58 protein-coding genes, 1 rRNA gene, 1 pseudogene and 2 other annotated features are annotated in these 47,710 nt (G+C 38.3%); all 60 genes and pseudogenes read left to right on the forward strand.

Annotation, left to right across the window (positions count from 1 at the left end):
• Positions 1-78, forward strand: a 5S ribosomal RNA gene (gene rrf, locus J2S13_RS10340); the annotation flags it as partial.
• A 667-nt stretch (positions 79-745) separates the two neighbouring features.
• Positions 746-1,207: a CtsR family transcriptional regulator gene (locus J2S13_RS10345; protein ID WP_307257679.1), complete on the forward strand. Its 462-nt coding sequence runs from the start codon at positions 746-748 to the stop codon at positions 1,205-1,207.
• Positions 1,208-1,226: 19 nt separating this feature from the next.
• Entirely contained in the window at positions 1,227-1,775 is a 549-nt protein-coding gene (mcsA, locus tag J2S13_RS10350; protein WP_307257680.1) for a protein-arginine kinase activator protein McsA, read from the forward strand.
• Positions 1,772-2,848, forward strand: a complete 1,077-nt coding sequence (gene mcsB / locus J2S13_RS10355; protein WP_307257681.1) for a protein-arginine kinase McsB — start codon at positions 1,772-1,774, stop codon at positions 2,846-2,848. The genes mcsA and mcsB overlap by 4 nt, the downstream gene beginning before the upstream one ends.
• Positions 2,849-2,851: 3 nt before the next feature.
• Complete coding sequence (clpC, locus tag J2S13_RS10360) at positions 2,852-5,293, forward strand: ATP-dependent protease ATP-binding subunit ClpC (RefSeq protein ID WP_307257682.1); 2,442 nt, start codon at positions 2,852-2,854, stop codon at positions 5,291-5,293.
• 106 nt (positions 5,294-5,399) lie between these two features.
• Positions 5,400-6,776, forward strand: coding sequence for a DNA repair protein RadA (gene radA, locus J2S13_RS10365; RefSeq protein WP_307257683.1), 1,377 nt, complete (start codon positions 5,400-5,402; stop codon positions 6,774-6,776).
• The gene (gene disA, locus J2S13_RS10370) at positions 6,776-7,849 is read left to right on the forward strand and encodes a DNA integrity scanning diadenylate cyclase DisA (protein ID WP_307257684.1); all 1,074 of its coding nucleotides are present in this window, start codon (positions 6,776-6,778) and stop codon (positions 7,847-7,849) included. The genes radA and disA overlap by 1 nt, the downstream gene beginning before the upstream one ends.
• Positions 7,850-8,040: 191 nt before the next feature.
• Positions 8,041-9,129 carry a PIN/TRAM domain-containing protein gene (locus J2S13_RS10375; RefSeq protein WP_307257685.1) on the forward strand — a complete coding sequence of 363 codons (1,089 nt, stop codon included), beginning with the start codon at positions 8,041-8,043 and terminating at the stop codon, positions 9,127-9,129.
• A 15-nt stretch (positions 9,130-9,144) separates the two neighbouring features.
• Complete coding sequence (ispD, locus tag J2S13_RS10380) at positions 9,145-9,828, forward strand: 2-C-methyl-D-erythritol 4-phosphate cytidylyltransferase (RefSeq protein WP_307257686.1); 684 nt, start codon at positions 9,145-9,147, stop codon at positions 9,826-9,828.
• 18 nt (positions 9,829-9,846) lie between these two features.
• Positions 9,847-10,326: a 2-C-methyl-D-erythritol 2,4-cyclodiphosphate synthase gene (gene ispF, locus J2S13_RS10385; protein ID WP_307257687.1), complete on the forward strand. Its 480-nt coding sequence runs from the start codon at positions 9,847-9,849 to the stop codon at positions 10,324-10,326.
• Between the two features lie 153 nt (positions 10,327-10,479).
• Positions 10,480-11,937, forward strand: coding sequence for a glutamate--tRNA ligase (gene gltX, locus J2S13_RS10390; protein WP_307257688.1), 1,458 nt, complete (start codon positions 10,480-10,482; stop codon positions 11,935-11,937).
• Between the two features lie 41 nt (positions 11,938-11,978).
• Positions 11,979-12,203 (forward strand) — a binding site (T-box leader).
• 121 nt (positions 12,204-12,324) lie between these two features.
• On the forward strand, positions 12,325-12,999 hold the full coding sequence (gene epsC / locus J2S13_RS10395) for a serine O-acetyltransferase EpsC (RefSeq protein ID WP_307257689.1): 675 nt from the start codon (positions 12,325-12,327) through the stop codon (positions 12,997-12,999).
• Positions 12,980-14,377 (forward strand): cysteine--tRNA ligase, encoded by a 1,398-nt coding sequence (gene cysS / locus J2S13_RS10400; RefSeq protein ID WP_307257690.1) that lies wholly within the window; start codon positions 12,980-12,982, stop codon positions 14,375-14,377. Before epsC ends, cysS begins: the two co-directional genes overlap by 20 nt.
• Before the next feature lie 3 nt (positions 14,378-14,380).
• Positions 14,381-14,806 (forward strand): Mini-ribonuclease 3, encoded by a 426-nt coding sequence (locus J2S13_RS10405; RefSeq protein WP_307257691.1) that lies wholly within the window; start codon positions 14,381-14,383, stop codon positions 14,804-14,806.
• Positions 14,803-15,552 carry a 23S rRNA (guanosine(2251)-2'-O)-methyltransferase RlmB gene (gene rlmB, locus J2S13_RS10410; protein ID WP_307257692.1) on the forward strand — a complete coding sequence of 250 codons (750 nt, stop codon included), beginning with the start codon at positions 14,803-14,805 and terminating at the stop codon, positions 15,550-15,552. The genes J2S13_RS10405 and rlmB overlap by 4 nt, the downstream gene beginning before the upstream one ends.
• 2 nt (positions 15,553-15,554) lie before the next feature.
• Positions 15,555-16,064 (forward strand): NYN domain-containing protein, encoded by a 510-nt coding sequence (locus J2S13_RS10415; protein WP_307257693.1) that lies wholly within the window; start codon positions 15,555-15,557, stop codon positions 16,062-16,064.
• Between the two features lie 62 nt (positions 16,065-16,126).
• Entirely contained in the window at positions 16,127-16,780 is a 654-nt protein-coding gene (gene sigH / locus J2S13_RS10420; RefSeq protein ID WP_307257694.1) for an RNA polymerase sporulation sigma factor SigH, read from the forward strand.
• A gap of 68 nt (positions 16,781-16,848) precedes the next feature.
• Complete coding sequence (rpmG, locus tag J2S13_RS10425) at positions 16,849-16,995, forward strand: 50S ribosomal protein L33 (protein ID WP_307257695.1); 147 nt, start codon at positions 16,849-16,851, stop codon at positions 16,993-16,995.
• Between the two features lie 51 nt (positions 16,996-17,046).
• On the forward strand, positions 17,047-17,232 hold the full coding sequence (gene secE / locus J2S13_RS10430; RefSeq protein WP_307257696.1) for a preprotein translocase subunit SecE: 186 nt from the start codon (positions 17,047-17,049) through the stop codon (positions 17,230-17,232).
• 190 nt (positions 17,233-17,422) lie between these two features.
• Complete coding sequence (nusG, locus tag J2S13_RS10435; RefSeq protein WP_307257697.1) at positions 17,423-17,956, forward strand: transcription termination/antitermination protein NusG; 534 nt, start codon at positions 17,423-17,425, stop codon at positions 17,954-17,956.
• Between the two features lie 171 nt (positions 17,957-18,127).
• The gene (gene rplK, locus J2S13_RS10440) at positions 18,128-18,553 is read left to right on the forward strand and encodes a 50S ribosomal protein L11 (RefSeq protein ID WP_307257698.1); all 426 of its coding nucleotides are present in this window, start codon (positions 18,128-18,130) and stop codon (positions 18,551-18,553) included.
• 119 nt (positions 18,554-18,672) lie between these two features.
• Positions 18,673-19,365 (forward strand): 50S ribosomal protein L1, encoded by a 693-nt coding sequence (rplA, locus tag J2S13_RS10445; protein WP_307257699.1) that lies wholly within the window; start codon positions 18,673-18,675, stop codon positions 19,363-19,365.
• 52 nt (positions 19,366-19,417) lie between these two features.
• Positions 19,418-19,565: a sequence feature (ribosomal protein L10 leader region), on the forward strand.
• Positions 19,566-19,607: 42 nt separating this feature from the next.
• Positions 19,608-20,111 carry a 50S ribosomal protein L10 gene (rplJ, locus tag J2S13_RS10450; protein ID WP_307257700.1) on the forward strand — a complete coding sequence of 168 codons (504 nt, stop codon included), beginning with the start codon at positions 19,608-19,610 and terminating at the stop codon, positions 20,109-20,111.
• A gap of 60 nt (positions 20,112-20,171) precedes the next feature.
• A complete protein-coding gene (gene rplL / locus J2S13_RS10455) occupies positions 20,172-20,537 on the forward strand; it encodes a 50S ribosomal protein L7/L12 (RefSeq protein WP_307257701.1) in 366 nt (121 codons plus the stop codon).
• A gap of 170 nt (positions 20,538-20,707) precedes the next feature.
• On the forward strand, positions 20,708-21,310 hold the full coding sequence (locus J2S13_RS10460) for a class I SAM-dependent methyltransferase (protein ID WP_307257702.1): 603 nt from the start codon (positions 20,708-20,710) through the stop codon (positions 21,308-21,310).
• Between the two features lie 242 nt (positions 21,311-21,552).
• Entirely contained in the window at positions 21,553-25,110 is a 3,558-nt protein-coding gene (rpoB, locus tag J2S13_RS10465; RefSeq protein WP_307257703.1) for a DNA-directed RNA polymerase subunit beta, read from the forward strand.
• Positions 25,111-25,162: 52 nt separating this feature from the next.
• Positions 25,163-28,765 (forward strand): DNA-directed RNA polymerase subunit beta', encoded by a 3,603-nt coding sequence (gene rpoC / locus J2S13_RS10470; RefSeq protein ID WP_307257704.1) that lies wholly within the window; start codon positions 25,163-25,165, stop codon positions 28,763-28,765.
• A gap of 120 nt (positions 28,766-28,885) precedes the next feature.
• Positions 28,886-29,137 (forward strand): 50S ribosomal protein L7ae-like protein, encoded by a 252-nt coding sequence (locus J2S13_RS10475; protein ID WP_307257705.1) that lies wholly within the window; start codon positions 28,886-28,888, stop codon positions 29,135-29,137.
• A 94-nt stretch (positions 29,138-29,231) separates the two neighbouring features.
• Entirely contained in the window at positions 29,232-29,651 is a 420-nt protein-coding gene (rpsL, locus tag J2S13_RS10480) for a 30S ribosomal protein S12 (RefSeq protein WP_307257706.1), read from the forward strand.
• A 42-nt stretch (positions 29,652-29,693) separates the two neighbouring features.
• Positions 29,694-30,164, forward strand: a complete 471-nt coding sequence (rpsG, locus tag J2S13_RS10485) for a 30S ribosomal protein S7 (RefSeq protein WP_307257707.1) — start codon at positions 29,694-29,696, stop codon at positions 30,162-30,164.
• 45 nt (positions 30,165-30,209) lie between these two features.
• On the forward strand, positions 30,210-32,288 hold the full coding sequence (gene fusA / locus J2S13_RS10490) for an elongation factor G (protein WP_307257708.1): 2,079 nt from the start codon (positions 30,210-30,212) through the stop codon (positions 32,286-32,288).
• Between the two features lie 130 nt (positions 32,289-32,418).
• Positions 32,419-33,606, forward strand: a complete 1,188-nt coding sequence (tuf, locus tag J2S13_RS10495) for an elongation factor Tu (protein WP_307257709.1) — start codon at positions 32,419-32,421, stop codon at positions 33,604-33,606.
• A gap of 752 nt (positions 33,607-34,358) precedes the next feature.
• Entirely contained in the window at positions 34,359-34,667 is a 309-nt protein-coding gene (gene rpsJ, locus J2S13_RS10500; RefSeq protein WP_307257710.1) for a 30S ribosomal protein S10, read from the forward strand.
• 35 nt (positions 34,668-34,702) lie between these two features.
• Entirely contained in the window at positions 34,703-35,332 is a 630-nt protein-coding gene (gene rplC, locus J2S13_RS10505; protein ID WP_307257711.1) for a 50S ribosomal protein L3, read from the forward strand.
• A 30-nt stretch (positions 35,333-35,362) separates the two neighbouring features.
• Complete coding sequence (gene rplD, locus J2S13_RS10510; RefSeq protein WP_307257712.1) at positions 35,363-35,986, forward strand: 50S ribosomal protein L4; 624 nt, start codon at positions 35,363-35,365, stop codon at positions 35,984-35,986.
• Entirely contained in the window at positions 35,986-36,270 is a 285-nt protein-coding gene (gene rplW, locus J2S13_RS10515; RefSeq protein WP_307257713.1) for a 50S ribosomal protein L23, read from the forward strand. The genes rplD and rplW overlap by 1 nt, the downstream gene beginning before the upstream one ends.
• Before the next feature lie 28 nt (positions 36,271-36,298).
• Positions 36,299-37,129, forward strand: coding sequence for a 50S ribosomal protein L2 (rplB, locus tag J2S13_RS10520; RefSeq protein ID WP_307257714.1), 831 nt, complete (start codon positions 36,299-36,301; stop codon positions 37,127-37,129).
• A gap of 60 nt (positions 37,130-37,189) precedes the next feature.
• Positions 37,190-37,468 carry a 30S ribosomal protein S19 gene (gene rpsS / locus J2S13_RS10525; RefSeq protein ID WP_307257715.1) on the forward strand — a complete coding sequence of 93 codons (279 nt, stop codon included), beginning with the start codon at positions 37,190-37,192 and terminating at the stop codon, positions 37,466-37,468.
• Between the two features lie 18 nt (positions 37,469-37,486).
• A complete protein-coding gene (gene rplV, locus J2S13_RS10530) occupies positions 37,487-37,828 on the forward strand; it encodes a 50S ribosomal protein L22 (RefSeq protein WP_307257716.1) in 342 nt (113 codons plus the stop codon).
• A 3-nt stretch (positions 37,829-37,831) separates the two neighbouring features.
• The gene (gene rpsC, locus J2S13_RS10535; protein WP_307257717.1) at positions 37,832-38,488 is read left to right on the forward strand and encodes a 30S ribosomal protein S3; all 657 of its coding nucleotides are present in this window, start codon (positions 37,832-37,834) and stop codon (positions 38,486-38,488) included.
• Between the two features lie 3 nt (positions 38,489-38,491).
• Positions 38,492-38,926, forward strand: coding sequence for a 50S ribosomal protein L16 (gene rplP / locus J2S13_RS10540; protein ID WP_307257718.1), 435 nt, complete (start codon positions 38,492-38,494; stop codon positions 38,924-38,926).
• Positions 38,916-39,116 carry a 50S ribosomal protein L29 gene (gene rpmC / locus J2S13_RS10545; protein WP_307257719.1) on the forward strand — a complete coding sequence of 67 codons (201 nt, stop codon included), beginning with the start codon at positions 38,916-38,918 and terminating at the stop codon, positions 39,114-39,116. Before rplP ends, rpmC begins: the two co-directional genes overlap by 11 nt.
• Before the next feature lie 24 nt (positions 39,117-39,140).
• Positions 39,141-39,404 carry a 30S ribosomal protein S17 gene (rpsQ, locus tag J2S13_RS10550; RefSeq protein ID WP_307257720.1) on the forward strand — a complete coding sequence of 88 codons (264 nt, stop codon included), beginning with the start codon at positions 39,141-39,143 and terminating at the stop codon, positions 39,402-39,404.
• A 45-nt stretch (positions 39,405-39,449) separates the two neighbouring features.
• Positions 39,450-39,818, forward strand: a complete 369-nt coding sequence (rplN, locus tag J2S13_RS10555; protein WP_307257721.1) for a 50S ribosomal protein L14 — start codon at positions 39,450-39,452, stop codon at positions 39,816-39,818.
• A gap of 39 nt (positions 39,819-39,857) precedes the next feature.
• Entirely contained in the window at positions 39,858-40,169 is a 312-nt protein-coding gene (gene rplX, locus J2S13_RS10560) for a 50S ribosomal protein L24 (protein ID WP_307257722.1), read from the forward strand.
• A gap of 25 nt (positions 40,170-40,194) precedes the next feature.
• Positions 40,195-40,734, forward strand: a complete 540-nt coding sequence (rplE, locus tag J2S13_RS10565) for a 50S ribosomal protein L5 (protein ID WP_307257723.1) — start codon at positions 40,195-40,197, stop codon at positions 40,732-40,734.
• Positions 40,735-40,759: 25 nt separating this feature from the next.
• Positions 40,760-40,945, forward strand: a complete 186-nt coding sequence (locus tag J2S13_RS10570) for a type Z 30S ribosomal protein S14 (protein ID WP_307257724.1) — start codon at positions 40,760-40,762, stop codon at positions 40,943-40,945.
• A gap of 29 nt (positions 40,946-40,974) precedes the next feature.
• A complete protein-coding gene (gene rpsH / locus J2S13_RS10575) occupies positions 40,975-41,373 on the forward strand; it encodes a 30S ribosomal protein S8 (RefSeq protein ID WP_307257725.1) in 399 nt (132 codons plus the stop codon).
• 30 nt (positions 41,374-41,403) lie between these two features.
• Entirely contained in the window at positions 41,404-41,940 is a 537-nt protein-coding gene (gene rplF / locus J2S13_RS10580) for a 50S ribosomal protein L6 (RefSeq protein WP_307257726.1), read from the forward strand.
• A 34-nt stretch (positions 41,941-41,974) separates the two neighbouring features.
• Complete coding sequence (gene rplR / locus J2S13_RS10585) at positions 41,975-42,337, forward strand: 50S ribosomal protein L18 (RefSeq protein WP_307257727.1); 363 nt, start codon at positions 41,975-41,977, stop codon at positions 42,335-42,337.
• A gap of 21 nt (positions 42,338-42,358) precedes the next feature.
• Positions 42,359-42,859: a 30S ribosomal protein S5 gene (gene rpsE, locus J2S13_RS10590; RefSeq protein ID WP_307257728.1), complete on the forward strand. Its 501-nt coding sequence runs from the start codon at positions 42,359-42,361 to the stop codon at positions 42,857-42,859.
• 12 nt (positions 42,860-42,871) lie between these two features.
• On the forward strand, positions 42,872-43,054 hold the full coding sequence (gene rpmD, locus J2S13_RS10595; protein WP_307257730.1) for a 50S ribosomal protein L30: 183 nt from the start codon (positions 42,872-42,874) through the stop codon (positions 43,052-43,054).
• Between the two features lie 31 nt (positions 43,055-43,085).
• Entirely contained in the window at positions 43,086-43,526 is a 441-nt protein-coding gene (rplO, locus tag J2S13_RS10600) for a 50S ribosomal protein L15 (RefSeq protein WP_307257731.1), read from the forward strand.
• Positions 43,526-44,818 (forward strand): preprotein translocase subunit SecY, encoded by a 1,293-nt coding sequence (gene secY, locus J2S13_RS10605; protein WP_307257733.1) that lies wholly within the window; start codon positions 43,526-43,528, stop codon positions 44,816-44,818. Before rplO ends, secY begins: the two co-directional genes overlap by 1 nt.
• Before the next feature lie 56 nt (positions 44,819-44,874).
• Positions 44,875-45,528: an adenylate kinase gene (locus tag J2S13_RS10610; RefSeq protein ID WP_307257734.1), complete on the forward strand. Its 654-nt coding sequence runs from the start codon at positions 44,875-44,877 to the stop codon at positions 45,526-45,528.
• 709 nt (positions 45,529-46,237) lie between these two features.
• Positions 46,238-46,456, forward strand: coding sequence for a translation initiation factor IF-1 (gene infA, locus J2S13_RS10615; protein WP_307257735.1), 219 nt, complete (start codon positions 46,238-46,240; stop codon positions 46,454-46,456).
• Positions 46,457-46,490: 34 nt separating this feature from the next.
• Positions 46,491-46,604: a 50S ribosomal protein L36 gene (rpmJ, locus tag J2S13_RS10620; RefSeq protein WP_307257736.1), complete on the forward strand. Its 114-nt coding sequence runs from the start codon at positions 46,491-46,493 to the stop codon at positions 46,602-46,604.
• Positions 46,605-46,625: 21 nt separating this feature from the next.
• Positions 46,626-46,991 carry a 30S ribosomal protein S13 gene (gene rpsM, locus J2S13_RS10625; protein WP_307257737.1) on the forward strand — a complete coding sequence of 122 codons (366 nt, stop codon included), beginning with the start codon at positions 46,626-46,628 and terminating at the stop codon, positions 46,989-46,991.
• A gap of 22 nt (positions 46,992-47,013) precedes the next feature.
• Positions 47,014-47,403: a 30S ribosomal protein S11 gene (rpsK, locus tag J2S13_RS10630; protein WP_307257738.1), complete on the forward strand. Its 390-nt coding sequence runs from the start codon at positions 47,014-47,016 to the stop codon at positions 47,401-47,403.
• A 170-nt stretch (positions 47,404-47,573) separates the two neighbouring features.
• A pseudogene (locus J2S13_RS10635) lies at positions 47,574-47,710 on the forward strand (DNA-directed RNA polymerase subunit alpha); the annotation flags it as partial.

A 47,710-nucleotide genomic window follows, 5' to 3' on the forward strand; every position in this document is an offset into this window, starting at 1 on the left:
CCGAACACGGAAGTTAAGCTCTTCAGCGCCGATGGTAGTTGGGGGCTGTCCCCCTGCAAGAGTAGGACGTTGCCAAGCAAACGAGAGAATAGCGATTTAGCTATTCTCTTTTTTTTTTGCCAAATAAATTCCAGGTGCCAGGCACCATCCAGAAAGTTCCAGTTTAGATTCCTAAACTAGACAAAATTTAGTCGAATTAGAACAGGGGAAGGCAAGTACTATTTGGAAATATTCAAAAGTCAAAAAAGCGTGGGATTTGTAAAATCATGACTCCAAGCGGATCTCCAAAAGTGCAAAAGATTCCGGGAAATTCGCATATATTCCAGGAAATAATCAATAATCTAAAATACAGTGCAAATCCAGTGAGAAGTAGCGCAAAAGTTCGCAGGAAATACGCAAATGACTCTGGGAAATATGCAAATTTCCCCTTTAACCATAACCTACCAGGTGCCAGGCACCATCCAGGAATATCCGGGTGCCAGGCACCATCCAGGCACCATCCAAAAAAAGCCAAAACAACAAAAATCATGGATATGGAGAATTCACTTTTTTAACAAGAATAAAAGGAAATTTGCCATAGCAAGGGGAATATATATTAAAAATAAATAAAAAAATTATGGTGGCTGTTTAATATTAATAAATTCGGCAATTATAAAAGTAAACAGGTTTATAAATTGCACGGAAACGTATTTATCGAGTATAATGAATGTCAAATATAGTCAAAGTCAGAAAAGGAGGAGGCTTGGTGAGAAACATATCGGATATCATTGAAAATTACTTAAAAAAGGTTTTAGAGATGAGTGACCGAGAAATTGTTGAAATTAAGCGAAGCGAAATTGCCGATAAATTCCAATGTGTGCCTTCCCAAATAAATTATGTAATTAATACTAGGTTTACGATGGAAAAAGGTTATGTTGTTGAAAGTAAGAGAGGTGGGGGTGGATATATAAGAATTATGAAGGTGAAAATCCATGACCAATCTCATTTAATTGACCAGCTTGTTTCTCTTGTGGGGGAAAGGGTTTCCCAATCTAGTGCGGACGATGTAGTGTATCGTCTAGTGGAAGAAGGGATTATTTCTGGGAGAGAAGCAAAAATTATGCTAAGTGTAATGGATCGATCTGTTTTATATATTGATTTACCAGAAAGAGATGAATTAAGAGCTAGGATGCTAAAGGCAATGCTTTTAACTCTAAAGTATAAATAATGGAGAGGTGGAATTTATTTTGATTTGTCAGGAGTGTAATGAGAGACCAGCTACTCTCCACTTCACCAAAATCATTAATGGTGAAAAGACGGAAGTACATCTATGTGAGCATTGTGCGCAAGAAAAAAGTGAAGTGTTTATTATTGAGGGCGATCCTGGATTCTCAATTAATAATTTATTAGCTGGTCTGCTAAATATTGATTCAGGTTTTCAAAAGACGAAAGAAAACAGTTTTCCGAAGCATGAAATTCTTCAATGTGATGTTTGCCATATGACATATCAACAATTTGTCAATGTCGGCCGATTTGGTTGTTCTCATTGTTATGAAACTTTCAAAGATCGTATTAAGCCTATTTTTAAAAGATTGCATAGCGGTAATATTGTTCACCAAGGGAAAATACCGAAACGTGTCGGGGGATCTTTACATCTGAAAAAGGAAATAAAGGAGCTTAAGACACAACTTCAAACATTAATTATTAATGAGGAATTTGAAAAGGCAGCTGAAGTTCGGGATAGGATTCGATCCCTTGAATTACAACTAGATTCAAAAAGGGGTGAATCATCATGACGATTGAGAGATTTATTAGTCAGGCTGTTAGCTCTTGGATGAGTGCAGAAGGGCCTAATTCCGATATTGTTTTAAGCTCAAGAATAAGATTAGCTAGGAACTTACATGATTATAAATTTCCAACGGTCTTTACGGTCGAAGAGGCAAAAGATATTGTGACGAATATGGCCGAATCATTGAAGTATGATGAAAGGGTAAGCTCCTTAGAATTATTAATTATGGAAGAACTCCGACCATTGGATAAACGAGTTTTGGTAGAAAAACATCTAATAAGTCCTATGTTAGCGGAGAATTCCAATTATGGGGCAGTTTTCTTATCAAAAGACGAAGATATTAGTGTGATGGTGAATGAGGAGGATCATATTCGCATACAATGTTTAACTCCTGGTTTGCAGTTAAAAGAGGCATTGGAAAAGGCTAGTGGCTTGGATGATACGATTGAAAGTCATATCCGATATGCCTTTGATGAACAGAATGGGTATTTAACTAGCTGTCCAACAAATGTAGGTACTGGAATGCGTGCTTCCGTTATGATGCATTTACCTGCACTTATTATTACCCAACAGATGAATCGGATTATTCCGGCTATTAATCAACTAGGGCTTGTGGTCCGTGGAATATATGGGGAAGGTAGTGAAGCATTAGGCAATATCTTTCAAATATCCAACCAAATTACTTTAGGGAAATCGGAAGAAGATATTGTGAATGATTTACTTGGCATTGTTTATCAAATCATTGCCCAAGAGAGGTCAGCAAGAGAAGCACTTGTGAAAACTTCTAATATTCAACTTGAGGATAAAGTTTATCGATCATTCGGTGTGTTAACAAACTCCCGAATTATTGAATCAAAAGAGGCCGCTCAATGTCTATCAGATGTTAGATTAGGAATAGATTTGGGATATATTAGTAATATTTCAAAAACAATTCTAAATGAATTAATGATATTAACACAGCCTGGTTTTTTACAACGGTATGCTGGTGGTCCGCTTAGACCGAATGAGCGTGATGTGCGCAGAGCAACCTTAATTCGCGAAAGGATAAAAATGGAGAACCAAAACAAGGAGGAGAATTAATCTATGATGTTTGGACGATTTACTGAGAGAGCTCAAAAGGTATTAGCATTAGCCCAAGAGGAAGCCCTTCGCCTAGGACATAGTAATATTGGAACTGAACATATCCTTCTAGGACTAGTAAGAGAAGGAGAAGGTATTGCTGCAAAGGCCTTATATGGATTAGGTTTAGGAGCTGAAAAAATTCAAACAGAAGTAGAGAATTTAATTGGAAAAGGTTCAGGATCTACTCAAACAATCCACTACACTCCTCGCGCTAAAAAAGTGATTGAACTTTCCATGGATGAAGCTCGTAAGCTAGGACACTCTTATGTTGGAACTGAACATATCTTGCTTGGTTTAATACGTGAAGGTGAGGGAGTTGCCGCTAGAGTCCTAAATAACTTAGGAGTGAGTCTAAATAAAGCTCGTCAACAAGTGTTGCAGCTTCTAGGCAATAATGAAGCAAATGGTCATCAATCAGGAGCCAATGTAAATGCAAATACACCGACATTAGATAGCTTAGCACGTGATTTAACAGCGATTGCTAAAGAGGGAAGTCTTGATCCTGTTATTGGCCGAGCAAAGGAAATTCAGCGTGTCATTGAAGTCTTAAGCAGAAGAACAAAAAATAACCCTGTATTAATTGGGGAGCCAGGGGTCGGTAAAACAGCTATAGCAGAAGGGCTAGCACAACAAATCATCAATAATGAAATCCCTGAAACACTGCGTGATAAACGTGTGATGACATTAGATATGGGGACAGTTGTTGCAGGCACGAAATATCGTGGAGAATTTGAAGATCGTCTGAAAAAGGTGATGGATGAAATTCGCCAAGCAGGAAATATCATTTTATTCATTGATGAGCTTCATACATTAATAGGTGCTGGTGGTGCAGAAGGGGCGATCGATGCTTCTAATATATTAAAGCCTTCATTAGCAAGAGGCGAATTACAGTGTATTGGAGCCACTACCTTAGACGAATACCGGAAATATATTGAAAAAGATGCAGCGCTTGAAAGAAGATTTCAACCTATCCAAGTAGATGAACCAACTTTAGACGAATCTATTCAAATATTAAAAGGTTTACGGGACCGTTATGAAGCACATCATAGAGTCTCTATTACCGATGACGCAATTGATGCGGCGGTCAAATTATCCGACCGATATATTTCAGACCGTTTTCTTCCGGATAAAGCAATTGATTTAATTGACGAGGCGGGGTCCAAAGTACGTCTCCGTTCTTATACAACACCTCCAAATTTAAAAGAACTAGAGCATAAACTAGACGAAATAAAAAAGGAAAAGGATGCAGCTGTACAAAGCCAAGAATTTGAAAAAGCGGCTTCTTTAAGAGATTCCGAACAAAAGCTAAGAGAAGAATTGGAAGTAACGAAAAAAAGTTGGAAGGAAAAGCAAGGAAAAGAAAATACAGAAGTGACGGTAGAGGATATTGCGAATGTTGTTTCTAGCTGGACAGGAGTTCCGGTCTCAAAACTAGCACAAACAGAAACAGATAAGCTGTTAAATTTGGAGAAAATTTTACACTCCAGTGTCATAGGTCAAGAAGAAGCTGTCAAGGCCGTGTCAAAAGCAGTTCGCCGGGCGAGAGCCGGATTGAAAGATCCTAAGCGTCCTATTGGCTCTTTTATTTTCCTTGGACCTACAGGGGTAGGGAAAACAGAATTAGCAAGAGCACTTGCCAACGCTATGTTTGGGGATGAGGATGCCATGATTCGCATTGATATGTCTGAATATATGGAGAAACATTCAACTTCAAGATTGGTAGGTTCTCCTCCAGGATATGTAGGATATGAGGAAGGTGGTCAGTTAACGGAAAAAATTAGACGCAAACCGTATTCTGTCGTATTGCTTGATGAAATTGAGAAAGCACATCCTGATGTATTTAATATTTTATTACAAGTATTAGAAGATGGAAGACTGACGGATTCTAAGGGAAGAACAGTTGATTTCCGTAATACAGTATTGATCATGACCTCAAACGTTGGAGCGAATGCTTTAAAACGAAATAAATTTGTAGGCTTCAATATTCAAGATGGAGAACAGCAATATAAGGATATGAAAGGCAAAGTGATGGAGGAATTAAAACGGGCGTTCCGTCCGGAATTCATTAATCGGATCGACGAAATTATCGTCTTCCATTCATTAGAAAAAGACCATTTAAAACAAATTGTGACATTAATGTCGAACCAATTAACATCACGTTTAGAAGAACAAAACATCCTACTGGAGTTAACCGAAATGGCTAAGGAAAAAATAGCTAACGAAGGTTATGATCCGGAATATGGGGCTCGTCCATTACGTCGGGCTATCCAAAAGCACATAGAAGACCGTCTATCTGAAGAACTACTAAAAGGGACCGTACTAAAAGGGCAACGGGTCATTGTAGATGTTGAAGATGATGAATTTGTGGTGAAAACAAAAACAATGTCCAATACCGTTTCTTAAATAAAATCAGCAGAGAAGGTACACGAAAGAAAAATACGTGTACCTTTTCCATAGAAACGGTAAAGTATTCATTATTTTTGTTTTTAACATTTTAAAGGGGTATATTATGGCCAAGAAAAAGACAAAATTTATATGCCAATCTTGTGGGTATGAATCTCCTAAATGGATGGGGCGCTGTCCAGGATGTGGGGAATGGAACAAGATGGTGGAAGAAGTAGAAATCGTAGGAAAGCAGAAAAAAACATTTATTCATAGTGAAGAAAAAAGTGCGGCTAAACCGACACCATTGGTCAAAGTTGAATCTACCCAGGAACCGAGAGTTACAACGGAGTTAAAAGAGCTTAATCGAGTGCTTGGGGGGGGAGTTGTCCCTGGTTCACTAGTGCTTATTGGTGGAGACCCTGGGATTGGAAAATCAACGCTTTTGCTTCAAGTATCTTCGCAATTAGCTGAAAAGCAACATAAAGTGTTATATATATCCGGTGAAGAATCTATTAAGCAAACAAAATTGAGAGCGGACCGACTTGGGATTAAAGCAGCGGATTTATTCATTTATGCTGAAACGGATTTAGAAGTAATCCATCTAGCGATTGATGAAGTCAACCCATCCTTTGTCATCATTGACTCAATTCAAACAATCTATCATCCTGAAGTAACATCGGCACCTGGAAGTGTTTCACAAGTACGAGAATGTACAGCTGAGTTGATGAGGATAGCGAAAATTAAAGGCATTGCCGTCTTCATTGTGGGGCATGTTACGAAAGAGGGGTCTATTGCTGGGCCTAGGTTATTAGAGCATATGGTCGATACAGTTTTGTATTTCGAAGGGGAAAGACATCATACATATCGAATTTTGCGTGCAGTTAAAAACCGCTTTGGCTCCACAAATGAAATGGGAATTTTTGAAATGAAAGAAGCAGGCCTTGAGGAAGTGGAGAATCCTTCAGAAATCTTCCTCGAAGAACGATCAAGAGGCGCCTCCGGTTCAACCGTTGTTGCCTCCATGGAAGGGACTCGGCCCGTGTTAGTAGAAATCCAAGCACTTGTTGCCCCAACCAGTTTTGGTAATCCACGAAGAATGGCTACAGGGATTGACCATAACCGCGTGTCATTGCTTATGGCTGTATTGGATAAAAGGGTAGGCTTGCTGTTACAGAATCAGGATGCCTATTTAAAAGTAGCAGGTGGGGTAAAACTGGATGAACCTGCGATTGATTTAGCAATTATTATTAGTATTGCTTCCAGTTTTCGAGACCAACCTACGAGAGCAACAGATTGTATCATTGGGGAGGTCGGTTTAACAGGAGAGGTTAGACGTGTTTCGAGAATTGAACAGCGGGTGTTTGAAGCAGCTAAACTCGGATTCGAACGAATCATTATACCAGCTAATAATTTAGGGGGATGGAAGATTCCAGAGGGAATAGAAGTAGTTGGTGTAACGAATGTAGGGGAGGCACTTCAATATGCTTTGGGGGGTTCATAATGGACGAAAAAAGAATAAAGGATAACACAATATCTGAAATATTACAATTAGTTGCTCCAGGAACACCGATCAGAGAGGGAATTGACAATGTTTTACGAGCCAATACAGGGGGATTGATTGTTCTTGGACATAACGAGAAAGTACAGCATCTAGTAGATGGTGGTTTTAAAATTGATTGTCCTTTTTCACCAACATACCTATATGAATTAGCTAAGATGGATGGGGCGATCATATTAAATGAGAAAGGGAGCAAAATTATTTTAGCCAATGCCCAGCTTGCTACAGATCCTTCCATCTCTTCGACTGAAACAGGAATGCGCCATCGGACAGCGGAAAGGGTGGCAAAACAAACAAAGAAATTAGTGATTGCCATCTCCCAACGGCGAAACGTGATTACTTTGTATAAGGGTGATTTTCGTTATGCATTAAAAGATATTTCGGTGATTCTGACTAAAGCAAATCAGGCCATCCAAACATTAGAAAAGTATAAAGTCGTATTAGATCATGCCATTTCGAATTTATCTGTTTTGGAATTTGAAGAACTTGTTACATTCAGTGACGTATTACAAGTATTGCATCGGTTTGAAATGGTCATTCGCATTAAAAATGAACTTTTATCCTATCTAAGTGAATTAGGCGTGGAAGGAAGACTTATTCGACTTCAAATGCACGAGTTACTGACAGATATGGAAGAGGAAGCAGTGATGATCATTCGTGATTATGCGAAAGAGCGTCAAGTAAAACCTTATGAGGTATTAAGTCGATTTCAAGGGATTGTCACGAATGAGCTATTAGATGATGGGGTTCTTTTTAAACTACTTGGATATTCAGGACATGTCCATCTTGATGAAGGGATTTGTCCAAGAGGGTACCGAGTTCTAAATAAGATTCCAAGGCTTCCTGTTATTATTATTGAAAACTTGATTATAAAGTTTAATACATTACCGTTTATTTTAAAAGCGGAGGTAGATGAACTGGATGATGTAGATGGGATTGGAGAAGTAAGAGCTCGGAAAATTAAAGAGGGGCTGAAGTTAATTAAAGATCAAGTATTTGCGGATCGCCAATTGTAAGGTATCTGTTATCTAAAAAATTGACAGTCGGACTCCCGAGGTGATAACCTCAAATCAAAGATGGAATCAAATAAATGGTTTTTCCAATATAACAATTGGATGTCTATTTTTACAGTCATAGAATAATCTGATGACAGTAGATCATAAGAGGAAAAAAATGTTTATAATGAATGAGGAGGTGAATGTTTGTAATGCTCAAACGCATTGTACAAGCGATATTTGTTATTTTAGGTGGAACATTAGGTTTATTCCTTATACCGGACTTATTATCACTTATTAATTTATCAGAATTTAAACTCATTAATAATCCTTATGTTTCTGTTCTATTGGGCGCTATTATCTTTTATTTTTTAACTTTTTGGGCAGTAGATTATGTTGTGAATTTTGTAAAATGGATCGAGGACGGATTAGTCAAAGCCCCTGTTGTTGACATCTTATCCGGAAGTTTAGGCTTAATCATTGGTCTGTTTGTTGCTTATTTATTAGGTATTCCTCTTAACCAAATTGAAATTCCTGTTGTAAATACGGTGACACCGATTTTTCTTACATTATTATTAGGATATTTAGGGTTTCAAGTAGGATTTAAAAAACGTGATGAACTTAGTAGTGTTTTTTCTACGAATAGAGGAAATAAACGCAAAGAGTTAGAGGATGAGGATCAAAGTGATACGAAAATTTTTAAACTTCTCGATACAAGTGTCATTATTGATGGGAGAATCGCAGATATATGTCAAACAGGATTCTTAGACGGGGTAATCGTCATCCCACAATTTGTATTAGAAGAACTGCAACATATTGCTGATTCATCAGATGTTTTAAAAAGAAACCGTGGTCGTAGAGGTTTAGATATATTGAACCGTATCCAGAAGGAATTGCCAGTGGAGGTCCAAATATATGAAGGCGACTTTGAAGAGATTCAAGAAGTAGATAGTAAGCTTGTCAAACTGGCGAAGATTATGAATGGAATTGTCGTCACGAATGATTTCAATTTAAATAAAGTGTGTGAGCTACAGAAAGTACAAGTGCTCAATATCAATGATTTAGCCAATGCGGTTAAACCTGTTGTTCTCCCAGGGGAAGAAATGAACGTACAGGTAATAAAAGATGGAAAAGAGCATAACCAAGGAATTGCTTACTTAGATGATGGAACGATGATTGTCGTGGAAGAAGGAAGAGAATATATAGGGAAGCATATCGACGTGATTGTGACAAGTGTTTTACAAACTTCTGCTGGAAGAATGATTTTTGCAAAGCCTAAGTTATTAGAAAAAGCATTATAAGTGGAGAGAAAAATGATGAACTATCAAGTAATTATTCCAGCTGCCGGACAAGGAAAGCGGATGAAAGCGGGTAAAAATAAATTATTTATTGAATTAAACAGAAAGCCGATTATTATTCATACACTAGAGGTATTCGAAGTTGACCCAAGATGTGAAGGCATTACATTAGTAGTCCATCAAAATGAAATGGAAGAATTCACTCATCTGCTCAAAAGCTATCACATTACAAAAGTGAAGTCTTTAACAATCGGGGGGAAGGAACGCCATCACAGTGTTTTTAATGGATTAATCCATTTACAGAATGAAGAAATTGTCTTAGTCCACGACGGTGCTAGACCGTTTATCAAACAGGAAATCATTCATCGCCTCGTGGATTGCGCAATGAAGTCAGGGGCAGCGATTGTTGCTGTCCCTGTCAAGGATACCATCAAGAAAGTGAAAGAGGGTCAAATTGAGGGAACGATTGATCGGTCAAGCCTGTGGGCTGCTCAAACACCACAGGCTTTTAATGTTTCTATTTTATTAGATGCCTATAAAAAGGCAAATGATGAACAATATATAGGAACAGATGAAGCCTCTTTAGTAGAAAGATTATCGCTGGCTGTTGAAATTGTTGAAGGTGATTATGATAATATAAAGTTGACAACACCAGAAGATCTTTTTTTTGCTGAAGCTATTATGAAAAAACAAAATAAATAATGTTAAAGGGGGATGCCAATGTTTCGAGTTGGCCAAGGATTTGATGTTCACCAGTTTGCAGAAAATCGCCCATGTATCATTGGCGGAATTGTAATACCATATGAAAAAGGTTTGTTAGGACATTCAGATGCAGATGTATTATTGCATGCAGTAACAGATGCCTGTTTAGGTGCAATTGGAGAAGGGGATATTGGAAAGCATTTCCCGGATACAGACCCTGAATTTAAAGATGCAGATTCAGCAAAATTGCTGATTCATGTATGGGAAATCGTGAAGAAAAAGGGGTATTCGTTAGGGAATATTGACTGTACCATCATTGCTCAAAAGCCGAAAATGGCTCCTTATATAGAGACAATTAAACAAAGAATTGCTGAACTATTGGAAAGTGACGCATCACGCGTGAATGTAAAAGCAACGACAACAGAAAAGTTAGGGTTTACAGGCAGAGAAGAAGGGATTGCAGCACTCACGTCCGTACTATTAATGAAAAATACATAATGAAGAGGGCCCTTCCGGTTATATAAGGGAATGGATGACGTTTAGTGAGGGTAAACTGTTCTTAAAGTCTTTATTCCTTAAAGTAAGGGTGGTAAAATAGTCAAGAATCAAAGGAACGATATTTCGTTTCAGTCGGAAAGAGGAGGCAGCGAAATGGCTAAGGACATTCGTGTGCGTTATGCACCAAGTCCAACGGGACATTTACATATTGGGAACGCTCGTACTGCACTATTCAATTATTTATATGCAAGAAATCAAGGTGGAAAGTTTATTATCCGCATTGAGGATACAGATAAAAAGAGAAATATTGAGGGTGGCGAGCAAAGCCAGCTGAAATATTTGAAATGGTTAGGAATGGATTGGGATGAAAGCGTAGATGTCGGGGGAGAATACGGACCTTATCGACAATCGGAAAGAACGGAAATTTATAAGAAACTTTATGATGAATTATTAGAACGTGGAGACGCTTATAAATGTTATTGTACGGAAGAAGAGTTAGAGGCAGAAAGAGAAGCGCAAATAGCCAAAGGAGAGACTCCTAAGTATTCGAGAAAATGCCTTCATTTAACAAAAGAAGAACAACAGCGTTTTGAAGCTGAAGGTAGACAACCAAGTATTCGTATTAAAGTTCCTGAAGGGAAAGTTTACACATTCAAGGATATGGTAAAAGGAGAAGTTTCCTTTGAATCTGAAGGAATTGGGGACTATGTGATTGTCAAAAAAGACGGAACCCCTACTTATAATTTTGCTGTGGCGGTGGATGACCATCTAATGAAGATCACCCATGTCCTTCGTGGAGATGACCATATTTCTAACACACCTAAACAGTTAATGATTTATGAAGCATTTGGTTGGGAGATTCCTATTTTCGGACATATGACGTTAATAGTGAATGAAAGCCGTAAAAAATTAAGTAAACGTGATGAGTCTATCATTCAGTTTATCGAGCAATATGAAGAATTAGGGTATTTACCTGAAGCCTTGTTTAACTTTATCGCTCTTTTAGGTTGGTCACCAAAAGGGGAAGAAGAAATTTTTACAAAAGATGAATTAATCAAGATTTTTGATCCTGAGAGACTTTCTAAATCACCAGCTTTATTTGACAACCAAAAGCTAACTTGGATGAACAACCAATATATGAAAACATTAGATATAGAGAAATTAGTAACTCTTTCCCTTCCGCACTTAATGAAAGCAGATCGATTACCAGAAAATATGACGGCGGAACAAAAAGAATGGGCCACTCAACTTATTGCTTTACATCAAGAAAAAATGAGCTTTGGAGCCGAAATAGTCGAGTTAACGGAGCTATTTTTCAAACAAGACATTGAATACGGAGAAGAAGCGAAAGCAGTACTTGCAGAAGAATCTGTTCCAGAAGTACTTCAAGCCTTCCTAACAAAAGTAGTTGAACTAGAAAATTTTGAAGCAGCAGAGATTCAAAAATCGATTAAAGCCGTTCAAAAAGAAACTGGACATAAAGGAAAGAAATTATTTATGCCAATCCGTGTGGCAGTTACAGGTTTAACACATGGACCTGATCTTCCAAAGACGATTCAGCTGCTAGGGAAAGAGGTTGTAAAAACACGCTTGGAAACAATTCTAGGTTAACATTTTTTCGTAAATGTAATATATTAAGAATAACCAAAAAAGTGAACGCGTAGATGAGGAGAAGTAAAGAATTTGAGACTTAACAGAGAGAACCATCACCGGCTGAAAGTGGTTTAAGTGATTCAATTCTTGAAATGCACCTCTGAGTCCATTACTGAAAGTGATTGCGAGTAAGTGATGGCGGGAACTCCCGTTAACAGCTTAAAGTTGGAGGTTTGTTTTTTTGCCTCAAACAGAGTGGAACCGCGCATTCAGGCGTCTCTGTCATTATGTACAGAGGCGTCTTTTTTGTGTTTAGGAAACTATAAAATTTAGAACTGTGGATACCCTTTGAAAATGTTGTTGCTTAAGAATTCAAAGGGAATGGGAGCGAAGGGGGAGGAGAGAATGTTTAAAGCATTTAAAATGTTTAAAGAAGATGTTGATGTTATTTTTGATCAAGACCCAGCTGCACGTAGTTATTTGGAAGTGATTCTAACTTACTCCGGATTACATGCCATTTGGTCTCATCGTATAGCACATACTTTTTATAAATGGAAGTTGTATTTTATTGCCCGCGTTATTTCTCAAATTAGTCGCTTTTTCACAGGGATTGAAATTCACCCAGGAGCAACAATCGGACGTCGATTTTTTATCGACCACGGAATGGGTGTCGTCATAGGTGAAACATGTGAAATAGGAGATAATGTTACCTTATATCAAGGTGTGACGTTAGGTGGAACAGGAAAAGAAAAGGGGAAACGTCATCCTACAGTGAAAGATAATGCGCTTATAGCAACAGGAGCAAAAGTGTTAGGCTCTATAATAGTCGGTGAAAATTCAAAAATTGGGGCTGGTTCTGTCGTTTTGAAAGATGTACCTCCAAATTCCACAGTCGTTGGGATTCCTGGAAAGGTCGTCATTCAAGATGGGATTAAAATTAAGAAAGATTTGAATCATAGTGATTTACCGGATCCGATTTCAGATCGTTGCAGTGCGATGGAAAATGAAATTACCCAGTTGAAGCAACAACTTGAAGAGTTAAAGGAAGGAGAAAAAAGAAATGTCAATACAACTGTATAATACATTAACGAGGAAGAAGGAAGAGTTTGTTCCACTTGAAGAAGGAAAAGTGAAGATGTATGTATGTGGACCGACTGTTTATAATTATATCCACATTGGAAATGCTCGTCCCGCTATTGTATTTGATATGGTTCGTCGTTATTTACAATACCGTGGTTTCGATGTTCAATACGTATCCAATTTCACGGATGTTGATGATAAATTAATCCGAGTGGCTAAGGAAATGGAAACGGATGTACCGTCTATCGCTGAGCGCTTTATAAACGCCTACTTTGAAGATGTAGGAGCTTTAGGTTGTGAAAAGGCGGACATTCATCCTCGCGTAACGGAAAATATGGATATTATTGTGGAGTTTATCGAAACGCTTATCGAAAAAGGGTATGCCTATGAATCACACGGAGATGTATATTACCGCACGCGGGCATTCAAAGAATACGGGAAACTTTCGCATCAATCGATTGATGAGTTAAAAGTCGGGGCCCGAATTGAAGTGGGAGAAAAGAAAGAAGATGCTTTAGATTTTGTCTTATGGAAAGCGGCCAAAGAAGGGGAAATTTATTGGGAGAGTCCTTGGGGAAAAGGGCGACCTGGTTGGCATATTGAATGTTCCGCAATGGCCAAAGAATATTTAGGTGATACAATCGATATTCATGCGGGTGGGCAAGATTTAACGTTCCCACATCATGAAAATGAGATTGCCCAATCAGAAGCATTGACAGGGAAAACATTCGCAAAGTATTGGATGCATAATGGGTATATTAATATTGACAATGAGAAAATGTCAAAGTCCCTTGGGAATTTTGTTCTAGTGCACGATATTATCAAACATCATGATCCGCAAGTGTTAAGATTCTTTATGATGTCTGTTCACTATCGTCACCCCATTAATTACAACGAAGAATTATTATCGAATGCCAAGACATCATTGGAACGTTTAAAAACTTCCTATGAAAATTTAAAGCATAGAAAACAGTCAAGTACGAATTTAACAGAGCAAAATGAAAGCTGGATGGGAAAAATCGAGAAATTGCATCATGATTTTATCCATGAAATGGATGATGACTTTAATACAGCGAATGGAATTTCTGTATTATTTGAACTGTCAAAACAAGCCAATTACTATTTGATGGAGAAAAATACATCCGTAGAAGTAATCGATGCGTTCATGAAAGAATTCGAGGAATTATTCCATGTCCTTGGATTGAAATTAGAGGATGATTCCCTGCTTGATGAGGAAATTGAAGAGTTGATTGAGAAACGAATCCAAGCCCGTAAAGATCGTCAATTCCAACTTGCCGATGAAATTCGTGATCAATTAAAAGCGATGAACATTATTTTAGAAGATACGCCACAGGGCACAAGATGGAAAAGAGGGTAAGAAATGTTACAATTTGAACCTCTTGAGAATGCCAAACAGATCAATAGTTTAGCATTAGCTTATATGGGGGATGCCGTATTTGAAGTATATGTTCGGCACCACCTTTTACATACCGGGAAAGTAAAACCGAATCAATTGCATCGGGAAGCAACCCATTATGTTTCAGCAAAATCTCAAGCATCTATATTAAAAGCGTTGAAGGATGAGGGATTTTTAACAGAGGAAGAAGTAGCGGTTGTGAGACGAGGGAGAAATGCCAAGTCTGGGACGGTCCCCAAAAATACAGATGTTCAAACATACCGCTATAGCACCGCTTTTGAAGCGCTAATGGGATATTTGTTTTTAACAAATCAAAATTCGAGAATGGTGGAAATCATTCAAGAATCATTTACATTGGTAGACCAACAGAAAGGAGGAAAAAACTCATGAATCAACAGGAATATATTGCGGGAAGAAATCCTGTGTTAGAAGCTTTACGTTCAGATCGAGAAATTAATAAAATTTGGATTGCTGATGGAACTCAAAAAGGGGGTCCCATTCAGCAAATTTTAAAAAAGGCGAAGGAAGCGAATGTATTAGTTCAATTTGTTCCGAAGCAAAAAATTGATCAGTTTGTCCAGGAACATCATCAAGGGGTCGTAGCTCAAGTTGCGGCCTATCAATATGCTGAGTTAGATGACTTGTTTACACGGGCTGAACAAAGGGATGAAACCCCATTCTTTTTACTATTAGATGAGATTGAAGACCCCCATAATTTAGGGTCGATCATGAGAACGGCTGATGCTGTGGGTGCTCATGGGATTATTATACCGAAGAGAAGAGCCGTAGGATTAACAGCAACGGTAGCGAAAGCCTCAACGGGAGCAATAGAATATATCCCCGTCGTTAGGGTAACGAATCTAGCCCGAACAATAGATGAATTAAAGGAAAGAGGAATGTGGATTGCCGGAACAGATGCGAAAGGACAGGATGATTATCGACAACTAGATGGTACACTTCCAATTGGGTTAGTAATCGGCAGTGAGGGACGTGGGATGGGTCGACTAATTAAGGATAAATGCGATTTTCTCATTCGTCTCCCAATGGTTGGACAAGTTACTTCCTTAAACGCATCTGTTGCAGCAAGCTTGCTCATGTATGAGGTTTATCGTAAACGAAATCCTCTAGGGAACTGAATATGAACATCTTGATTGTGGATGGTTATAATATCATCGGTGCCTGGCCTGATCTTCGAAAATTAAAACAGGAGAATTTAGCCGCTGCTCGTGATTTATTAATTGAAAGAATGGCAGATTACCAAGGGTATACTGGCTATAAGGTGATCGTTGTCTTTGATGCACATTATGTAAAAGGGACAGAAAAGAAATACCGGAATTACAAAGTGGAAGTCATTTTTACGAGAGAAAATGAATCAGCAGATGAAAGAATTGAGAAAATGGCAATCGAATTAACGACGATTAAAAATCAAGTGTATGTAGCAACATCCGATTATACAGAACAATGGCAAGTTTTTGGACAAGGTGCATTAAGAGTTTCTGCGAGGGAACTTCTAACAGAAATTGAAATAGTAGAACAAAAAATAAAACGAAACATTAATAAAATTAAAGAGGAAAAATTCCATACTAAGATCTCGCTTAATGATGAAGTTGCGGAAATATTCGAAAAATGGCGCAGGGGTGACCGTTGAAAGATTGACGATTGTTTTGCCCCTGCTGTATAATACATCTATCTATGTTTTGGTCGGAGGGGATGGGAGTGAGCTTGAATTATCGTTTAAGTACTGAAAAGTTTGAACATTTGAATGACGAACCTATCGTAGAATTAGTTCATCAAGGTGATACTGATGCTTTAGACTATTTAATTCATAAGTACAAAAATTTTGTAAGAGCGAAAGCGCGTTCCTATTTCTTGATTGGAGCTGACAAGGAAGATATTGTTCAAGAAGGAATGATAGGACTTTATAAAGCCATTCGTGATTACAAAGAAGACAAGTTAACGACCTTTAAAGCCTTCGCTGAACTCTGTATTACTAGACAGATTATTACAGCTATTAAAACGGCCACTCGTCAAAAACATATACCTCTTAATTCCTATGTTTCCTTAGACAAGCCTATATATGATGAAGAATCAGATCGGACACTTTTGGACGTGATTACAGGTGCGAAGGTGACAGATCCGGAAGAATTGATTATTAATAGAGAACAATATGATAATATTGAAGGGAAAATGAATGAACTATTAAGTGATTTAGAAAGAAAAGTATTAGCTCTTTACTTAGATGGCCAGACTTACCAGGAAATCTCAGAAGAACTAAATAGACATGTGAAATCCATTGATAATGCCCTACAAAGAGTGAAGAGAAAGCTTGAGCGATATTTAGAAGTCCGTGAGATTACTATATAGGAATTCTTGACTTTAAGCTTGTATAATGATACTTTTTATAGGATAAAAGGAAATTGGTGTGAATGATTATGAGAAAAAAAGTTGTATTAGCTTGTTCGGAATGTGGTTCGAGAAATTACTCAACCATGGGAGGTAGCAGCCACGGACAGAGATTAGAAGTTAAGAAATTTTGTAAGAATTGTAATCGCCATACTCTTCATAAAGAAACGAAATAGAGATTATAACCATAAGTATTTGGGCAATTTGAACTTGTTGGAGGTTTCGTAATGTCAGGCTTAATACAGTTTTTCCGCAATGTGAACAGTGAGATGAGGAAAGTAAGTTGGCCGAAGAAGAAAGAGTTAGTAAGCTATACCGTTACGGTCATTACAACAGTTGTTTTGCTTTCTCTCTTTTTTGCAGGAATAGATTTAGGGATTTCATCCTTAATTGAATGGATTTTAAAACAATAATATATTAAATATATAAATAACTCTTGAATACAGACTATTTTTACATGGTATAATTGTAAAGAATAAATGTGTTAAAAAAACCCGAATTTTTACGGGTTTTTTCATTTGGTTTTAAACAATCGTTTTATAAAATAAGTAATAGAAGTCGAAATACAATTATTGAGGAGGGAAGGACATTTAGTCCCTTTTAATGGAGAAAAATTGGTATGTTGTCCACACATATTCCGGATATGAAAACAAAGTAAAAGCGAATTTGGAAAAACGGGTTGAATCAATGGGAATGCAAGACAAAATTTTCCGAGTGATTGTCCCTGAAGAAGAGGAAACAAATATTAAAAACGGTAAAAAGAAAGTAACCAAAAGAAAAGTATTCCCTGGTTACGTGTTAGTAGAGATTATTATGACAGATGATTCATGGTATGTTGTACGAAATACACCAGGGGTAACGGGTTTTGTTGGTTCCTCGGGTTCTGGATCAAAACCAACACCACTATTACCAGAAGAAGCACAGACCATCTTAAAACAAATGGGCTTAGAAGAAAAACGAATGGATATTCAATTTGAAGTCGGTGAAACGGTGACAGTCAAAGAAGGACCTTTTGCTAATTTTGCTGGAAAAATTGAAGAAATGGATCATGATAAAGGAAAAATAAAAGTGTTAGTTAATATGTTCGGACGTGAAACACCAGTAGAATTAGATTTCGATCAAGTTGAGAAATTATAGTGGGAAATAACTTGAAAATATATTTTAAAAATGATAATATTTCATAAGTCAGTATGTCTCTCGAAAATAGAGACAAATTCTTATAAAAAATCTTTATTTTCATAAAGAGATTTTTGAGTGGGAGGGGGAGAACCCCAAGTACCACATCACGGACTTAAGGAGGTGTGTCTCGTGGCTAAAAAAGTAATTAAACTTGTTAAATTACAAATTCCTGCAGGGAAAGCAAATCCTGCTCCACCAGTAGGTCCAGCACTAGGTCAAGCTGGTGTTAATATCATGGGATTTTGTAAAGAATTTAACGCTCGCACAGCAGATCAAGCTGGTTTAATCATTCCAGTTGAAATCACGGTGTTTGAAGACCGTTCATTTACATTTATTACGAAAACCCCACCTGCAGCTGTACTTCTTAAAAAAGCAGCTGGCATTGATTCAGGTTCAGGTGAGCCAAATCGTAACAAAGTGGCGACAGTTAAACGTGACAAAGTACGTGAAATTGCCGAAACAAAAATGCCAGATTTAAATGCTGCTAGTGTTGAAGCAGCAATGCGTATGGTTGAAGGAACTGCACGCAGCATGGGAATTGTGATTGAAGATTAATTCTTGAACACAATTGTAGTTGATGAAGAGGTTGCTGGGCTGAACGTATAACTTTACTTCTCCCGCAACCTTTATTCGTGGGAGGTTATTCCGCTAAAACCACATAAGGAGGATTTATAATGGCGAAAAAAGGTAAAAAATTTCTAGAAGCTTCTAAGCTTGTAGATCGTACAAAAGCTTATTCTTTAGAAGAAGCAGTTGAATTAGTGAAGAAAACTACTTTTACTAAATTTGATGCAACAGTTGAAGTTGCCTTTCGTTTAGGTGTAGACCCTAAGAAAGCTGACCAACAAATTCGTGGGGCAGTTGTTCTTCCAAATGGAACAGGTAAAACACAAAAAGTTTTAGTTTTTGCTAAAGGTGAAAAAGCGAAAGAAGCAGAAGCCGCTGGAGCTGATTATGTTGGAGATGCAGATTATATCAACAAAATCAACCAAGGTTGGTTTGAATTTGATGTAATCGTAGCAACACCAGACATGATGGGTGAAGTTGGTAAATTAGGACGTGTTTTAGGCCCTAAAGGATTAATGCCAAACCCTAAAACTGGCACAGTTACATTTGATGTAACAAAAGCAATCCAAGAAATCAAAGCTGGTAAAGTAGAGTACCGCGTTGATAAAGCAGGTAATATCCATGTGCCAATCGGTAAAGTTTCATTTGATAATCAGAAGATTGTTGAAAACTTTACTACTATTTTTGACACAATGGTGAAAGCAAAACCTGCATCAGCTAAAGGTACATTTATGAAGAATGTAGCAATTACATCAACAATGGGACCTGGAATTAAAATCGATCCATCTACTGTACAGTAATTGGAAGTTGACAAATTCATAAGGATTCCATATAATAAATTTCGTTATGAAAATGAAAATTACATTTGTACCGTAGACAGTAGGTGCTTTTTAAGAAGCTTAATTTCCTACCGAGGTAATAATAATAGATAGAGTAGTCGAACGGCTATTTTTCATTATTACCTCCATGTCTGCTGACATGGAGGTTTCTTTAATGTTAACGGTATGAATGTTCATCCAGCCAAATAACAGGAGGTGTAAAGATGAGCAGCGTAATCGAAGCAAAGAAACAAATCGTTGAAGAAATTGCTGATAAATTTAAAGGTAGTGCAACATCTGTAGTTGTGGATTACCGTGGACTAAATGTTGCAGAGGTAACAGAACTTCGTAAACAACTTCGCGAAGCAGGCGTTGAATTTAAAGTTTACAAAAATACTTTAACACGTCGTGCAGCTGAAGCAGCAGAATTAGCAGGTTTAAACGAATCTCTTACTGGACCAAACGCAATTGCATTTAGTGCAGAAGATGTAATCGCACCAGCAAAAATTCTTAATGAATTTGCTAAAAATAACGAAGCTTTAGAAATTAAAGCAGGTGTAATTGAAGGAAATGTTGCAACTGTAGAGGAAATCAAAGCTCTTGCTGAACTTCCATCACGCGAAGGACTTCTTTCAATGTTGCTTAGCGTACTTCAAGCACCTATTCGTAACTTCGCTCTTGCTACTAAAGCAGTGGCAGATCAAAAAGAAGAAGAACAAGGCGCATAACTTACGCCTTAACCGATCGAATAAAACAATATTAATAACCATTTAAGGAGGAAATCAATCATGACTAAAGAACAAATCATTGATGCGATTAAAGAAATGACAGTTCTAGAATTAAACGATTTAGTAAAAGCAATTGAAGAAGAATTCGGCGTAACTGCAGCTGCTCCTGTAGCTGTTATGGGTGGCGCTGCTGGTGGCGACGCTGCTGCTGAAAAAACAGAATTTGATGTAATTCTTGCTAGCGCAGGCGGACAAAAAATCAAGGTTATCAAAGTGGTTCGTGAAATCACTGGTCTTGGACTTAAAGATGCAAAAGAACTTGTTGATAATGCTCCAAAAGCACTTAAAGAAGGTATTGCGAAAGAAGAAGCTGAAGAACTTAAAGCTAAACTTGAAGAAGTTGGCGCTGAAGTAGAAGTTAAGTAAGACTACTAGGCGAAAATAATATATAAAAAGCTCGCTCCATTAGGCGGGCTTTTTATAGTTAAATATATATACTACAATTCCCTGCAGTGAGAAAGGTAACTTTCGATCAAAACCTCTATAAAACAAACAAAACAAAGAATTCTCCAAATTATTCCTATGGAGGGGTAAGATTGACCAATCATTATTATTCACGAATGCCTAGTTCAGAAAGTAACCCGATTTATTGGGAGTTCAAATTAAGAGGACATCTATTTCGATTTAAAGCTGATTCAGGAGTTTTTTCTAAGAAAGAAGTGGATTTTGGTTCTAGATTACTTATAGAATCTTTTCAAATTCCTATGGTGGAAGGACCAATCTTAGATGTTGGTTGTGGCTACGGCCCAATCGGCTTATCTATCGCTAAATCTTTCTCAAGTAGAAAGGTTCATATGGTGGATGTAAACTTAAGAGCCATTGATCTTGCGAAGGAAAACGCCAGAAATAATGAGATCCATAACACAATCATTTATAACAGTGATTGTTTAAGCGGTGTAGATACTCAAGATTTCTCAGCTATATTAACGAACCCACCGATTAGAGCAGGAAAGAAAATTGTACATCAAATTTATGAACAGAGTTTTGAAAAATTAACAATTGGTGGACAGCTTTGGGTCGTTATACAGAAAAAACAGGGAGCGTCCTCTTCAAAGGATAAACTCGAACAATTATTTGGTCATGTGGATACCATCGAAAAGAAAAAAGGATACCAAATATTGATGGCAGAAAAACATTGACGATCCATTCAGACTATGCTAGCATTATAAAATGCCAATATATTAATTTTGCCTGTTTAACTATTTTCTAATTATTTGTATAATAAATGGGTAAAATGGAAAAAACTTTTTAATATAGTTCATCATGTGAAAAATGAGGTTTTCTGTGAAAAACCCTTTTTCTTTTTGTCTTACGAAAGGCTGGCAGCTTTGATAAGACAGGATAGACGCAACTAATACGCTTGATTTGAGGGGTGAATCAGTTGACAGGTCAACTAGTTCAGTATGGACGACACCGCCAACGCAGAAGTTATGCTCGTATCAGTGAAGTTTTAGAATTACCAAATCTAATTGAAATCCAAACATCCTCATATCAATGGTTTCTTGATGAGGGCTTAAGGGAAATGTTCCAAGACATTTCTCCTATTGAAGACTTTACTGGTAATCTTTCTCTAGAATTCATTGATTATAGTCTAGGGGAGCCAAAATATCCCGTAGATGAATCGAAAGAGCGAGATGTTACATATTCAGCTCCGCTTAGAGTGAAAGTCCGACTAGTAAATAAGGAAACCGGTGAAGTAAAGGACCAAGAAGTATTTATGGGAGACTTCCCATTAATGACTGAAACGGGAACGTTTGTTATAAACGGGGCGGAACGTGTTATTGTTTCCCAGCTTGTTCGTTCACCAAGTGTTTATTACAGTGGGAAAATCGATAAGAACGGAAAGAAAGGTTTTACAGCTACTGTTATTCCAAACCGTGGTGCTTGGCTTGAGTATGAAACAGATGCCAAGGACATTGTACATGTTCGTATAGACCGTACACGTAAATTACCAGTGACAGTATTGCTACGTGCTCTTGGGTTTGGCTCTGATCAAGAAATCATCGATCTAATAGGTGATAACGAATATATTCGTAACACTTTAGAAAAAGACAATACTGAAAGTACAGAAAAGGCTTTAATTGAAATATATGAGCGCCTTCGACCTGGTGAACCACCAACTGTTGAAAATGCGAAAAGTTTATTAATTTCAAGATTTTTCGACCCAAAACGCTATGATTTAGCGAATGTAGGCCGCTACAAAATTAATAAAAAGCTTCATATCAAAAACCGCTTATTTGGTCAAAGATTAGCAGAAACGTTAGCAGATCCAGAAACAGGCGAAATCATTGCTGAAGCTGGGACAGTTCTAGATCGGAGAACATTGGATAAAATCCTTCCACATTTAATGAATGGAATCGGTTTTAAAACATTTCGTCAAAATGGTAGTGTGGTTGAAGAAGATGTTGTCCTGCAATCCATTAAGATTTACGCACCAAATACTGAAGAAGAGAAGGTTATTAATGTTATTGGAAATGGGTTCCTAGATGAAGATGTGAAACATATTACACCTGCAGACATTATTTCTTCCATCAGTTATTTCTTTAACTTATTATATAACGTGGGAAATACAGATGACATCGATCATTTAGGAAATCGCCGACTACGTTCAGTTGGTGAGTTATTACAAAACCAATTTCGAATTGGATTATCGAGAATGGAACGCGTTGTTCGTGAAAGAATGTCCATTCAAGATACAAATACCATTACGCCACAACAATTAATTAATATTCGACCAGTCATTGCATCAATTAAAGAATTCTTCGGAAGCTCCCAATTATCACAGTTCATGGATCAAACAAACCCGCTAGCTGAATTAACTCACAAGCGTCGTTTATCCGCATTAGGGCCTGGGGGATTAACCCGTGAACGTGCTGGGATGGAAGTGCGGGATGTGCATTATTCCCACTATGGACGTATGTGTCCGATTGAGACACCAGAGGGTCCAAATATCGGGTTAATTAACTCTTTATCTTCCTATGCAAAGGTGAATCGATTTGGGTTTATTGAAACTCCATATCGACGAATTGACCCGGAAACTGGAAAGGTAACCGACCATATCGACTATTTAACAGCAGATGAAGAAGATCATTACGTCGTTGCACAGGCGAATGTTCGTTTAAGTGACGATGGCGCATTTTTAGATGATGAAGTCGTTGCTCGTTTCCGTGGGGAGAATACAGTTGTAAAACAAGAACGTGTAGATTACATGGATGTTTCTCCAAAACAAGTAGTGTCTGCAGCGACAGCGTGTATTCCATTCTTAGAGAATGATGACTCCAACCGTGCGTTAATGGGGGCAAACATGCAACGTCAAGCAGTACCTTTGATGCAACCAGAGGCTCCAATTGTAGGAACAGGAATGGAGTATGTTTCGGCAAAGGATTCTGGTGCGGCAGTCATTTGCAAACACCCTGGAATTGTTGAACGTGTAGAAGCACGTGAAGTTTGGGTGCGTCGAGTGACAGAAGTGGATGGACAAGAAATTCAAGGAGATTTGGATCGATATCGCTTACAAAAATTTATCCGATCCAACCAAGGAACTTGTTATAATCAACGTCCAATCGTTCAAGTAGGAGACCGTGTTGTAAAAGGTGAAATTTTAGCAGATGGCCCTTCAATGGAACAAGGTGAACTTGCTCTTGGTCGAAATGTGTTGGTAGGCTTCATGACTTGGGACGGATATAACTATGAAGATGCCATCATTATGAGTGAACGTCTTGTGAAAGATGATGTATATACTTCAATCCATATTGAAGAATATGAATCAGAATCACGTGATACAAAACTCGGACCTGAAGAAATTACACGTGACATACCTAACGTCGGTGAAGATGCGTTAAGAAACTTAGATGAACGTGGAATTATCCGGATTGGGGCTGAAGTGAAGGATGGAGACCTATTAGTAGGGAAAGTCACTCCTAAGGGTGTAACCGAATTAACAGCTGAGGAGAGACTTCTACATGCGATCTTCGGTGAGAAGGCACGTGAAGTTCGTGACACGTCTCTAAGAGTTCCACATGGTGGTGGAGGAATTGTCCTTGATGTGAAAGTCTTCAATCGTGAAGATGGAGATGAATTACCACCAGGTGTTAACCAACTAGTCCGTGTTTATATTGTACAGAAACGTAAGATTTCTGAAGGAGATAAGATGGCTGGTCGTCACGGTAATAAGGGGGTAATATCCAAAATATTACCAGAGGAAGATATGCCGTATTTACCTGACGGAACACCAATTGACATCATGTTGAATCCATTAGGGGTTCCTTCACGTATGAACATCGGGCAGGTGCTTGAGTTACATCTCGGTATGGCGGCAAGAAGACTTGGTATCCATGTAGCAACCCCTGTATTTGATGGGGCTACTGAGGATGACGTTTGGGAAACAATCGAAGAATCTGGTATGCCAAGAGATGCGAAAAGTATCTTATACGACGGTCGGACAGGTGAACCATTCGATAACCGAGTATCCGTCGGTATTATGTATATGATTAAACTTGCGCATATGGTTGATGATAAATTACATGCACGCTCAACTGGACCATACTCACTCGTAACACAGCAACCACTCGGAGGAAAAGCACAATTCGGTGGACAGCGATTCGGTGAAATGGAAGTATGGGCACTTGAAGCTTATGGCGCAGCTTATACACTTCAAGAAATCCTTACTGTGAAGTCGGATGATGTTGTTGGGCGCGTAAAAACTTACGAGGCCATTGTGAAAGGTGAGAACGTACCAGAACCAGGAGTTCCAGAATCATTCAAAGTGCTAATGAAAGAACTTCAAAGTTTAGGTTTGGACGTCAAAATTCTCTCTGGTGACGATAAAGAAATCGAAATGAGAGATTTAGAAGATGAAGAAGAGTTACAACAAGCAGATACATTAAATATTGCTTCTGAAAAGAAAGAAGAAAATGAAAAGGTTACTACAAGAGAGTAATTAGGGAAGGCAAATTGGGTAAAACCTGTAGATTATAAGGGAGGTAGGCCCCTTGCTAGATGTGAATAACTTCGAGTATATGAAAATTGGTCTAGCGTCACCGGATAAAATCCGTTCCTGGTCATTCGGAGAAGTAAAGAAACCAGAAACCATCAACTATCGAACACTAAAACCAGAAAAAGATGGTTTATTCTGTGAACGAATTTTCGGCCCAACAAAAGATTGGGAATGTCATTGTGGTAAATATAAAAGAGTTAGATATAAAGGCGTTGTTTGTGATCGATGTGGAGTGGAGGTAACGAAAGCGAAAGTTCGTCGTGAACGTATGGGTCATATTGAACTCGCTGCTCCAGTATCCCATATTTGGTATTTTAAAGGTATTCCAAGCCGGATGGGACTTGTCCTTGACATGTCCCCAAGGGCTTTGGAAGAAGTTATCTATTTTGCATCATACGTTGTGACCGAGGCTGCAGATACGGCTTTGGAGAAAAAACAACTTCTTTCTGAAAAAGAGTATCGTACTTATCGTGAAAAGTACGGAAATAAGTTCCAAGCGGCTATGGGTGCAGAAGCTATTAAGAAGTTACTACAAGATATCGATTTAGATAAGGAAGTAGATCAACTAAAAGAAGAATTAAAATCCGCACAAGGTCAACGGCGAACAAGAGCGATAAAAAGATTAGAAGTTATTGAAGCGTTCAGAAATTCAGGAAACAATCCGGATTGGATGATTTTAGATGTTCTACCGGTTATTCCTCCAGAATTACGTCCAATGGTTCAGTTGGATGGTGGGCGTTTTGCGACTTCTGATTTAAACGATCTTTATCGACGAGTGATCAATCGTAATAATCGCTTAAAGCGCTTATTAGACTTAGGGGCACCTAGTATCATTGTTCAAAATGAGAAACGTATGCTTCAAGAAGCGGTAGATGCTCTAATCGATAATGGTCGACGTGGACGCCCTGTTACAGGTCCAGGAAATCGCCCACTTAAATCACTTTCTCATATGTTAAAAGGAAAACAAGGACGTTTCCGTCAAAACTTATTAGGTAAACGCGTTGACTACTCTGGTCGTTCTGTAATCGTTGTAGGTCCTAACTTGAAAATGTATCAATGTGGACTTCCGAAAGAAATGGCGTTAGAGCTCTTTAAGCCGTTTGTCATGAAAGAGCTTGTCGGAAAAGGTTTAGCACATAATATTAAGAGTGCAAAGAGAAAAATCGAACGAGTTCAACCTGAAGTATGGGATGTTCTAGAAGAAGTCATTAAGGAACACCCGGTACTGTTAAACCGGGCACCAACTCTTCACCGGTTAGGGATCCAGGCGTTTGAACCTACACTAGTTTCAGGCCGTGCAATCCGTCTACATCCTTTAGTATGTACGGCTTATAACGCGGACTTTGACGGTGACCAAATGGCTGTGCACGTGCCACTTTCAGCAGAAGCACAAGCAGAAGCACGTATGTTGATGCTTGCGGCTCAAAACATTTTGAATCCTAAAGATGGTAAACCAGTTGTAACCCCATCTCAAGATATGGTACTTGGAAATTACTACCTCACTCTTGAAAGAGCCGGTGCAATTGGTGAAGGCATGGTCTTTAATAATACAAATGAGGCGATTTTAGCTTATCAAAATGGCTATGTGCATCTTCATTCAAGAGTAGCCATTTATGCTGGTTCACTTGATAATCAAACATTTACAGACGAACAAAGAAAAATGTTGCTTGTGACAACAGTCGGTAAATTAATTTTCAATGAAATATTACCGAACACATTCCCGTATATAAATGAGCCAACAAAACAAAATCTTGAGGTCAAAACACCTGAAAGATATTTTGTTGCACCAACGGTTAATGTGAAAGAGCATATTGAAAGTCAAGAGCTTGTTTCACCATTTAAAAAGAAAATTCTTGGTAATATCATCGCTGAAGTTTTTAAACGTTTCAAAATTACAGAGACATCTAAAATGCTTGACCGCATGAAAGATCTCGGATTTAAGTATTCGACGAAGGCCGGTATTACAGTTGGGGTTGCGGATATTGTAGTATTAGCTGAAAAAGAGCAGATCTTGATGTCGGCACAGGATAAAGTAGATAATGTAATGAAACAATTTAGACGTGGATTAATTACTGAGGATGAAAGATATGACCGTGTAATCTCTGTATGGAGTGATGCAAAAGATGTTATTCAAGGGAAATTGATGAAAACCCTTGATAATACAAACCCGATCTTCATGATGAGTGATTCAGGAGCCCGTGGTAATGCCTCTAACTTCACTCAGTTAGCAGGTATGCGTGGTCTCATGGCCAACCCGGCTGGTCGAATTATCGAATTACCAATTAAATCAAGTTTCCGTGAAGGGTTAACTGTGTTAGAGTACTTTATCTCCACACATGGAGCACGTAAAGGTCTAGCGGATACAGCCTTAAAAACAGCTGACTCAGGTTACTTAACACGTCGTCTAGTAGATGTGGCACAAGATGTCATCGTCCGAGATGATGATTGTGGAACAGACCGCGGTTTATTAATCCGTTCACTTAAAGAAGGGACAGAAATTATTGAGCCGTTAGTAGAACGCCTAGTTGGACGTTATTCCAGAAAAACAATCAAGCATCCAGAAACAGGCGAAATTTTGGCGAAAGAAAATGATTTAATTGATGAAGATACAGCACTAAAAATTGTTAATGCGGGTATTGAGGAAGTTTGGATTCGCTCTGCCTTTACATGTAATACACGTCATGGTGTTTGTAAGCGATGCTATGGACGTAACCTCGCAACAGGTCAGGAAGTTGAAGTGGGTGAAGCAGTTGGAATCATAGCTGCCCAATCAATAGGAGAACCTGGTACACAGTTAACGATGCGTACTTTCCATACAGGTGGGGTTGCTGGAGACGATATCACTCAAGGTTTGCCTCGTATTCAAGAATTATTTGAAGCGCGGAATCCAAAAGGGCAAGCAGTTATTTCCGAAATTGACGGTGTCGTAACAGCTATTAACGAAGGTCGCGATCGTCAACAAGAGATTGTCATTACAGGTGAGGTAGAATCAAGAACCTATAATGCACCTTATACCGCACGTCTAAAAGTGGGCGTGAATGATGTAATTGAACGTGGTCAAGAGCTTACAGAAGGTTCTATAGATCCTAAGGAATTGTTGAAAGCGAAGGATGTATCCTCTGTACAAGAATATTTATTATTGGAAGTACAAAAGGTTTACCGGATGCAAGGGGTTGAAATCGGTGATAAGCATATAGAAGTAATGGTTCGCCAAATGCTTCGTAAAGTGCGTGTCATTGATGCGGGTGAAACTGATGTATTGCCTGGTTCATTACTTGATATTCATCAATTTAGAGATGCAAACTCAAAAGCTCTTCTTGAGGGAAAAGTTCCTGCAACAGGTCGACCAGTCTTGTTAGGTATTACAAAAGCTTCTCTTGAAACAGATTCATTCTTGTCTGCTGCCTCCTTCCAAGAAACAACTCGAGTACTAACGGATGCAGCAATCAAAGGTAAACGCGATGAGTTACTAGGATTGAAGGAAAATGTAATCATCGGGAAACTGGTTCCGGCTGGTACAGGTATGCAAAGATATCGAAGATCTGAGCCGGTTATAATCGAAGAAAAAACGGAAGACACAGTCACAATCGAAAGTTAAAATGATACGATGTCGGTTTTCCGACATCGTATCAAAAATATATTGTTGACACGAAAAATATTAAGTGATAATATATTCAAGGTGCTCCTATGTTACCTTGTTACTTTGGAGGATAAAAATTTGTCTTATGAAAAAGTAGCACAGGCTGAAAACATAAAAATAGGAACAAAGCAAACAGTGAAAGCTCTCGAATCTGGCAAAGCCATTGAAGTGTTTGTTGCACAAGATGCAGATCCTTATTTAATAAATGAAATAAGAAAGACTGCTAAGAAATATCATGTAACAATCACAAATGTTGACTCAATGAAGAAGCTTGGAAAAGCTTCTAAAATAGATGTTGGGGCTGCTGTTGTAGCAATCGTTAGTAAATAAATGTTTTTGTAGTAAACTACAAAAACATTGTTTTTAACTAAAAATGAGCCACCTGGATGTGTGGGCTTAAAATTTGAGAAGGGAGGATCTTTATATGCCTACAATTAATCAGTTAGTGCGTAAACCTCGTAAAACTAAAGCAACAACTTCAAAATCACCAGCGCTTAATAAAGGTTACAATAGTTTCAAAAAGATGCAAACAAATGTATCTTCACCTCAAAAGCGCGGTGTTTGTACTCGTGTTGGTACAATGACACCGAAAAAACCGAACTCAGCATTACGTAAATATGCGCGTGTTCGTTTAACAAATGGAATTGAAGTTACAGCTTATATTCCTGGTATTGGACATAACTTACAAGAACACAGCGTAGTACTTATTCGCGGTGGTCGTGTAAAAGACTTACCAGGGGTTCGTTATCATATTGTTCGTGGTGCTCTTGATACAGCAGGTGTTGAAACACGTAGACAAGGCCGTTCTAAATATGGTACAAAGAAACCAAAAGAGAAAAAATAATAGCTTATCCTATATGAACATAAACTGAAAGGAGGAAATCACATGCCACGTAAAGGTCCTGTAGCTAAGAGAGATGTATTACCAGATCCAATTTACAACTCAAAGCTTGTAACTCGTCTTATCAATAAACTAATGGTAGACGGTAAAAGAGGAACATCTCAAAAAATTCTTTACGCATCATTTGATATCATTCGTGAGCGCACAGGTAAAGATCCAATGGAAGTATTTGATCAAGCGCTTAAAAACATCATGCCAGTATTAGAGGTTAAAGCACGCCGTGTGGGTGGTGCTAACTACCAAGTACCTGTAGAAGTTCGTCCAGAACGTCGTACAACTTTAGGTCTTCGCTGGTTAGTTAATTATTCACGTCTTCGTGGAGAAAAAACAATGGAAGAACGTTTAGCAAACGAAATTCTAGATGCAGCTAATAACAGTGGAGCATCTGTTAAGAAACGTGAAGATACACATAAAATGGCAGAAGCTAATAAAGCTTTCGCTCATTATCGTTGGTAATTTTTTAAATAAAACACAAACAAATTAGGAAGGAGAAAAACATCCATGACTAGAGAGTTCTCCTTAGAAAATACTCGAAATATCGGGATCATGGCACATATCGATGCCGGTAAAACGACTACTACTGAGCGTATCCTTTATTATACAGGTCGTATCCATAAACTTGGTGAAACACATGAAGGTGCGTCTCAAATGGACTGGATGGCTCAAGAACAAGAACGCGGTATTACCATTACATCTGCTGCAACTACTGCTCAATGGAAAGGTCATCGTGTAAACATTATCGATACACCAGGGCACGTAGACTTCACAGTTGAAGTTGAACGTTCACTACGTGTATTAGATGGTGCTGTAACCGTTCTTGATGCTCAATCTGGTGTTGAACCTCAAACAGAAACAGTTTGGCGCCAAGCAACTACTTACGGTGTACCAAGAATTGTTTTCGTAAACAAAATGGATAAAACAGGTGCTGACTTTTTATATTCTGTTGGTACATTACATGATCGTTTACAAGCGAATGCTCATCCAATCCAATTACCAATTGGGGCGGAAGATCAATTTGAAGCAATCATCGACTTAATCGAAATGAATGCAACTTTCTATGGTAATGACCTTGGAACAGATGTCGAAGTTCGCGAAATTCCTGAAGAACATCTTGCGAAAGCAGAAGAATATCGTGAAAAATTAATCGAAGCAGTAGCTGAATTAGACGAAGAACTAATGGATAAATATCTTGGTGGAGAAGAAATCACTAAAGAAGAGCTAAAAGCAGCGATTCGTAAAGCTACTTTGAGCGTTGAATTTTATCCAGTACTTTGTGGTACAGCGTTTAAAAATAAAGGTGTTCAATTAATGCTAGATGCAGTAATTGACTATCTTCCTGCTCCGACTGATGTTGAATCAATCAAAGGAATAGTTCCTGATACAGAAGAAGAAATTGAACGCCATTCAAGCGATGACGAACCATTCTCAGCTCTTGCTTTTAAAGTAATGACTGACCCTTATGTTGGTAAACTAACATTCTTCCGTGTGTACTCTGGTACATTACAATCTGGATCATATGTTAAAAACTCAACAAAAGGTAAGAGGGAACGTATTGGCCGTATTTTACAAATGCACGCCAACTCTCGTCAAGAAATTTCTGAAGTATACGCTGGGGATATTGCTGCAGCTGTAGGTTTGAAAGATACTACAACTGGTGACACATTATGTGATGAAAAGAATCTCGTTATTCTTGAATCTATGGAATTCCCAGAACCAGTTATTCACTTATCTGTTGAGCCGAAATCTAAAGCTGACCAAGATAAGATGACAACAGCTTTACAAAAACTTCAAGAGGAAGATCCAACATTCCGTGCACATACTGACCAAGAAACCGGTGAAGTAATTATCGGTGGAATGGGTGAATTACACTTAGATATCATCGTAGATCGTATGCGTCGTGAATTCAAAGTAGAAGCGAACGTAGGTGCTCCACAAGTATCTTATCGTGAAACATTCCGTTCAAGTGCACAGGTTGAAGGGAAATTTGCTCGCCAATCTGGTGGTCGTGGACAATACGGACATGTATGGATTGAATTCTCTCCAAATGAAGAAGGAAAAGGTTTTGAATTTGAAAATGCAATTGTCGGTGGGGTAGTTCCACGTGAATATATTCCTGCTGTTCAAGCTGGTCTAGAAGACTCTCTTGAAAATGGTGTTCTTGCTGGATTCCCATTGATTGATGTAAAAGCAAAATTATTCGATGGATCTTACCATGATGTTGACTCTTCTGAAATGGCCTTCAAAATTGCAGCATCAATGGCCCTTAAAAATGCAGCTTCTAAATGTAACCCTGTTATTTTAGAACCTGTTATGAAAGTTGAAATTGTTATTCCTGAAGAATATTTAGGAGATATCATGGGAGATATAACTTCTCGTCGTGGACGCGTTGAAGGCATGGAGGCACGTGGCAATGCACAAGTGGTTAAATCATTTGTTCCACTAGCTGAAATGTTTGGATATGCAACGTCTTTACGTTCTAATACACAAGGTCGCGGTGTATATTCAATGCACTTCGATCATTACGAAGAAGTTCCTAAATCAATTTCAGAAGAAATTATTAAAAAAAATAAAGGTGAATAATTGATTTATACACTTTTATAAAGTATAAATACTATTGTAAGTTATGGAAAGTTTGAAGATGGAGGATCCCCATCTTCAACTACCATATAGATACTTAACTAATTTATTTAAATAAAAGGAGGATTTCCTAATGGCTAAGGAAAAATTCGACCGTTCAAAATCACATGCTAATATTGGTACAATTGGTCACGTTGACCATGGTAAAACAACTTTAACTGCTGCTATCACTACAGTTCTTGCAAAAGCTGGTGGTGCTGAAGCACGTGGATACGATCAAATCGACGCTGCTCCAGAAGAAAAAGAACGTGGAATCACAATTTCTACTTCACACGTTGAATATGAAACAGCAACTCGTCACTATGCACACGTTGACTGCCCAGGACATGCTGACTATGTTAAAAATATGATCACTGGTGCTGCACAAATGGACGGTGCTATCTTAGTAGTTTCTGCTGCTGATGGTCCAATGCCACAAACTCGTGAGCATATTCTTCTTTCTCGTAACGTTGGTGTACCATACATTGTTGTATTCTTAAATAAATGTGACATGGTAGACGACGAAGAATTACTTGAATTAGTAGAAATGGAAGTTCGTGACCTTCTTTCTGAATATGACTTCCCTGGTGACGATATCCCTGTAATTAAAGGTTCTGCTCTTAAAGCTCTTGAAGGTGAAGCAGAATGGGAAGAAAAAATTCTTGAATTAATGGCTGCAGTTGATGAATATATCCCAACTCCAGAACGTGATACTGAAAAACCATTCATGATGCCAGTTGAGGACGTTTTCTCAATCACTGGTCGTGGTACTGTTGCTACTGGTCGTGTAGAACGCGGACAAGTAAAAGTTGGTGACGTTGTTGAAATCGTAGGTTTATCTGATGAACAAAAATCTACTACAGTAACTGGTGTTGAAATGTTCCGTAAACTTCTTGACTATGCAGAAGCTGGAGATAACATTGGTGCTCTTCTTCGTGGTATTTCTCGTGAAGAAGTCCAACGTGGTCAAGTACTTGCTAAACCAGGTACAATCACTCCACATACTAAATTTACTGCAGAAGTTTATGTTTTATCTAAAGAAGAAGGTGGACGTCATACTCCATTCTTCTCAAATTACCGTCCACAATTCTACTTCCGTACAACTGATGTAACTGGAATCGTTACTCTTCCTGAAGGAGTAGAAATGGTAATGCCTGGTGATAACGTTGAAATGTCAATCGAATTAATTTCACCAATCGCAATTGAAGATGGTACTAGATTCTCTATCCGTGAAGGCGGACGTACAGTTGGATCTGGTGTTGTATCTACAATCGAAAAATAATTTATTTTTTATAAAAACTGCGGGGAACGTCCTCGCAGTTTTTTTGACTTTTTAGGAATCTATAAAATTTATAACTGTGGATAACCTTTTAAAAATGTTGTACAGTCTAGCTCCAGCGCCTATCGGCTAGCAAATTTCTCCGTCTTCTCCCTCCAATAAGTCAACATCAGCTCGAAAACCCCCTCGCAGTGTTTCCTTTATTTCAGTCGAAGCCTACGAAATTCGTACGCCGATGTTCAAGTCGCTTCCGCATTTGGTGTCGTCTAGCTCCAGCGCCTATCGGCTAGCAAATTTCTCCGTCTTCTCCCTCCGATAAGTCAACATCAGCTCGTGGACTACCTCGCAGTGTTTCCTTTATCTCAGTCGAAGCCTACGAAATTCGTACGCCGATGATCGTAGGCGCTTTTCTCATTTGTTCCTCTTAAAATTTCTCATTTACATCCTTACATCTTCAGATCCTCGATTCCAAATTCTTTTAATTGAATTCCATTAACTAAAAAAGGAAGTCCCTCTTTTTTTGATATGCTTGATATTTTTTAAGAAAAAATGTATAATCCAATAGTGTTCAAAACCAATCTATAAATTTTTATTGCATTGGACAAAGAAATTATGTATAATGTATAATGTTGGTCTTTGACTGCGATGAAGTGAAAGGTTGCTGACACACCCGGCCGCTTTGCCATGGCGAGTGCGTCAGGAAATTTTCATGGAGAATGTCTATTACTAAAGTAGGCGACAAAGGAGGGAAAATAATGGCAAAACAAAAAATTCGTATTCGTTTAAAAGCTTATGATCATAGAATTCTTGATCAATCTGCAGAGAAAATTGTGGAAACTGCGAAACGTTCCGGAGCATCTGTTTCAGGTCCGATTCCGTTACCAACAGAAAAATCTGTTTATACAGTTCTACGTGCTGTTCATAAGTATAAAGATTCTCGTGAACAGTTTGAAATGCGTACGCATAAGCGTCTAATCGATATCGTGAACCCAACTCCAAAAACAGTTGATTCATTAATGCGTTTAGACTTACCATCAGGTGTCGATATTGAAATTAAACTTTAATAAATATAAATAAACCATTATAGGAGGTGTGACTTATGACCAAAGGAATCTTAGGTAGAAAGATTGGAATGACTCAAGTATTTGCTGAGAATGGTGATTTAATCCCTGTAACAGTGATTGAAGCTACTCCAAACGTTGTTCTACAAGTGAAATCCGTTGAAGGTGACGGTTATGCTGCAGTTCAACTTGGATTTGAGGATAAACGTGAGAAATTAGCAAATAAACCTGAAAAAGGGCATGTGGCCAAGGCAAATACTGCTCCTAAGCGCTTCATTCGCGAATTTAGCGAAATTGATGCGGAAGGATATGAAGTTGGTCAAGAAGTCAGTGTAGATATTTTTGCAGAAGGTGACATCATTGATGTAACTGGAATTTCGAAAGGTAAAGGTTTCCAAGGTGCTATTAAACGTCATGGTCAAAGCCGTGGACCAATGTCACATGGATCTCGCTACCATCGTCGCCCAGGTTCAATGGGACCTGTAGCTCCAAACCGCGTATTTAAATCAAAAGCATTACCAGGACGCATGGGTGGAGAACAAATCACTATTCAAAATCTGGAAGTTGTTAAAGTGGACGCTGAACGTAATGTGATTTTAGTAAAAGGTAATGTACCTGGACCTAAAAAAGGTTTAGTGAAAATTAAAACGGCGGTAAAAGCAAAATAATTTACCATTTTCAGAAAGGAGGAAACAAGAATGCCAAAAGTAGCTTTATTAAATCAAAGTGGATCTCAGGTTGGAGAAATCGAACTTAATGATTCAGTGTTTGGGATCGAACCAAACGAACATGTAATGCATGAAGCTGTACTAATGCAAAGAGCTTCACAAAGACAAGGAACACACAAAGCGAAAACTCGTTCTGAGGTTCGTGGTGGCGGACGTAAACCGTGGCGTCAAAAAGGAACAGGTCGTGCGCGTCAAGGTTCTATTCGCTCTCCACAATGGCGTGGTGGCGGTATTGTATTCGGACCAGTTCCTCGTAGCTATAGCTATAAACTACCAAAGAAAGTACGTCGCTTAGCGGTTAAATCAGCACTTTCTTCAAAAGTAGTATCAGAAAACATCCTAGTATTAGAAGCATTAACATTTGATGCTCCTAAAACAAAAGAGTTCGCTAACGTACTTAAAAATTTATCTGTAGACTCTAAAGCACTCGTTGTTATCAATGATTTAGACCAAAATGTTGCATTATCCGCTCGTAATATCCCTGGTATTACAGTTGTTGATGCTAACGGAATTAGTGTTCTAGATGTAATTGCTCACGATAAATTAATCATGACGAAAGCAGCCGTTGAAAAAGTAGAGGAGGTGCTTGCGTAATGGATGCACGCGAAATCATTAAGCGCCCCGTAATTACTGAACGTTCAACTGACATTATGGCAGACAAAAAATACACTTTTGAAGTAGACGTAAGAGCTAACAAAACTCAAGTGAAAGATGCCATTGAAGAAGTGTTCGGTGTCAAAGTAGCGAAAGTAAACGTAATGAACTATAAAGGTAAATTCAAACGTATGGGTCGCTATGCTGGCTATACAAACAAACGTCGTAAAGCAGTTGTTACTTTAACAGCTGATAGTAAAGAAATCGAAATTTTTGAAGTATAACATCTAATAGAAGAGGAGGGAAAATAACATGGCGATCAAAAAGTATAAACCGACCTCAAATGGTCGACGCGGCATGACAGCATTGGACTTTTCTGAGATCACTACGGATCAACCAGAAAAATCTTTGCTTGCTCCTTTAAATAAAAAAGGCGGCCGTAACAATCACGGTAAAATTACTGTTCGTCATCAAGGTGGCGGTCATAAGCGTCAATATCGTTTAATCGACTTCAAACGCGATAAAGATGGTATACCAGGACGCGTTGCCACAATTGAATATGATCCAAACCGTTCAGCTAATATTGCGTTAATCAACTATGTAGATGGTGAAAAACGTTATATTTTAGCTCCTAAAAACCTTAAAGTTGGAATGGAAATTATGTCAGGTCCTGAAGCTGATATTAAAGTAGGGAATGCACTTCCACTTGTGAACATTCCAGTGGGTACATTTGTTCATAATATTGAACTTAAACCAGGTAAGGGTGGACAATTAGTTCGTTCTGCTGGTACTTCAGCGCAAGTATTGGGTAAAGAAGGTAAATATGTACTTGTACGTCTAGCTTCTGGTGAAGTTCGTATGATTTTAGCTACTTGTCGTGCTACTGTAGGTCAAGTAGGAAATGAACAGCATGAATTGGTTACTGTAGGTAAAGCAGGTCGTTCAAGATGGTTAGGCAAACGCCCAACAGTTCGTGGATCTGTTATGAACCCTAATGACCATCCACATGGTGGTGGGGAAGGACGTACTCCAATTGGACGTAAATCTCCTGTTACACCTTGGGGTAAACCAACTATTGGTTACAAAACTCGTAAGAAAAACAACAAATCCGACAGTCTTATTGTACGTCGTCGTAAAAAATAACGGGGTTGAACTACGGTTCATCAAAAGAACCGTAGAACAATCACGAAGGGAGGTACCATTATGGGTCGTAGTTTAAAAAAGGGACCTTTTGTTGATGAGCATTTAATGAGCAAAATTGAAAAATTGAATGAAACAGACGGAAAACAAGTAATCAAAACTTGGTCACGTCGTTCTACAATTTTCCCTAATTTCATTGGCCATACAATTGCTGTTTATGATGGACGTAAACATGTACCTGTATATGTTACGGAAGATATGGTTGGGCATAAACTAGGTGAATTCGCGCCAACTCGTGCATATAGAGGCCATGCTAGTGATGATAAGAAAACAAGACGTTAATGAGAGGAGGGTATCCTAATGCAAGCAAAAGCTGTTGCTAGAACAGTACGTGTTGCTCCTCGTAAAGCCCGTTTAGTCGTTGATTTAATTCGAGGAAAACAAGTAGGAGAAGCTGTTGCGATTTTACGTCATACGCCGAAAACTGTTTCTCCAATCATTGAAAAAGTATTAAAGTCTGCTATGGCAAACGCAGAACATAACTATGATTTAGATGTGAATAATCTTGTTGTAGAACAAGCATATGTAAATGAAGGTCCTACATTAAAGAGATTTCGCCCACGTGCTCAAGGACGTGCGAGCCAAATTAATAAAAGAACAAGCCACATTACAATCGTGGTATCAGAAAAGAAGGAGGGATAATTCGTGGGTCAAAAAGTACATCCTAATGGAATGCGTGTTGGTGTTATTCGTGATTGGGAATCAAAATGGTTTGCTGAAAAAGACTACGCAGATCTTTTACACGAAGATATCAAAATTCGCGAATACATTACAAAACGCCTTGCAGATGCATCTGTTTCACGTGTAGAAATTGAACGTGCTGCAAACAGAATCAACATTACAGTACAAACTGCTAAACCTGGTATGGTAATTGGTAAAGGTGGTACTGAAGTTGAAGCATTACGTAAATCATTAAATCAATTAACTGGTAAAAGAGTTCACATTAATATTGTTGAAATTAAGAAAGCTGATCTTGATGCGAAGCTTGTTGCTGAAAACATCGCTCGTCAATTAGAAAACCGTGTTTCTTTCCGTCGTGCTCAAAAGCAAGCGATCCAACGTACAATGCGTGCTGGTGCGAAAGGTATTAAAACAATGGTTTCTGGTCGTCTTGGCGGTGCAGATATCGCTCGTTCTGAACACTATAGTGAAGGTACAGTTCCACTTCATACTCTTCGCGCTGATATTGACTATGCACATGTAGAAGCTGATACAACATACGGCAAACTCGGTGTTAAAGTATGGATTTACCGTGGAGAAGTCCTTCCTACGAAAAAGAAAACTGAGGAAGGAGGAAAATAAATCATGTTACTTCCAAAACGTGTAAAATACCGTCGTGAACATCGCGGTAAAATGCGTGGTCGCACAAAAGGTGGGGCAGAAGTTTCTTTTGGTGAATACGGTTTACAAGCTGTAGAAGCTTCATGGATCACAAACCGCCAAATTGAAGCAGCACGTATTGCGATGACTCGTTATATGAAACGTGGCGGTAAAGTGTGGATTAAAGTTTTCCCTCATAAACCATATACAGCAAAACCATTAGAGGTCCGCATGGGTTCCGGTAAAGGTGCTCCTGAAGGTTGGGTAGCTGTTGTAAAACCTGGAAAAATCTTATTTGAAATTGCAGGTGTAGATGAAGAAACTGCACGTGAGGCATTACGTCTTGCTGCTCACAAACTTCCAATTAAATGTAAGTTTGTAAAACGAGAAGAAATTGGTGGTGAATCTAATGAAGGCTAATGAAATTCGTGAACTAACCACTGCCGAAATTGAACAAAATGTAAAATCATTAAAAGAAGAATTATTTAACCTTCGCTTCCAACTAGCGACTGGTCAGCTTGAAAATACAGCTCGTATTCGTGAAGTACGCAAAGCGATCGCTCGTATGAAAACTGTAATCCGTCAAAGAGAGATCGGTGTTAACAACTGATAATGGAGAGGAGGTTCGCGAAAAATGAGTGAACGTAACCAACGCAAAGTTTATACTGGCCGTGTTGTATCCGACAAAATGGATAAAACAATTACAGTTCTAGTAGAAACTCATAAAAAACACTCACTTTACGGCAAACGCGTTAAGTACTCAAAAAAATATAAAACTCATGATGAGTTAAACGAAGCAAAAATTGGCGATATCGTAAGAATTATGGAAACTCGTCCACTTTCTGCTACAAAACGTTTCCGTCTAGTTGAAGTTGTAGAAAAAGCAGTTATTATCTAATACATTGTTCGGAAATATTTTTCATTCCGAAAGGAGGTAACCAAAATGATCCAACAAGAATCTCGTTTGAAAGTCGCTGACAACTCAGGTGCACGTGAAGTATTAACGATTAAAGTTCTTGGAGGTTCTGGCCGTAAAACCGCTAATATTGGTGATGTGATTGTTTGTACAGTGAAACAAGCAACACCAGGAGGCGTTGTCAAAAAAGGTGACGTTGTTAAAGCGGTTGTTGTAAGAACTAAACGTGGTGTTCGTCGTAATGACGGTTCATATATTCGTTTTGATGAAAATGCTTGCGTTATTATCCGCGATGATAAAGGACCACGTGGAACTCGTATCTTCGGACCAGTTGCTCGTGAATTACGTGACAGCAATTTCATGAAAATCATTTCATTAGCTCCAGAAGTTATTTAATTTGAAATATTATCTGGCCGTTCAAGGAGGTGCGATAAAATGCATGTAAAAAAAGGCGATAAAGTAATGGTCATCACGGGAAAAGATAAAGGAAAAACTGGTATCGTATTAGCAGCTTATCCTAAAAAAGACCGTGTTATTGTAGAAGGCGTGAACATCGTAAAAAAACACTCAAAACCTTCTCAAATCAATCCACAAGGTGGGATCATTAGCCAAGAGGCACCTGTTCACGTTTCTAACGTGATGCCTTTAGATCCAAAGTCAAATGAGCCGACTCGCGTAGGTTATAAAGATGTAGACGGTAAAAAAGTTCGTGTAGCTAAAAAATCTGGTGAATTATTAGATAAATAGTCTGAAATGAAGGGAGGTACACTAAATGAACCGCCTAAAAGAAAAGTTCAATAAAGAAATTAGTCCAGCTTTAATGCAAAAGTTTAATTATAAATCAGTTATGCAAGTACCTACAATTGAAAAGATCGTTGTGAATATGGGTGTCGGTGATGCAGTCCAAAATGCGAAAGCATTGGATAACGCTGTTGAAGAATTAGCTCTTATCACTGGGCAAAAACCTGTAATAACACGTGCGAAAAAATCAATTGCTGGTTTCCGTTTACGTGAGGGAATGCCAATTGGTGCAAAAGTAACTTTACGCGGTGAGCGTATGTATCAATTTCTAGACAAATTAATTTCTGTTTCTCTTCCACGTGTACGTGATTTCCGTGGTGTATCTAAAAAAGCTTTTGATGGTCGCGGTAACTACACTCTTGGAGTAAGAGAACAACTTATTTTCCCTGAAATTGATTATGATAAAGTAACAAAAGTTCGTGGTATGGACATCGTTATTGTAACAACTGCTAACACAGATGAAGAATCTCGTGAATTATTAGCACAATTCGGAATGCCATTCAAAAAGTAATCGCTATTAAAAGGGAGGCGAAAACGTGGCTAAAAAATCAATGGTAGCGAAACAAAAACGTACTCAAAAGTATCAAGTTCGTGAGTATACTCGTTGTGAACGTTGTGGACGTCCTCATTCAGTATATCGTAAGTTTAAACTTTGCCGTATTTGTTTCCGTGAACTTGCATACAAGGGACAAATTCCAGGCGTTAAAAAAGCTAGCTGGTAATACCCAACTCGGGAAGGAGGTAATCAATTATGGTAATGACTGATCCTATTGCAGATTTGCTTACTCGCATCCGTAATGCGAATATGGTTCGTCACGAAAAACTAGAAGTACCTGGTTCTAAAATCAAAAAAGATATCGCTGATATTTTAAAACGTGAAGGTTTTGTTCGTGATGTTGAATATATCGAGGATAACAAACAAGGTATTATCCGTATTTTCTTAAAATATGGCCAAAACAACGAACGTGTAATTACTGGTCTAAAACGTATCAGCAAACCAGGCCTACGTGTTTATGCAAAAGCAAATGAAGTACCAAAAGTACTTAATGGCTTAGGTATCGCGCTTGTTTCTACATCTCAAGGTGTGGTTACGGATAAAGAAGCTCGTGCAAAACAAATTGGTGGAGAAGTTTTAGCATACGTTTGGTAAGAACTCTTTAAAGAATGGAGGTGCAACAATATGTCTCGTATTGGTAAAAAACCAATTGAAATCCCAGCTGGCGTTACGGTTACAAATGCAAATAATGCTGTAACTGTAAAGGGGCCTAAAGGGGAACTTTCAAAATCATTTAATCCTGATATGAAAATCGAAATTGAAGAGAATGTGATTAATATTTCTCGCCCATCTGAAACAAAAGAACACCGTACTGTACACGGAACAACTCGTGCTCTTTTAGCAAATATGGTTCAAGGTGTTTCTAATGGTTTCGAAAAATCTCTTGAACTGATCGGTGTTGGTTATCGTGCACAAAAACAAGGTAAAAAGCTTGTTTTGAATGTTGGTTACTCACATCCAGTTGAGATTGAACCTGAAGAAGGTATCGAAATTGAAGTTCCTTCTAATACGAAAGTGATCGTAAAAGGTATTGATAAAGAACGTGTTGGTGCAATTGCAGCTAACATTCGTGGCGTTCGTCCTCCAGAACCTTATAAAGGGAAAGGAATTCGCTATGAAGGTGAATATGTACGTCGTAAAGAAGGTAAAACAGGTAAGTAATGCCTCTTAGGTAAAAGAAAGGAGTGACACTTCAATGATTACTAAACCGGATAAAAATAAAGTGCGTAAAAAAAGACATGGTCGGGTACGTGCGAAAATCGATGGTACTGAATCTCGTCCTCGCTTAAACGTGTTCCGTTCAAATAAACACATTTATGCTCAAGTGATCGATGATACAAAAGGAGTAACACTTGCTAGTGCTTCAACTCTTGATAAAGAAATTAACGTAGAATCTGCAGGAAATGTTGAAGCTGCGGTTAAGGTTGGAGAATTAGTTGCGAAAAGAGCAGTTGAAAAAGGCATTAATTCTGTAGTGTTTGATCGTGGAGGATATCTTTTCCACGGACGTATTAAAGCCCTAGCAGATGCTGCACGTGAAAATGGCTTACAATTCTAATATAAAGGAGGGACATTTTTTATGCGTCGCTTAGATCCAAATAAACTTGAACTAGAAGAACGCGTTGTTACCGTTAACCGCGTTGCGAAAGTAGTAAAAGGTGGTCGTCGTTTCCGTTTTACAGCACTTGTTGTTGTTGGAGATAAAAACGGTTATGTAGGTTTTGGAACAGGAAAAGCACAAGAAGTTCCAGATGCAATTCGTAAAGCAATTGAAGATGCTAAGAAGAACTTAGTGGAAGTACCAAGAGTTGGAACAACTATTCCACATGAAGTCATTGGTCATTTTGGTGCGGGTAACGTTTTATTAAAACCAGCTTCTGAGGGTACTGGAGTTATCGCAGGTGGACCTGTTCGTGCCGTTCTAGAACTTGCTGGCATCGGTGACATTCTTTCTAAATCTTTAGGATCCAATACACCGATTAATATGGTTAGTGCAACTATCGATGGTTTAAAACAATTGAAACGTGCTGAAGACGTAGCTAAATTACGTGGTAAATCAGTAGAAGAACTGTTAGGATAAGGAGGGATTTATATGGCAAACAAATTAGCAATTACCCTCACTCGCAGCTTGATCGGTCGTCCGAAAGATCAACGTGCAACAGTTACAGCCCTTGGACTTCGTAAAGTACATCAAACAGTAGAACACGAAGATAATGCAGCAATTAGAGGTATGATCAACAAAGTTGCTCACTTAGTTACTGTTAAAGAACAATAATAAATAATCAGTGAATAAGGAGGTGCCAATTATGAAACTTCACGAACTTAAACCTGCAACAGGCTCTCGTAAAGAACGCAATCGTGTTGGACGTGGACCTGGTTCTGGTAATGGTAAAACATCTGGTAAAGGTCATAAAGGTCAAAACGCTCGTTCAGGTGGCGGTGTCCGTCTTGGCTTTGAAGGTGGTCAAACTCCACTTTTCAGACGTTTACCAAAACGTGGATTTACAAACATTAACAGAAAAGAATATGCGGTTGTTAATCTTGATTCGTTAAATCGCTTTGAAGATGGTACTGAAGTTACTCCAGAACTTCTTCTTGAAACCGGTGTGGTTAGCAGAGAAAAATCCGGAATTAAAATTCTTGGAAATGGAAAAATTGAGAAAAAACTTTCTGTGAAAGCTCATAAATTCTCGGCTACTGCGAAAGAAGCAATCGAAGCTGCCGGCGGTAAGACCGAGGTGATTTAATGTTTCGTACAATCTCCAATTTTATGCGCGTGGGTGATATAAGAAGAAAAATTATATTCACCCTTCTTATGTTAGTCGTGTTTCGGCTAGGTACTTTTATTCCGGTACCGAATGTTAATGCTGAGGTTCTGAAAATGCAGGAACAAGCTGGTCTTATCGGTTTCTTGAATACTTTTGGCGGTGGAGCGTTGCAAAACTTCTCTATATTCGCTATGGGGATCATGCCATACATTACAGCATCAATCATCGTACAATTATTGCAAATGGATGTTGTTCCTAAATTTACAGAATGGTCAAAGCAAGGAGAAGTTGGTAGAAGAAAGCTAGCCCAATTTACTCGATATTTCACTATTGTTCTCGGATTAATTCAAGCTTTTGGTATGTCTTACGGCTTTAACCGTTTATATGGTGGATCATTAATCGAAAGTAATGGGATCGGCACTTATCTTTTAATTGCTCTCGTATTAACGGCAGGTACAGCTTTTCTTATGTGGCTTGGAGAACAGATTACAGCAAAGGGTGTTGGAAATGGGATTTCTATCATCATCTTTGCGGGGATTGTCGCGGCAATTCCAAACGCTGTTAACCAAATATATGCGCAGCAAATTGAAGGAGCTGGAGAGCAGTTATTCTTAAAGATTGTTGTATTACTATTGATTCTTTTAGCTGTATTAGCGATTATCGTCGGAGTCATTTTCGTACAACAAGCTTTACGTAAAATTCCTATTCAGTATGCGAAACGAGTTGTAGGCCGCAGTCCTGTTGGAGGGCAGTCTACTCATTTACCATTAAAGGTCAACGCGGCTGGTGTTATTCCAGTAATCTTTGCGATTTCCTTTATTATAACTCCGCAAACGATCGCATCCTTTTTTGGTTCTGGAAAAGTAACGAGTACAATACAGTATATTTTTGATTATCAAAAACCAGTTGGTATGATGATCTATGTTGCGTTAATTGTTGCCTTTACTTACTTCTATGCTTTTATTCAAGTGAATCCTGAGCAACTTTCAGAGAATTTGAAGAAGCAAGGTGGTTATATCCCAGGAATTCGTCCAGGAAAGGATACTCTTAACTACTTAACTAGGGTATTGTATCGTTTAACATTTGTAGGAGCAATTTTCCTATCGTTTGTTTCGATTCTTCCTGTATTCTTTATTAAATTTGCAGGTCTACCTCCAGCTGCACAAATTGGTGGTACTAGTTTGCTAATCGTAGTGGGTGTAGCACTTGAAACGATGAAACAATTAGAAGCGCAACTTGTAAAACGTCATTATAAAGGTTTCATAAAATAAATAGGATTAAGGATTATTACCTTAATTTATATAGTCTTTCTTGAGGGGGAGTATAAATGAATCTAGTGTTAATGGGTCTTCCAGGTGCTGGAAAAGGCACTCAAGCTGAAAAGATAGTAGAAAAATATGGAATCCCTCATATTTCAACAGGAGATATGTTCCGTGCAGCAATGGCTGAAGGTACAGATCTTGGTTTAAAAGCTAAATCTTTTATGGATAAAGGTGAATTAGTCCCTGATGAAGTAACAATCGGAATTGTACGTGAACGTTTAGCAAAAGATGATTGTCAAAAAGGGTTTCTATTAGACGGTTTTCCAAGAACTGTTGCACAAGCAGATGCTTTAGAAAATATTTTAGCTGATTTTGGTAAAAAGATTGACTATGTTATCAATGTGGCTGTTGATAAAGATATCCTTATGGAGAGATTAACAGGCCGTCGGATCTGTAAAGACTGTGGCGCAACTTATCACCTTGTATTCAACGCTCCGAAGAATGAAGGTGTCTGTGATCGTTGTAGCGGTGAGCTTTATCAACGTGCAGATGATAATGAAGAAACGGTCCAAAATCGTTTAGATGTGAACTTAAAGCAAACTCAACCACTACTAGATTTTTATAGTGAAAAAGGGTATTTGAAAGATATTAACGGACAGCAGGATATTGATAAAGTGTTCGAAGATATTGATCAATTACTTGTAGGCCTTAATGGATGATCATTTGTAGTGCCCCTCGTGAAATAAGTTATTAAATGAAGCAGGCTGCATCTAACGATTATCAACTAAGAGCTTTAAAAGTTGTGGCTTCTGGAATAGAATGATATAGTAAGATGCTACTTGTGAAAAAATTATGATTCAACATGATGCAATTCCTTCTTTTAAAAGGTATAATGGTTTTCGTGGCAGCATTTTGTACATTTGTGAACGTATATTTGTTCACGATATTCCAGGCAATCACGTTAGTAAAGAAGGGGATCATACTCTATTAATGATTACTAGGTATCATGGTGATCATGAAGTCAAAGGTTTTCGGAATGAAGATCATCATCTGTTAATCCTGCGACGGCTGAATGAACGGAAGAATCTCTTGATTACAAGTTTTAATCTGGTGAGCGTCTTTCAAATTCCCCCAGGCGATTTAAACGTATGTTGAATCAAATGGTTTTTCTATTGTACGCGAGTATTTTGGACTTTAGATTGGTCAACAATTACATGAGAGGGTCTATCCATCCTCCTGGATATGTTTCATTCAAAGTCCAGCGCCTCAAGCCTGGCATAGTACTCGCGGGTCATGGGTTTGTATGATTCCAGCGGTTCTGTCTGTTTATTTGAAACCAGGCGATTTACAAATGAAAGGTTGCGTTCAACCATTCGTGAGTTTTATAATGAGGTTCTGCAAAAATAGAGAAGGGAGTCGAAATGTTTAATGGCGAAAGACGATGTTATTGAAGTCGAAGGTAAAGTAGTAGATACTCTACCTAATGCGATGTTTAAAGTTGAACTTGAAAATGGTCATACAGTGCTTGCGCATGTATCTGGCAAGATTCGTATGCACTTTATTCGGATTTTACCGGGCGATAAGGTAACAGTTGAGCTATCACCTTATGATCTTACACGTGGTAGAATCACTTATCGTTATAAATAAAGGCACTCCGAAATATTAAGGAGGTTTGAAAAAAATGAAAGTTAGACCATCTGTCAAACCCATTTGCGAAAAATGCAAAGTTATTCGTAGACGTGGTAAAGTAATGGTTATTTGTCAAAACCCAAAACATAAACAAAAACAAGGATAATTTTAAAGGAGGTGCACATATATGGCACGTATTGCTGGTGTTGACGTTCCACGTGACAAACGTGTAGTCATTTCATTAACATATATTTACGGTATTGGTAGACCAACTGCACAACAAATTTTAGCGAAAGCTGGTGTATCTGAGGATACTCGTGTACGTGATTTAACGGAAGATGAATTAAATAAAATCCGTGATATCATTGATACTTTTAAAGTAGAAGGAGATCTTCGCCGTGAAGTTTCCCTAAACATCAAACGTTTAATGGAAATTGGTTCATACCGTGGTCTTCGTCATCGTCGTGGTTTACCTGTTCGTGGTCAAAATACAAAAAATAATGCACGTACTCGTAAAGGTCCACGTAAAACTGTAGCTAATAAGAAAAAATAATAGGTAAAGGAGGTAGTTCATAATGGCTCGTAAAACAAATACACGTAAACGTCGTGTGAAAAAGAATATTGAATCTGGTATCGCACACATTCGCTCAACATTTAACAATACAATCGTAACCATCACTGACGTTCATGGAAATGCTTTATCTTGGTCAAGTGCTGGTGCTCTTGGATTTAAAGGTTCTCGTAAATCCACTCCATTTGCAGCCCAAATGGCAGCTGAAACAGCAGCAAAAGCATCCATTGAACATGGTATGAAAACTCTTGAAGTAACTGTAAAAGGTCCTGGTGCTGGACGTGAAGCAGCTATTCGTGCTCTTCAAGCTGCAGGATTAGAAGTTACAGCTATTAAAGATGTAACTCCAGTTCCTCATAACGGATGTCGTCCACCAAAACGTCGCCGTGTTTAATTTTTCTGTATAATATTTTATATCTCTGTCAATAATGGGATATGATGTTTCGTTCGTTACAGAAAGTAAGTCCAGTTGTTGTGTACAATCGGGAACGTAAACATGGGGAATTTCGATTAGAATCGTGAATCTGATCGGGGTTTCGACGTTTTGAAGGAGGGTATAATTGAATGATCGAAATTGAAAAACCAAAAATTGAAACGGTTGAGATCAGCGATGATGCCACTTATGGGAAATTCGTCGTAGAACCGCTTGAGCGCGGATATGGTACAACTTTGGTTAACACCTTACGACGTATTCTATTATC

This window comes from Oikeobacillus pervagus (assembly GCF_030813365.1).
GTDB classification, from domain to species: domain Bacteria; phylum Bacillota; class Bacilli; order Bacillales; family DSM-23947; genus Oikeobacillus; species Oikeobacillus pervagus.

Bases quoted from the DNA above. Each gene is read 5' to 3' on its own strand.
- mcsB (WP_307257681.1), top strand. From the start codon at position 1,772: ATGACGATTGAGAGATTTATTAGTCAGGCTGTTAGCTCTTGGATGAGT.
- clpC (WP_307257682.1), top strand. From the start codon at position 2,852: ATGATGTTTGGACGATTTACTGAGAGAGCTCAAAAGGTATTAGCATTA.
- radA (WP_307257683.1), top strand. From the start codon at position 5,400: ATGGCCAAGAAAAAGACAAAATTTATATGCCAATCTTGTGGGTATGAA.
- disA (WP_307257684.1), top strand. From the start codon at position 6,776: ATGGACGAAAAAAGAATAAAGGATAACACAATATCTGAAATATTACAA.
- J2S13_RS10375 (WP_307257685.1), top strand. From the start codon at position 8,041: ATGCTCAAACGCATTGTACAAGCGATATTTGTTATTTTAGGTGGAACA.
- ispD (WP_307257686.1), top strand. From the start codon at position 9,145: ATGAACTATCAAGTAATTATTCCAGCTGCCGGACAAGGAAAGCGGATG.
- ispF (WP_307257687.1), top strand. From the start codon at position 9,847: ATGTTTCGAGTTGGCCAAGGATTTGATGTTCACCAGTTTGCAGAAAAT.
- gltX (WP_307257688.1), top strand. From the start codon at position 10,480: ATGGCTAAGGACATTCGTGTGCGTTATGCACCAAGTCCAACGGGACAT.
- epsC (WP_307257689.1), top strand. From the start codon at position 12,325: ATGTTTAAAGCATTTAAAATGTTTAAAGAAGATGTTGATGTTATTTTT.
- cysS (WP_307257690.1), top strand. From the start codon at position 12,980: ATGTCAATACAACTGTATAATACATTAACGAGGAAGAAGGAAGAGTTT.
- J2S13_RS10405 (WP_307257691.1), top strand. From the start codon at position 14,381: ATGTTACAATTTGAACCTCTTGAGAATGCCAAACAGATCAATAGTTTA.
- rlmB (WP_307257692.1), top strand. From the start codon at position 14,803: ATGAATCAACAGGAATATATTGCGGGAAGAAATCCTGTGTTAGAAGCT.
- J2S13_RS10415 (WP_307257693.1), top strand. From the start codon at position 15,555: ATGAACATCTTGATTGTGGATGGTTATAATATCATCGGTGCCTGGCCT.
- sigH (WP_307257694.1), top strand. From the start codon at position 16,127: ATGGGAGTGAGCTTGAATTATCGTTTAAGTACTGAAAAGTTTGAACAT.
- rpmG (WP_307257695.1), top strand. From the start codon at position 16,849: ATGAGAAAAAAAGTTGTATTAGCTTGTTCGGAATGTGGTTCGAGAAAT.
- secE (WP_307257696.1), top strand. From the start codon at position 17,047: ATGTCAGGCTTAATACAGTTTTTCCGCAATGTGAACAGTGAGATGAGG.
- nusG (WP_307257697.1), top strand. From the start codon at position 17,423: ATGGAGAAAAATTGGTATGTTGTCCACACATATTCCGGATATGAAAAC.
- rplA (WP_307257699.1), top strand. From the start codon at position 18,673: ATGGCGAAAAAAGGTAAAAAATTTCTAGAAGCTTCTAAGCTTGTAGAT.
- rplJ (WP_307257700.1), top strand. From the start codon at position 19,608: ATGAGCAGCGTAATCGAAGCAAAGAAACAAATCGTTGAAGAAATTGCT.
- rplL (WP_307257701.1), top strand. From the start codon at position 20,172: ATGACTAAAGAACAAATCATTGATGCGATTAAAGAAATGACAGTTCTA.
- rpsL (WP_307257706.1), top strand. From the start codon at position 29,232: ATGCCTACAATTAATCAGTTAGTGCGTAAACCTCGTAAAACTAAAGCA.
- rpsG (WP_307257707.1), top strand. From the start codon at position 29,694: ATGCCACGTAAAGGTCCTGTAGCTAAGAGAGATGTATTACCAGATCCA.
- fusA (WP_307257708.1), top strand. From the start codon at position 30,210: ATGACTAGAGAGTTCTCCTTAGAAAATACTCGAAATATCGGGATCATG.
- tuf (WP_307257709.1), top strand. From the start codon at position 32,419: ATGGCTAAGGAAAAATTCGACCGTTCAAAATCACATGCTAATATTGGT.
- rpsJ (WP_307257710.1), top strand. From the start codon at position 34,359: ATGGCAAAACAAAAAATTCGTATTCGTTTAAAAGCTTATGATCATAGA.
- rplC (WP_307257711.1), top strand. From the start codon at position 34,703: ATGACCAAAGGAATCTTAGGTAGAAAGATTGGAATGACTCAAGTATTT.
- rplD (WP_307257712.1), top strand. From the start codon at position 35,363: ATGCCAAAAGTAGCTTTATTAAATCAAAGTGGATCTCAGGTTGGAGAA.
- rplW (WP_307257713.1), top strand. From the start codon at position 35,986: ATGGATGCACGCGAAATCATTAAGCGCCCCGTAATTACTGAACGTTCA.
- rplB (WP_307257714.1), top strand. From the start codon at position 36,299: ATGGCGATCAAAAAGTATAAACCGACCTCAAATGGTCGACGCGGCATG.
- rpsS (WP_307257715.1), top strand. From the start codon at position 37,190: ATGGGTCGTAGTTTAAAAAAGGGACCTTTTGTTGATGAGCATTTAATG.
- rplV (WP_307257716.1), top strand. From the start codon at position 37,487: ATGCAAGCAAAAGCTGTTGCTAGAACAGTACGTGTTGCTCCTCGTAAA.
- rplP (WP_307257718.1), top strand. From the start codon at position 38,492: ATGTTACTTCCAAAACGTGTAAAATACCGTCGTGAACATCGCGGTAAA.
- rpmC (WP_307257719.1), top strand. From the start codon at position 38,916: ATGAAGGCTAATGAAATTCGTGAACTAACCACTGCCGAAATTGAACAA.
- rpsQ (WP_307257720.1), top strand. From the start codon at position 39,141: ATGAGTGAACGTAACCAACGCAAAGTTTATACTGGCCGTGTTGTATCC.
- rplN (WP_307257721.1), top strand. From the start codon at position 39,450: ATGATCCAACAAGAATCTCGTTTGAAAGTCGCTGACAACTCAGGTGCA.
- rplX (WP_307257722.1), top strand. From the start codon at position 39,858: ATGCATGTAAAAAAAGGCGATAAAGTAATGGTCATCACGGGAAAAGAT.
- rplE (WP_307257723.1), top strand. From the start codon at position 40,195: ATGAACCGCCTAAAAGAAAAGTTCAATAAAGAAATTAGTCCAGCTTTA.
- rpsH (WP_307257725.1), top strand. From the start codon at position 40,975: ATGGTAATGACTGATCCTATTGCAGATTTGCTTACTCGCATCCGTAAT.
- rplF (WP_307257726.1), top strand. From the start codon at position 41,404: ATGTCTCGTATTGGTAAAAAACCAATTGAAATCCCAGCTGGCGTTACG.
- rplR (WP_307257727.1), top strand. From the start codon at position 41,975: ATGATTACTAAACCGGATAAAAATAAAGTGCGTAAAAAAAGACATGGT.
- rpsE (WP_307257728.1), top strand. From the start codon at position 42,359: ATGCGTCGCTTAGATCCAAATAAACTTGAACTAGAAGAACGCGTTGTT.
- rpmD (WP_307257730.1), top strand. From the start codon at position 42,872: ATGGCAAACAAATTAGCAATTACCCTCACTCGCAGCTTGATCGGTCGT.
- rplO (WP_307257731.1), top strand. From the start codon at position 43,086: ATGAAACTTCACGAACTTAAACCTGCAACAGGCTCTCGTAAAGAACGC.
- secY (WP_307257733.1), top strand. From the start codon at position 43,526: ATGTTTCGTACAATCTCCAATTTTATGCGCGTGGGTGATATAAGAAGA.
- J2S13_RS10610 (WP_307257734.1), top strand. From the start codon at position 44,875: ATGAATCTAGTGTTAATGGGTCTTCCAGGTGCTGGAAAAGGCACTCAA.
- infA (WP_307257735.1), top strand. From the start codon at position 46,238: ATGGCGAAAGACGATGTTATTGAAGTCGAAGGTAAAGTAGTAGATACT.
- rpmJ (WP_307257736.1), top strand. From the start codon at position 46,491: ATGAAAGTTAGACCATCTGTCAAACCCATTTGCGAAAAATGCAAAGTT.
- rpsM (WP_307257737.1), top strand. From the start codon at position 46,626: ATGGCACGTATTGCTGGTGTTGACGTTCCACGTGACAAACGTGTAGTC.
- rpsK (WP_307257738.1), top strand. From the start codon at position 47,014: ATGGCTCGTAAAACAAATACACGTAAACGTCGTGTGAAAAAGAATATT.